The following is a 40,557-nucleotide window of genomic DNA, read 5'->3' on the forward strand; positions in this document are numbered from 1 at the left end:
AAACTGGGGAATGGGTCTTGAAATCTAGGAAGTCTCTCGGCTCAAAGTCCCCCAAGTTGGGGGATTTAGGGGGCACGATCAATGCTGCATTTCACGAGTGATGTGGGATTGCTATAGCAATGCTGAATCAATTGTAAAAATCTTCAAAGGTGAGTTCTGAGTCATGAGTTCTTAGCCTTTGATCAACAACTAAACACTAACGATCGACTTCTCATAACTCAAACAGGATAGCTATAGGCTTGGAATAGACAATGTGAAATAAAAGCGGCTGCCAGTTGGGGGATTAAGCGAACTTTCTGCCCAAATTTTGCCACCGTGTTGCTCGACAATGCTGCGACAAATCGACAACCTCAGACCAGTGCCGCCTTTTTGCCGCGAGTCTGAGAGATCAACCTGCTGAAACCGATCGAAGATTATTTCTAGTTTGTCGATCGGAATGCCCCGTCCTTGATCGATCACTTCAAAGCGGATAGCTGGACTTTGAGCCTCAGAGAGAACCTTTTCAGCATTGAGCCAGACGGTGCCATTGGCAGGAGAGAATTTGATCGCGTTGCTGAGAAGGTTGGTCAGGGTTTGCAGAATCGCATCGGGAGCCGCCCAAACTTGAGCCAAAAGCGGCGTAGCACAAAGTGTAATAGAAGCTGACTCAGCGATCGCCTGCACTCCCTCAACGGCTCTCAGCATCAAGTCAAACACATCGCACACTTCCATCACAAGCTCGACTTTGCCAGAGTCCAATCGTTCTAAATTGAGAATATCATTGACCAGACGAGACAGGCGATCGGTGTCAGCCAGAGCGATTTCGATCATGCGTTTTGCTTTGTCAGGTTTGTCGTCATAGATGCCTGTGGCCATCAGTCCCAGAGATCCGCGAATGGCTGTCAAAGGCGTTCTCAATTCGTGGCTGACGATCGAGATAAATTCATCTTTTAAGCGATCGACTTCTCGCCGCTCTCGAATATCTTGCACCTGACAAATGCAGTAAAGTGGCTCGTCTTGCGAATCTCGGATTGCAGAAACCGTGACCAATACCCAAATCGACTCGCCGCGCTTGTTGAGGTAGCGTTTTTCGATGGCGAAATTGCCTCCTTCTCTGGCCAACATGCGATCGAGTAGAGACAGGTCTGCATCCAGGTCGTCAGGGTGAGTGATGTCTTGAAAGCGTAGCTCCAACAGTTCCGCTTCTGAGTAGTCTAATAGTTTGCAAAGAGAACGGTTGACTTTGAGAAATTGCCCAGTTAGCGAGGTCAAGGACATGCCAATCCCTGCGTCGTCAAAGGCACCACGAAACCGTTCTTCACTTTCCCGCAAAATCTCTTCGGCTCGTTTGCGTTCTGTGATGTCGATGCCAATGCCAAAGAAGAAATTTAAGCTGCCGTCTGTTTTGAGAACCGGAGTTCCTCGCCACTCGACCAGCAGCAGAGCGCCAGACTTAGTTTGGACGTAGTTTTCGCTGACGGTGCTTTGTTTGAGATTGACCTGTTGAGCAAAAATCTGACCCAGCTTGGCGCGATCGCTTTCAGGAATAAACGTCGTCAGGTAGTCAGTGCCGATCACCTCCTCAACCTGGTAGCCCAGCGCTTTGAGCATCTGCTCATTCATCAGCAGCGTTTTACCTGCGGCATCGATCGCAACATAAAAGGCGGGCGAAGTCTGAATCAACGTATTGCTAAAGTCTCGTTCTTGGCGCAGGATTTGTTCGGTTTGTTGGTGGTCGAGAATTTCTTGAGACAGTTGATCGTTGAGTTGGGCAAGCTCGATCGTGCGATCGCTCACTTGAGTTTCTAACGCTCGATTGTAGCCAGCCAAAACCGCCTCGACTGCTTTGCGTTGCGTGATGTCTTGAAACGTATTGACCGAGCAAATTACCGTCCCTTGATCGTCAAAAATGGGGATCGATCGCACTTCCAAAGGAATGATCTTGCCACCAGGTTGATGGAGTTCCAGGTCGTCGATGACTACAAACTCACCTGTGAGGGCGCGGAGGGCAGGAAGTTCGGCGGTCGGATAGAGGTGATCACCCCGATAGAGTTCGTAGGCAGTGGATAAAAATTGAGCCGTCACCCCCGGAACAATCTGTCTGCCTAGAATGCTTTCTCCCGTTGAGTTGATATAGAAAATTGACCCATCGGGTAAATGGACAGAAACCCCGATCGGCAACGCTTCTAGAATTTGTTGCAGTTGTTGTTCGCTAATGGATAAGTCCCGAAAAGCTGTTTGCATTCGCGTTGCCATTAGAGTGAGAGGGTGATTTAGTTCAGTGAGTTCTAGCGTTAACTCATTTGTAACTGGAGCGGTCTATTTCTGTTTGTCCGCTATTGATTAACAATAATTTTAATATTAGTTCACAATATTAGTCCAGTTCTATTAGTTCAGTTCTATTCTCTGCTTTTATTTCTTCTGGGATGACGATCGATGCGGCTGATGACACGAGTGACCAGTTCGGGGCCAACGATCGGTTTACAGATAAAGTCATCGGCTCCCGCAGCAAACACCTTTTGAATAGATTCAATCTCGCGATGAGCCGTCACCACCAAAATCGGTAAGTCTCCCCATACGGCATCTTGGCGCACCACCTGACACAAATCAACCCCGCTAAACGTAGGCATCTCCAAATCGAGAATCAGCAAATCAGGAGCGGTCGTCGTCAACACCTGCCAAAACTGTTGGGGATCTTGCAAACTGATAATCTGAAACCCCCACGGCTGTAATAGCGTTCTAAAAAGCTCTAACATCGTGGCATCGTCATCTACAACCATGACTCTAGCGGCAACAGACTGCGCGGGCAACGCCTGCTCGATCGCTTCAAAAATCTGTTTGGCCGTCGGTTGACACAAAAAGCCTTGCGCCCCCAATCGAGCCACGGCCACCCGATCGTCGAGGCTGTCTTGTGTTGCAAATACCAAAATCGGAATCGTCGGAAACTGTACTTTTAAGTCTTGCAGAAGCGTTTTACTATTCACTTCAGGCAGGTTGAGATTGAGCAAGATTACATCTGGAGAAGCGTCGAGAATGCGTTGTTGATCCTGCGATCGCGCTGTGACGACTGTGATTTGAATTCCCCAGACTGACATTCCTATTTGTAATTCTCGAATGAGATCTTCGGTGTGATCAATCACGATCACTTGAGTTCTAACAGATGTTTCTAACAGTGTTGTCGCAGGGGATTGAGTTAGTTGTTGTTTGATTTGAGCGATCTTTTGAGCGAGTTGAGCAATTTCGGTAGATGAAAGCGTTTTTTGTTGAAGCAACTGCTCGATTACCTGGGCCAGGTCTGACCCTTGAGGATAACCAAACGTGCCCAGTCCGCCTGCTAATTTGTGGGCTTCTTGTCGGGCAATTTGCTGCTGTTGAAGGGTGAGGGGACGCGATCGCAGCGTCGATTCTGCCTGTTCTAAAACGGTAAGCTGTTCAATAAATGTATCTTTGTAGTGTTCTAAAACTTGATTAACCTTTTTCAGGGATTTGGCACCGCGAGCAGTTTGATCAGAGGGCGCAGTAACAGATTCTTGGGTCTTGTCTTTTTCATCTTTTCTGACCCGATAGCCCAGACCGTAGACTGTTTCTAACAGATCGATTGTCATACCCGCCGTTTTTAGTTTTTGGCGCAGATCTTTAATTAGATTGGTTACTGCCCCTTCGCTAGGCGTAGCATCAATTGACCACAGTTGATCGATAATGGCACTGCGACTAAAAGCTCGTTGAGGATTTCGCAAAAACAATTCGAGCAGACTGTACTCTTTGGGCGTGAGCGAAACGGGACGATCGCCATAGGTCACTTGAGCAGAACTGGGATCAAGCCGCAGTGCGCCCCAGGTCAAAACGGGGGATGCGATCGCCGTTCTCCCTCGACGCAACAACGCCCGCACTCTTGCCAGCATCTCGTCTAAATGGTAAGGCTTGATCAGGTAGTCATCCGCTCCCGCGTCTAGCCCAGCGACAATGTGAGCGCGATCGTCTTTTGCAGTTTGTAGCAGAATTGGAGTTTGGTGGCCTTGCGATCGCAGTTGCCGACAAAATTGAATGCCATCGAGTTTGGGAATCAGCAGATCTAGCAAGATCAGGTCATATTCCCACTGGTTGGCAAAGTCTAGAGCCAATTGTCCATCAGAGGCGAGGTCAACGGTGTAGTGATGGGCTGCTAGTGACTCAGACAGCAATACACCCATTTCCTCGTCGTCCTCTACTAAAAGGATTTTCATGGTTCAACGATCGGACAAACGTGCAATTTCAACATGACTCAAACTCACTAATTATCTAATTTTTTGAATGTTTGTTTATTAAATGAAATTTTATTGGGTCTTCTTTAGCCAAAAACAACATTTACTAAGCTTAGAAGAATATTTGAACAAGGGTCAAGATTCTCAAAAGCTGCCTCTGATCTAAGAGGATGTTTGAAAAGTGTTTCTTCTAACGTTTCAGAGTTTCAATCCCCTAAATCCCCCTTCAAAAGGGACTTTGACGGCTTGTTCCCTCTTTTTTAAGCTGCCGTGTACACACAAGTCGTTATCGCCTCGTTTCAGGCGGCTTTAGCCCCCTAAATCCCCCATGCTGGGACTTTGACAAAGGAAAGATTTCCAAAGTTCAAAGTCATGACGACGGCTCAAAGTCCCCCATTTTTGGGGGATTTAGGGGGCGAAGGATTTCAGCAATGACAGATCGATCAACGTGTGTGTACACGGCAGCTTTTTTAAGGGGGGCTAGGGGGGATCTCCTAACGATTTGATACTTTTCAAGCATCCTCTGAGATTAATCATCGTTGGATACTGGATACAGCGATCGTTTGTATGCAATTTTTGGTTTCCCCAAATATCTCTTACTCTTGGGAAAACGTCCAGAGTCTCTTCAAATCTTCAACAAAGCTCATAAAAAACTTGGTTTGATCCACTTGTAAGGCGACCCAGGCGTTTGCAGGTTGTTTGGCATTGTGTCGCAGGTCGATCGTGGTTTGTCCGCGAGTCCATTCGCCCTTGGTTTCTACCCATACTTTTGCGCGCTGTAACCTCAATGTTTCGGGGTAAAACAAATAACTCAGTGTGGCTGCATCATGAACTAAAAACCCAGAAATTCCATTAGTTTCTCGGTAGCTCAGTGCTGTTTTGATCATGAATTCACAGAGGTTGACGATCAGTTTTGCGAGAGGGCTGTTTGGATTTGTGTTTGGATTTGTTTGAACGATCGCTGCGGCCATTTCTCTTGTAAAAATCAGATTGCGAGTGATATCTAGCGGCAAGATGACTAGATCCGATCGACTATCCAAAACGACAGCGGCGGCTTGAGGATCAAACCAGAGGTTAAATTCCGCGTGAGGCGTGACATTACCCGGACAAAAAAATGCGCCGCCCATGATCACGATTTCTTTGGCTTTTTGCAGAATACCAGGACTCTTTTTCTCGGCGGCGGCCAGGTTGGTCAGGGGGCCGATCGCCACCAACGTGATTTCTCCAGGTTGAGCAGTCAGCTTTTCGATCAGTAAATCGTCAGCCTTGCGAGCCATCTCATAATCACGAGTAGGACGAGGAAGTGTACTCGACAGATTGCCCATGCCGTCACTTCCATGAATATGAGTCGCATCTTCAGGCGATGGGCTGTCTAATGTCGATCGCCCTACTTCGATGTGAGAAAATCCGTTCAGTTCCATAATCTGACAGGCACTAGAGAAGGTCTTTTGAGCAGAGACGTTACCTGCTGTTGTGGTGACTGCAATAATTTCAGCAAGTCCCTGTCTGGTCAAACTTTGTAGCCATAAAAAAGCAAAGATATCATCGCCACCTGGATCGGTATCAAGAATAATTTTAGGAATACTAGAGTAGGAATTCATAATTAACTGCTTCGATTCAATAAAGTAAGTTGACGAATGCTTTTCAGAAACTTTTGAATCAGTTCATTTACCACCGTTTGCAATTCACTAACCCTAAAACAACGTCAATTCGATGGAAGTTTTTTCGCTTCGTTGTTCAGATCTTCTGCCCCCCAATCCCCCAATTCTGGGGGACTTTAAACTAAGATTTCTGGTTCAAAGTTCTCCTGTTCAAAGTCATCCCTCATCCCTCATCCCTTCTTCTTTCCTCCCTCATCCCTCAAAGTAGTAGATATTTGTAACCGATTCCCCAATACCTATAAAAATCACTTCTAAGATCAAGAGAATCGGACTGTGCGAATTCCCCATGCGAATTTTAGTTGTTGAGGATGACGAACAAATTCTTCAGGTGCTGACCACGATTTTGACTCGTCAAAACTATGCAGTTGAAACCGCGATCGACGGACAAGCTGGCTGGAATTTGATCGAAACGTTTGACTATGACCTGATTCTCCTGGATGTGCAACTGCCAAAGCTCGATGGGATTAGCCTCTGTCGGCAACTGCGATCGCGAGGATTGTCAATGCCGATTTTGTTGCTGACGGCTCAAGATAACAGTCACGACAAAGCGATCGGGCTGGATGCGGGAGCGGATGACTATGTGGTAAAACCCTTTGATGCCGAGGAGTTGGTGGCGCGGATTCGGGCGCTGTTGCGTCGAGGAAGCACCGTTTCTCAGCCCGTGTTGGAATGGGATCAGTTGCGGCTTGACCCGATCAGTTGTGAAGTCAGGTATCAAACAAAATTGCTGACGCTCACGCCCAAAGAATACGCAATGCTGGAACTATTTTTACGCAATAGTCGGCGGGTTTTTAGCTGCGGCATGATTCTCGAACATCTCTGGGCCTATGACGAAATGCCCGGAGAAGAGGCGGTCAGGACTCACATTAAAGGACTGCGACAAAAGCTAAAAAGTGTAGGCGCAACCGGGGATTTGATCGAAACCGTGTATGGAATTGGCTATCGGCTGAAACCCCTGAACGAACAAAAAAACGAAGCGGCAGCAGAATCTATTCGACAGCAAACGATCGAGAAGATTGCAGGCGTGTGGCAGCGATTTCAGGGGCGAGTTGAGCAACAGGTTTCGCGTCTAGGAAAGGCAGCAGAGGCCGCACTTCAAAGCCGTCTGAGCCAAGAGGAGCGATCGCAGGCAAAACAAGATGCTCATTCTCTGGCGGGTGCTCTGGGCATGTTTGGCATTCCAGAAGGATCGACGTTAGCGCGGCAGATAGAGACCTGTCTGGATGGCGACTTGAGTGTAGAGCAGGCGACGAATTTGCAGACTTGGGTGCGGGCACTTCGTCAAGAAATTGAAGCGTTTTCGACTCCCGCCTCGACCTCCTCTTCGACACTACAGCCATTGGTTTTGGTGATCGATTGCGATCAAGATCTAATCGAACACCTGATTCAAGACGCTGTAAATTGGGAATTGAGAACTGCGATCGCGCCTGATTTGACGTTGGCTAAAAAAATTCTCTATCACGATCATCCCAGCGTTGTTTTATTTGATCCAACTGTGGAGAATGCCGAAGATAGTTTGAGTTTTTTGACGGAGTTGCATCGACGAAATCCTCCGGTTCCGGTTATTGTGTTTTCGGCACAAACTGATTTGAGCTATCGGTTGCAAATGGCTCGTCAGGGTCGGCAAACCTTTCTCTCTAAGCCGATTATTGTGCCTGAAGTGTGGGCAACGGTGACGCAGGTTCTCAAACAAATTGACGCAGCAGACACTAAAATTTTAGCGGTGGATGATGATCCCAAAGTTTTGGCGGTGGTGCAATCTCTGTTAGAGCCGTGGGGCTTGAATGTAACTCCGCTCAACGATGCACGGCAGTTTTGGAAAATGCTAGAAACGGTCTCGCCTGATCTGCTGATTCTCGATATCGAAATGCCTCATGTGAGTGGGGTTGACCTATGTCAAGTCGTGCGAGATGATGCGCGCTGGAGTGAGCTACCGATCGTTTTTCTCACTGCTCATACGGACGCTGCCATCGTGAATCAAGTGTTTGCGATCGGAGCCGATGATTTTGTCAGCAAACCGATCGTGGGAGCAGAATTAGTCACGCGAGTTGTCAACCGTCTAGAACGCAAAAAAATGCTTCAGCGAATGGCAAAGATTCATAAAAGTACGTCTCAACAAGAACACCACTCACACGCTCAAGAAACCTCGATCGAGCAAATCAAACTACGCGAATTTAATCAGCACCTTCAATCAGAACTCGACGATCGTCAACGCATTCAAGCCGCTTTACAAATCTCTCAAGCCAGACTAGCAGGCATTTTAGACATTGCGGATGATGCGATCATTGCCATTGATGCCCAGCAGCAAATCACCCTTTTTAACCAGGGAGCCGAGAAGATGTTTGGCTACAGCGCAAATGAAATTATGGGGGAGCCGCTCGATCGGTTACTTCCAATTCGGTTTGCAGAAATTCATCGGCGGCACGTTCAAGATTTTGCTCGTTCTCCCGAAGAGGCTCGACGCATGGGCGATCGTCGCGAAATTTATGGCCGTCGCAAAAATGGCAGCGATTTTCCGGCGGAGGCTTCGATCTCAAAACTCATGCTGGCGGGCGAGACGGTGTTTACGGTGATTTTGCGCGACATTACCGATCGCAAACAAATCGAGCGCATGAAAGACGAATTTGTCTCGATCGTCAGCCACGAACTGCGAACGCCGCTCACTTCCATTCACGGATCGCTAGGAATGTTGGCCAGTGGACTGCTCAAAGCCGACTCCGACGCAGGAAAGCGCTTGCTGCAAATTGCAGTAGATAGCACCGATCGCTTGGTTCGCTTGATTAATGACATTCTCGACATTGAGCGAATTGAGTCGGGCACAGTCAAAATGAATCGGCAATCCTGCAATCTAGCTGACCTGATTCACGAAGCGGTGGATGTGATACAGCCGATCGCGCTAAAAGCCAATGTCACCCTCAAAGCTTCTACGCTGAATGTAGAAATTTGGGTGGATCGCGATCGCATTGTGCAAACACTCACGAATCTTTTTAGCAATGCTATTAAATTTTCGCCTCCTCACTCTACGGTGTGGCTGACGATGACACTAAATCAGGGGGCGGTTTTGCTACAAGTCAAAGATCAGGGACGGGGCATTCCGATCGACAAGCTGGGCTGTATTTTTGAGCGATTTCAGCAGGTCGATTCTTCAGATTCTCGCAATTGTGAGGGGACGGGATTGGGGCTGGCGATTTGTCGGAGCATTGTGCAGCAGCATGGCGGAGAAATCTGGGTTGAGAGTGTGTTGGGCGAGGGCAGCAGGTTTTCCTTCACGTTGCCTTTGCGGAAGTACGATCGACTTCAGCAGCGATCTCTTTAAGATCAAACCAGTCCATCAATCCAGGTGAGTTGAATGAAATCTTTCCGCTTATCAATCTAGACAGCCCCCCGAAAATCTTGTCTTAAAGTGCTTCAGAATAAGAGAGTTGGGGCAGAAGGTCTGGACAGTGAAGCGAAAAAACTTGATTGCATTCACATTAAACCCAGGTCTCTCTAAAAGATTTGTCGAGCAATTTAATTTTATGAAGCGAATCTTAGTCATCGATAACGAACAGTACATTCAAGAAGTCACTCAAATCTGTCTAGAGACGATCGCAGGTTGGGAGGTTTTGACGGCCAGTTCTGGCATGGAAGGCATCAAGAAAGCAGAAGCCGAACAGCCTGACGCAATTTTATTAGATGTGATGATGCCTGATATGGATGGGCTGACCACGTTTCAAAATCTTCAGAAGAATGCATTGACTCAAAAGATTCCAGTTCTCCTGTTGACGGCGAAAGTGCAATCGTCCGATCGTCAGCGCTATCTGCAACTGGGAATCAAGGCGGCGCTCGCCAAACCCTTTGAGCCATTAGAGCTGGCCAACCAAATCGCCGCTACGCTAGGCTGGAATCTCTAAGTCCTTTTTATAAACAATTGTCGATAGGAAAGACAGTTTTGAAACTGACTACCGATCGTCATCGCTCAAAGTGCATCCGTTGTAACCTGAGCAGGTTAAGAAAACACTGGTTAGAAATCGCATCTACCCTTGTGGTGGTTTAGGTGTGCAGATTGGCGATTGCTTAAGTCTAACGGTGTAGTGATACAAGGGTTGGCATCATCCCGTCCACACAGTAAGAATTTACCTGCTGAAATCTTCTCCAAACTCGGTTTTGGTGTTAGTAGACCGCTGTTTATCGGTTGAGCACGCTTGAGATCCTAACTATGGCAAATCGGCGTTGTTGAGCGATGGTCTAAATTGCCCTCCAACCCCCCCAATTCTGGAGGACTCTCTGACTTTCACTCTCAAGATTCATCTCTGGATTTAGCAATGCCAAAAACCTTGTAGGCGGCTCTAAGCTTATCTATTTTTGGTCAAGGCTATAACGTCGATCGCAGCATCCTATCTGACATTCGCACGCTAACCGTGTGACGCTGGCTTATCGAAATACAGTTCAACCGTCTTATCTCAATTGTTTAAGGGGAAAGTTGACCATGCGTAAAATTCCATCGATTTGTCTTGCTACAGTGCTCGGGGTCACGCTGGCACCCTTATGGCTGTTACCGCTGGAGGCTCATCAACAAAAGGCCGCACCTAACAGCGTTGGAGCCATGATTCACCTCGAACCCGACGACTCACCCTACGCTGGGAAGTCCACTATGACGTGGTTTATGCTGACTCGACGCGGCGGAGCGATGATTTCTCCGGCCACCTGTGATTGTCAAGTGACTGCCTATGCAACTGGAAAGCAGGGCAGCAAACCAACTTGGATGACCGATCGCCTGCCGCTCTCAACAATAGAAATGGCAGGACATCAAAAAGGACATCGGGCAATTCGCACGAACATTACGTTTCCTAAGCCGGGTGCTTATGTAGTGGTGTTATCTGGGAAATCAAAAGATGGCAGCTTTAACCCGTTTGAGATGAAGTTTCCGATTACGGTTCGCCCTTGATCGTTCACCCTAATAAGAAGGAAATTTGTATGACCAAACTACGTACACGATCGCTGCAATCTTTAGCGCTAGTTCCTGTTTTTGGAGGTGCAATGTATCTCATCTGTGTTGTGCATTGTGCATTACCTCATTAGAGCACTCCCTTTGCCGATGAGCGACATCTGATCGACACATCAGGGGCATTACCACTTTGATGTTGTCCTGAGATATGAGCCATGACTGTATCTGAATACACCGAGAAATTAATCAACGTTCCCCTTGAGAAGCAGCGAGAGCAAGTTAAACGAATCGTAGGGCAGAAGATTAATGCAGCACTTCTGTCTGCCCAAACGTTATCACCTGATGATTGCTTAGGAGAAATCAAAACTAGACTTTTGAGCATTCAAATAGAATGTCAAGCGATCGGGAAGTCTTTTATTGTGGTTGAAGAAAGAGTAACCTGTAGCCAACATCAACTCAAAGGATACGATCGAGACAAAGCAACCTTGTTTAGAGGGCCGAGTGAAAATGCTTCGGTTGCAATCTGCGTAACAGATAAAGGATCACTGCTTCATCGCAATGGTGATTGCTGGCGAGTCTACAAAGACGCTGGAGATGTGAACGTCCTGGCTGCATAACCTTCAATATAGTGTTCTAGTAAAGTGACGTGAATTCGATGAAATCCTTCGCTGCTGTTATAAATCCGGGCAGCCCCCTAAATCCCCCACGAGTGAGGGACTTTGAACGAAGAATAGTCTCTAATAGTCCCCCAGATTGGGGGGTTGGGGGGCAGAAGCGCTGAAGACCAAAGCGAAAAACTGCCATCGAATTCACGTTAAAGCGATATGTTTTGGGTAGGGATTAATTGGTGATTGTCAACGCCTTTTATCAACTACCCATTTTTGTTAGAACGATCGCTTTAGAGTGTCAAGTTGTCTGCATAAACCAGTCGAGTCGCCGATCGCAACTCAAACAGCATATACTCTTCCATCACGCTCCAGAAGAAGGCCCGCAACGTTTTTTGACGCATCGCTTCTGGAATACTGTATTCAAACGGAGAATCGCAGGGCTTGAGTTTTGCCAAATGATTTTCGCAGCCGCATTCATGTTCTAGATAGTAGCCATAGCGACTGGATACACTATCAATCAAGCGCCGAAAGGGAGACACATAACCGCCGTGGAGGATTGCGTCAAATTTGCGGGCAACGCCAAGATCTTGTTCACTAAAACGAAACGATCGCACCTCAAACAAATCCGATCGCTGCAACGGGTTTAAGAACGTCCAATAGAAGGTAGCAGGCACATCGTATCCAAACTCATCAAACAAATCGCTGACAATCTGCACCAGGGCTAGTCGTTCTGCTTGCTGCGCCTTACTAGCTAACAACTCATTGCGAATCTGCTGCAAATCGGGGTAGTTTTCTGGGAGAAACGCTTCTCCAAAGTGACAGACGGCTTCCCAGGCTAAGAGCCGATTGCCTTCAAGGTAGGCATCTTTGAGAGATGAGGTGTCGGGACGCTCTGCAAATAGAAAATTCCCCTGTTGATTTTTGGCTAAGAAAACCTGCGCCAGTGCAGTGTAAACCGTTGGTTCAGTCATCCAATTGCCTGATTGAATGCGCTGCCAGCTTTTGGGCATGGACTCGATCGCGATCGCAGGCTCGCCATTAATCGTAGTCATCAAACTCATTGGCATCGTTGATAGCTGCATCCGTGTTTTCTCCTTTGAGTGAATACCTCTGCAAGTATATCGGAGGAACTCATTTTTGACTGAAGCGATCGTCGTCAGCGATTTACTTTGTTTGTTGAGAACTGCCAGCGATCGACGCTCAGATTTTTGCCCATCGTCACCACTGCCCCTACAAATCCTTCGCCCGGTGCCAATTCTTTTAGCTGCCAATTGTGAATCGACCCCTCTGGGACTTGAATTAAATGGGCTGAATTCGTTAATGAAATTTCTAACCCCTTGAGCTTTGACAATCCTTCTCCTGTAGCTTTTAGGTAGGCTTCTTTGCATGTCCAGTGACGAAAGAAAGCAGTGGGTTGCTGTTGAGGTGGTAGAGCAGAAATCGAATGATGTTCATTAACACAAAAGAAGCGCTGAGTTAGAGATTGTAGATCAGAAACGATGCGAATTTGTTCTAGATCAATACCAACTGGACGATCGCAAATTGCATAAAGCGCCAACCCTTGAGAATGAGCCAAATTGAAGTGCAAGTGATGGTCTATCAGGGTCGGTTTGCCTTGTTGACCATAAGTAAATTGCAGTGATTTTGGGTCAGTTTGCAAATAGAGCGAGAGCAGCGATCGTAAGATTCCTCGACCTGCAATAAAGCGACTCCGATGTTGAGCAAACCGAAAGCGATCGGCGCGATCGTGTTCATCCGAGGACAATAGTTTCAACCAATCTTCAAGTTGCTGTGAGTCATCCAAATCGGCCCGCCAAACCTGCACTGATTGCACAGGACACTTCACCTCACTCACCGGAAGACCCCATATTTTTTCATCCCTCATCCCCCATCCCTCATCTTGCGCCCACAGGTTGCTGACTCATTGCTTCTGTCTTTTGTTCAATGGTTGGGGGACGCAGTGCGAGATAAGCGATCGGCCCAAACAACGGCACCAACGAAACTGCCCAAAAGATTCTTTGATCAGTGAGTCCTCGTCGCGCCATGTCATCTCCAAGCAGCGTCGGAAATAGTAGGCACAATAAACAGAAATCTAGACTCATCACATGAATAAATCGACTGGTTTTCCATTGTTGAATAAAGTCGCTCCAATCGCCTTGAGTTACGCCATAGGTGAAGAGCGCGATCGCGCCCAATCCAATCAATGCGCCTGTCAAGCGAGAATCCATAATCTTAAGAAACCAATTCTTTTGTCCTGAAAAAGTGGGACTAGGCTGACGCAAAAATAAGTAAGGCAACAGCGCAAACGCTCCTACGCCAAAGGATGCAGACCCAAAAAACCAGGCGGGAATCTTTTGCCCTCGACCATCTAAAAACAGGACACAACTATAAATCAGCGGCCAGACACCCATAATATTAAACAGTCCGACAATCAGAGGATTGATGCCCTCAACCTGCCCTGTGGAAAGATTTTTGATCAAGTCGATCGTATCGGGTTGGTCAGGCGGAGCCAACAAAAAGGCATAGCTGACAAATCCAATCCAAAGTAGGACGAGCGCAACTTTTCTGAGCATGACAATCGTGGATAGTAGAGAGTGATCATATTTTAGAGGCGTATGGCAGAAGAGACATGCTGTGTGGTGTTGGTGACGGCTTCATCTCGGCAAGAGGGGGAGACGATCGCTCAGTCTTTGGTCGAAACTCGATTAGCGGCTTGTGTGACGTTGCTTCCGGTGCAGTCGGTTTATCGGTGGCAGGGCGAGATTCATAAGGATGAGGAATGGCAATTGTTGATCAAGTCCGATCGCAGTCGATTTGCAGAACTGGAAGCTAAAGTTCGAGAACTCCATTCGTATGAGGTGCCAGAGATTATTGCGGTGCCGATCGTGGCAGGGTCTAGTCACTATTTGCAATGGATTTCGGAGCAAGTCAATGGGAATTCGTGATGCAGTTGAGAGCGATTTGGCCGCGATCGTTGCCATCTACAATTCCACAGTTTCGACCCGAATTGTCACCGCTGATTTTGAGCCTGTCACAGTTGAAAGTCGTCTCGCCTGGTTTGCGTCTCACACCCCAAAAGATCGACCGCTCTGGGTCATGGAAATCGATGGCGCGATCGCAGGATGGCTTGGCTTCCAATCGTTTTACGGCAGACCTGCTTATCAGGGAACGGTGGAATTGAGTTTATATGTCTCCCCTGATTTTCGGCGGCGAGGAATTGGGCGATCGTTGTTGGAGCGAGCGATCGAAGCTAGTCCGTCTCTTCAAATTACGACGCTGTTGGGCTTCATCTTTGCAGGCAATCAACCCAGTCTCAAACTCTTTGAGCAATATGGCTTTGAGCAGTGGGGCTATTTGCCCAGAGTTGCCAAATTTGAGACGAGCGAACAGGATTTAGTGATCGTCGGCAAAAGAGTAAAGACAGACGTTTAATTGGGTCTGAATTCAATGAGTTTTTTGCTTCGTTGATCAGATCAGATCTTCTGCCCCCTAAATCCCCATTCTGAGGGCCTTTGAACTTTGCTCTAAAGGTTGGTTGAGAGAGTATTGAGAGAGTATCTTGTAGTTCTGCTTTTTCATACTCAGCATAACGGTGAAGTTGTGCGGCGGCAGATAACCTCAAACTCTCACCGATAACCTCTGTTCCGTCTGCACCAACGCAGTGTTGAGCTGCTGTCGCTACTGGTTTTTAATTAGCCTTTCATACTCTGCATGTGTGCCAATCCAAAACCATAGAATGCCGCGCTCTACTTCTATCCCCAATGCCCTATGACCTCGCCCTGCTCGAACTGACCAATACTTGCCGACCTTTTTGAAATGTAACGACGGATGGGATGAGTCAGCCTTCAGCAATTCATAATTTTCATCCGCTACCTGCTGGATAGGTTCAGGTAAAGAGTCATAGCATTGCCAAAATCTACGAGTCGTAAAATGCATCAAACTGCTCGGTAGTGCCCTGCCTCAAAATCAGCTATTGCTTCTTCAGCTAAGTTATCTAGTTTGCCAGCAGCAATATCATTTTCAAGCTGCTCGTCCCAACGCTGATAATCCAAATCAAAGAACCACTCTAGAAGCTGATTAAAATCATTAGGTGAAAGCTGGAGGATTGCAGTTTCGAGTTGCTCAAGCGTTAACATTGTCTTTCCTCTACTAACATTAAAGCAAGATTGAGAAACATCTCTCCCTTGCCTTACGAACTTAGATTAGGTTACAAGAACCCTAGAGACTTAGCGATTGCAATCAGTGCAGCGATAGCCTGTAAGAAGGGTAAAAAACGTCTAATAACCAATCTAAATCTTCGATAATAAGATCGAAAAGTTTTATCTAGACGCTTGATACTCACTTTTAGTCTTTGGCAAAAAAACTGAACTGACTGGTTTGATTTGCGCTGCCCGTTGCCATTGAGCTTACTTCCCTTTAACACTGTCTTCCTCCGGATCAAGTGAACCGGCATTGCCCTCCCTTTGCAGGAAAGATAACAGTGGAGATCAGCGACTAAGGATTAACCCGATTGCCCACACAGCGGACTATCGAAAGATAGTCGTGTTAATCTGCCGTCTTAGTCCCATCAACTCGGAAAGGTGTGGTGTACCCCTTATAGACAAAAGATAGTTTCCTAATTATAGCGGCTCGAATCAAGCTCAACAATTACAGTTTGCCAGTGCCTTCGTTCTTGAATGTGACATATCCTTTGTCCTAAAAAATGATTGGGTATGAGATATGCGATTGCCATTCTTCCGTAAATCCCGCAGGAAAATCGCATCGGACGTAGAGCAAATTCAATAAACGAGATGGAATTCTGTATATTCCGCAGGAAGAATCAAATGCGATGCAGAGCGAATCAAATGCGACGGGAAGCAAACTCAATTGGCGCACCGGAATGATTGATAAGTCGTAAGAGAGTTTGAATATCCGAGGCGAACTGAAGTATCTTCCGCCGGGCAAATCGAATTCGACTCAGAAAACATTAGATTTCTCAGTATTCCTGGTGATTAAAATTTGCCTCCTGATTCTTCCTTTTCAACAGATCTACGGCAACTAACAAAAAGATCGGCTCTTCGTTCTTCCTTTCAATAAAACGAATCAACCCTACCTGTTTTAACGTGAATTCGATAGAGTTTTTTCGCTTCGGTATTTAACGCTTCTGCCCCCCAACCCCCCAAATCTGGGGGACTTTCGGACAGGATTTCTTGCTCAAAGTCCCCCAAACTTGGGGGATTTAGGGGGCTGCCTGGAGTGATCGCTACAGCGAGGAATTTCATCGAATTCACGTTGTTTTAAAGGGGGCTAGGGGGGATCTCCAGACGATTTGATACTGTTCAAACATCCTCCAAACCTACCCTCTTTAAAAGTTATGAAATAGCCGACGATCGCTCCCGTTGTTGTTGCAAAAAATCGACGAGCCACTCTTTGATGTGATAAGTCGCGCGACAATCATCTTCGTTGTAGACCAAGATTGAATTTAAAAACGAACGATCGCCCGTCGCTAACCATTGTGCATACCAATAAATCGATTGGGCCCCATTAGCGCTAGAATCTCGCCAGTCAAACCCCAGCCAGCGAGCAATATGTTTGAGCGCATAACTTTCGACAGGCAGCGTTACGGATTTGGTAATACGATCGTGCAAGTCTATAAAGCGAGGAAGTAGCGGCTGAATGCGGTCGATCGGCGTTTCATAAAGCTCGGCGAGTCGTCCCATCGTCTGCACTTCATAGGGGCAAAAATGAAAAATGGGCGCAGTTGGATACACCCACATCAAATCGATTAATTCTTGCCAAATTTTGAATTCGTCTTCAGGCTTCTCAGCGAGTAGGGAATGGAAAACTTCGGTCTTTTTCTGTCGATCGACGACCAAAATTCCATGTAGATAAATTAAATTCAGCGACGGTTCAGCTTCGATATCAAAATACAGTTCTACATCCGCTGTCGGAATCTCCTGAGCAGCCCGTTTACCATTGAGAAACCGATGACCATTGGTACTTTCGGGTGGGTCAGCGTTACTTTCTCCCGGCAACGCGCAATTTTGCACAAATGACTGAGCCTGACGAACTAACTTTCTCGCCGTTTCGCTCCCAAATCCGGGCAGCGGCTCCAACTGGCTCGGCTGAATGTTGGCCAACGCCTCCACAGAAGTCAGATTGAGCGCTTGAAGCTGGGCATAGCGAGGCGGAGTCACCCCAGGCAAGAGCGAAAGATGTTGGTCAGACTTGGCGATCGTATAACACTGGTTATACCAATGACACAGACTACACCGACTGCGCGAAATAAAAACTTCAGGTTCCTGCTTTTGTTGCAGCGTCGTCAGGCACTCTTGCAAAATCAATTCCATTCGCGGAATCGACTCCCACAGATCCACCTCAAACAGCCCCTTCTCACGCAACATCAGCCACGCCGTCTCAGACCAGGCTCCCTGCACCGCCGCCAAAACGCGCACATGAAACGCCACAATGATTTGATACTCTTGCTTGGGGCGCTTACTCAACTTGATTTCGGTGGGCACGTATACCCAATCGCCAAAGACCGACTCTCCGGGCTGTCTCGTTAACAAATCAGGCACGCTAATCAACGTTACGCCATTTTCTTCGCTCATCAGAACGGGCTGATAAATGCGATCGACTCCTCGCTGCATCAGTTCTAGAGTCGCATTTGCTCCGGTTGACCAATCTCTAGCGGTGTGGGTTGGCTGATGATAAGCCTGGTCTGCCAAAATTTCTCGATGGTTGGCGATGCTGTCCTGCAACAATTTTTGCAAATAGTCATTGGGAGCATCTCGCTGGGTGAGATCTCCATACAAATCGAGGTAAGCTCGACGACTACAGCGTTGATAATTGAGAAGTAGATCGGCAGTCAACAACATGCCTATAAACTAACAAGAAATCGGGCTGACTGCTGAGAGAAATTTGTCTTTTGCGTCTTGAATTTAGGAATTACTTGAATCAATGAAAATTAATTTCAATTCACCAACTTGAGAAAGCTGAAGATCAACGTCGTTCAGATCAGGAAATCTAGAAAGTAGAAGTCCTGAGCCACATAGCGACAAACCGTTTAAAGCAAGTTCCACCTATCGAATGGTTAACATTTCTATGACGGCTCAACTCAACCAGCATCGCCAACACTTTCCATATTTGGAAGGCAAAAGCTACTTTAACTACGGAGGACAGGGCCCCATGCCGCAGCCAGCGATCGCCGCCATTCAGCAAGCCCAAGATCATTTTCAGCAGGCGGGCCCGTTTTCTAGTGCGGTCAATTCCTGGATTGTGCAGGAGGGCAATTTGACAAGGGCAGCGATCGCTTCAGAACTGGGAGCTTCAGCGGAGTCGATCGCCTTGACCGAAGATATCTCTGTGGGCTGCAATATCGCGCTGTGGGGCCTCGATTGGCAGGCGGGCGATCATCTGTTGCTCACTGATTGCGAACATCAAGGCATCATCGCAGCGACTCAAGAACTTCAGCGGCGCTTTCAGATCGAGGTGTCGGTTTGCCCGATGATGGCGACGTTAAATCAAGGCGATCCGGTGGCGGTGATGGCTCAACACTTGCGCCCCAACACTCGTCTCGTCGTACTCAGTCACATTCTATGGAACACCGGACAGGTCTTGCCCTTGAGTGAAATTGTCGCGACTTGTCGATCGCGCTCACTTAACCAACCAATCAGAATTTTGGTGGACGCGGCTCAATCGGTCGGTATGTTGCCGTTAAATCTGACCGAATCAGGAGTCGATTTTTACGCATTTACGGGGCACAAATGGTGGTGCGGAGCGGCCGGACTGGGCGGATTGTATGTCAGACCCGATGCGCGTGACAGTTTGCATCCCACCTTTATTGGCTGGCGCAGCATTACGATCGACGCTCACAATCAGCCTACCGGATGGCAACCCGACAGCCGCCGTTACGAAATTGCCACTTCTGCGATTCCGCTCTATGCCGGACTGAGAGCCGCGATCGCCTTTCATCACACGATCGGCACCGCCGAGGAGCGATATGGCATGATTTGCGATCGCAGTGCTTATCTTTGGCAGCGATTGACGCAACTTTCTAATGTCACCTGTCTGCGATCAACTCCGCCGCAATCTGGGCTAGTCTCCTTTCAATTAGCGAGTGGAGAACACGTTCGTCTGGTGCAATTTTTAGAGAGCAAACACTTTTTTCTACGAGTCTTGCTTGATCCCAGTTGTGTTCGAGCTTGCGTTCACTATTTCACCACTGAGACAGAAATCGATGCGTTGGTGAGTGCGATCGCGGCGTTCTAGAAAGTGTTTGAAGTCACCGCGCAAAAATTATTCAGAGGTCTGGCTTCAGATGCGTTTGTTTGCCTTGCCATCCTCGATCGAGGCTTCAAGTTCTGCGGGTGTGACGAGGAGTTGTTAAGCTGTGTAAAGCAATCTTTTCCAAAAAAGGCGATCGTTTCCCATGCTGACTGAAGCACGCACCGCTCAACCAGATGAGCCGTTCCACAAAACTTATGAGCTTGCGGCGGGTGGTAGTGACCCCGATCGCTTTGACTGTAAAGAAGCCTGGTATCCCGTTCACTATGTCGCTGACCTTGATCAGACCAAGCCAACTAAATTTACGCTGTTGGGTCAAGATTTAGTGATCTGGTGGGATCGAGACGCATCTTGTTGGCGATCGTTTGAGGATCAGTGTCCCCATCGTCTCGCGCCGCTTTCAGAAGGTCGCATTGCCGCTGATGGACTGCTGGAATGTCCGTATCATGGGTGGGCGTTTCGGGGAGATGGTGGGTGCGATCGCATTCCTCAACAGCCCGAAGGGAGTCTGGCGCATCAGTCAAAACGGGCCTGCGTCACTTCAATGCCCACGGCCGAGCGTCAAGGCTTGCTGTTTGTCTACCCCGGTCAGCCAGAGAATGCGCCCCAGGTCAAGATTCCGATCATCGACGCGATCGAAGAAACGCCTGATGAATGGGTCTGTCTCAATACCTTTCGCGATTTGCCCTATGATGCGCTGACGCTGCTCGAAAATGTGCTGGATTCGAGTCATGTGCCGTTTACGCATCACAAATCGGTGGGGAATCGATCGACCGCCTCCCCCGTCGAATTGGATGTTTTGGAATCGGGTAAACAAGGATTCAAGGGATTTTGGGCAGACGGGCCGCGCAAAGGCACACTGGGGCAGCAACACAGCCTATTTATTGCTCCTTCGCTGATGTGGCACGATTTGACCTCCAAGCAGTTTGGCAGAACGATGACCGTTGTTTACGCAACCCCGATTCGCAAAGGGGAATGTCGCGTGTTTGCCCGATTTCCCTTCAAATTCTCTTCCAAGGTGCCTGCCTTTTTCATCAAGCTGACTCCCCGCTGGTACTCTCATCTCAGCAACAACGACATTTTGGAAGACGATCAGATTTTTCTGCACTATCAAGAACGCTATCTAGCAGCAAAAGGTGGCGGCTCCAATTTCTCAAAGGCCTTTTATTTGCCAACTCGTGCTGATTCTTTTGTGTCCGAGTTTCGCAAATGGGTGAATCAATTTCAGGCTGATCCCTTTCCCACTGAGGCTTTGTCGTCGCCGCTCCCGGCTGAAACGCTGCTCGATCGCTACCATTCCCACACTCAACACTGCGCCAGTTGCCGTCAGGCTCTTGCCAATATTCAAAAAATTCGATTCAGCGTGGCCATTTTGGGAGCCGTCTCCTGGGTCATTCTGTCCATTCTCGCCCTCAATCAACAAGCGCCCATTCTCTCGGTCACCGTCCCTCTACTCGCAGGAGCCATCTGGTTTGGACTCGGCAAATTAGAGCGGCGATTTTATGAAGGCCGAAGAACCCCGCCTAGAAACCTTCCCGAAAAACAATAGGATTTCAAAGTTCCCGATTTACCCCTCATCTCGCCGCCGATCTCTTCGAGTTACCCGCAAGGGGTCGCACCGACGGAGCCGGAAAAAGCGCTTGAAACCCTGCCTGTCTTTGGGCTGGAGACTCTGGCGCTTCGTCCCACAAACTTTCGTAGTAAAAGAAAGCAACCCCCAGCCCGCGATCTTGAGCCACTCGGACTTGAGACTGAATCTGTGCGATCGATACCTGGTTGTTTCTCAAACCCGCCATAATGCCGATGCCCGTCGCGATTTTTTGCTGGACTTCTTGAATCTCTGGGCGGACAAGCTGCTCATAAAAACTTTGCAGATCAGAGCGGTAAACCTGCATTACCAACTCGTCTACCAATCCTTGTCTGACCCAATTGAGCCAATCCTGTAGCTGCAATCGATAAGCAAAATCGTAGTAGTTGGGCGAAACTGAGATAATGGCGTTGGGCTTTCTAGCTTTGACCGCATTCTTAAGCTGAGACATAAAAGCGGTAATTTTGTCGGCTCTCCACTTGACCCACGCGGCATCACCAGGATTTGGGGGCGGCGCTTTCTTGGTCTCCTTGGTATAGAGCGCAATGGTATAGTCATCGTAGCCAAACTCACGCGGCAAACTCATATGATCGTCAAACTGAATGCCATCGACATCATATTGAGAAACGATTTCGATCACGAGATCGCTAATAAATTGTTGAACGTCGGGGCGAAACGGATTTAACCAAACGACTTCACCCGCACCGCTAATCGAAGTTTGGCTACCGTCACGCTTTTGGGTCAGCCAGTCTGAATGATTGATCACCAATTCTGAAGTCGGAGGAGCCATAAACCCAAACTCAAACCAGGGAATGGCGAGTAACCCTTGACGATGAGCCTGCGTGACTACATCTGCAATAATATCGTGACCGTCAGAACCCTGGTAAACAAAGGGTTGGATCTCTGCTCGTCTTGCCACTGCGCTAGGATACATCACATAGCCAGAGTTCCAAACGACGGGATAAACGGTGTTGAAATTTAAGCGCTGTAGTTGACCGATCGCTGCTTGCAGTTTGGTGCGATCTTTGAGGATGTCCATGTCATTGAGCGTCATCCAAACCCCGCGAATTTCTGGGCGAGTCTCTTGGGCGATGCCGGGATTACCCAGCGCGATCGAGGTGAAGATCGATCCCAAAAATAAAACAGGCAGCAGAAATCGAACGAATCGTCGCCAACCTCGATAGAGATGTCCATTCATAAGCGCGAAAGATTGAGAGAGCCAACTGCACCGATCGTCTATTTTTTGCACACAAATTCACTAGCACTACAGTCTACAGGTATTGATGCTCCCTAATCGAAGTTTAATCATTCCGGGAATGCAACTCTTCATCAAGTGCAATCAAAACCTGAAGCCAGCGAAATCCTTGACGTAGAAAATAATAATCAGTGCCCGAATCATCAACGTATGAGTCAGCCAGGTATTTCAATCACTTCGCGAAACGATCGCAATCATCCGGAAGATTAAATTCTCTGATTCACCAGTTCGTTCAGTTTGCTTTAGAAGACTGCTTTAGAAATCGACTCCTCGCTTGAGATCAATCCCCTTTTCTGCATAGTGTTTGTGGCAAACCATTTCTGAATGAACCGTTGCCAGATCGAAGTAAGCAGGCGGATTTTTGCAGCGTCCGGTGATAATGATTTCGGTGTCGCGAGGCTTCCGTAAGAGGGCCTGAACGATCGGTTCTTGAGGCAATAATTCTAGATCAACGGTCGGATTCAATTCATCTAGAATGATCGTTTTGTACAAGCCGGACGCGATCGCCGCTCGTGCAATTTCCCAGGCCCGCTCCGCTTCGACATAATCTAACTCTTGCTGCTGACCTCGCCACACGATCGCATCTCGCCCCGATCGCTGGTGATCGACCAGATTAGGATAAATTTGCCGAAGGGCATCGATCGCCGCATCTTCGGTATAGCCCGCCCCCCCTTTGAGCCACTGCATGATCAAAACTCGGTGCGATTTGTCCTGTCCGATGCCTTTGCCGATCGCTTGCAGCGCTTTACCAAGTGCGCTGGTCGATTTGCCTTTTCCGGCCCCAGCGTAAATCTCGATTCCGGCGATGCCCTGTTCTTGGGCAATCGGGTGATACATCGGGCGCATTTCAGAATGCAGATCGGCGATATCGATCAATCCCTGGGGGGCCCCTCGTCCGGTGGCAATGACTTCCATGTGTTCGGGCTTGCGTTTGAGCGTGCTGACCACTTCATCGACGGGCAACAGTCCCAGGTCTAGCACCGGATTCAGTTCGTCCATGACCACGACAGAATAGAGTCCCGACGCGATCGCACCCTTGGCAACATCCCATCCCCGTTGCGCTTCTTGGCGATCGAACTTGGTGATTTCGTCTGCTCCAAAAAATTCGGCTCGTCCCGTTCGCACTTGGTCAATCAGATGAGGAAAGCCACGCTGAAGGGCTTGGATCGCTGCATCTTCGTCATACGTGCGCCCTGGCCCTTTGAGAAATCGCAGCAACAGCACACGGGTTTGCGAAAAGTTGTGAATGCCCAGCCCGATCGACCGCAGCACCACACCCAACGCCGCCTGAGACTTGCCCTTGCCAGCGCCATCATAGACGTGAATCTGACCGACCATCCGCTCCGATCGTGTCTGAGCCGTCCGAATGCCAATTCCCGTTCTGGCCATAACCTTGATTCCTGCCGTGCTGTTTCATTTTAGCGAAGTGACCCACTCAAGATAGCAGGTAAAGGGACGATCGACGCTAGATATCGACGCTAGATGTAGTAGCCAAGATCGTCAAGCGCCCAAACGAATGCTAGATTTATGGACTCAGATGAGCAGGCGATCGAACTTTTGAGGTCAGCTTTCAAAATGAACAGGGGCGATCAATTCCGTCTCAAAATCCCCCGCCAAACTTCCCGCTCAAATCGCGCCCGGCCACGTAAAATCTTTGTCATAACGGCTTTGTTGTCTCTTCTACGCGCCCCATGCCTTTATTTGATGTCTTGCCCCTGCGAATGATCATTTATCAGCTTCTATTTTTGGTGATGGCGATCGCGGTCGAATCACTGGTTCTACAAAGACGCTTGGGAATTGGTCGCAAAACGAGCATTCAATATGCTGCAACAGTCAACCTGTTATCTACAGTCGTCGGCTGGATGATTTTCTTTACAGTGGAACCCTGGCTGCCAGAAAACCTGCGATCGCAACTGATCAGCTATATCTTTTTTGACTCGCTCACCAATCCGCCCGTCCTGATCGGGCTGGCATTTGTTAGTTTTATCAGCACCTTTTTGCTCAAGCTAGAAGGGATCAACCTGCTGGAATTGCTGCTGGGGATCAAAAAAGATTCTGAAACCGAAGCCAAACAAGCGGCTAAATTTCAGGGTCAACGCGCCCGTCGAGCCAGCTTTGCGGTCGTTCCTAGTCGCGCTCTGGCAGTTTTGTGGGCAAACGCCTTTAGCTTTAGTGCCATTACCCTGATCATCGCTATCCGCCTCTTTTTTGAACAGCCGATTTAGACCGTTGTTTTTGCTGTATTCTCTACTTCCTTCGATCGAAGCGCTATGAGTTTATTTTCTATGAGAGAAGTTTTTAAGCAAGTTCGCGATCGAATGAACCCGCCCCAAGCCGCGTGCTGGCAGACCTTCATCTTGTTGAGCGTGTTCTCTGTGGTCGTCGCCGGGTTGACCTCCTCTCCGGTGCAAAACGTAATTGCCTCGCTGGGGTGGGTGTTTTTGATTGCGGGAGTCTGGTGGTTTACCTACGATCCGGCCGTCAAGAAAAAGCTCACCGTCAACACGCTGTTTCTCGGCCCGTGGATTACAGGCGCACTCGTCTCGATCTGGCTATTTGGCAGTCTGCAAGGAAGACCCACCGCGGCCTCTTATATTAGTTGGCCAGTCATCTCCTCGATAATCTGGTCAATCCGGCGGTTTATCAAGACTGACCCAGTGACAATTACACCGACCTATACGGCTCCGGCCCCGGCGGCTCGGCAGGAAATTGTGCTGGTGCTGCTGAGTAATCTGATTATTAGCTGCTGGTTTCAGTTTTACTTTTTGATGCAAGACTGGCTCAACAATTACCCTAGCCTCCGAGCAGATGACTTTAGCCGTAGTGCTTTTGTGTTTGAAGTGCAGCCCCAAAACAACATGGGATCGCGGGGAATTGAAGTGTTAGACACCGCCGAAAAAGTTTTGAAACTGCGTCTAGAAGGAAAGCCCTGGCCAGAAGTCGAGCGCTGGCTTAAAGATCTCGATCAGGAGATGCCTGCTTTTTCTGCGGATGTCCAACAACAATTGCCGCGAGTTACCGAAAACGACCTATGGGATATTCGAGGTCGAGTCACGTCTGATCAGTACACACTAGAGCTTCAAGCAGTTTGGGGAGGGCCAACGGCGCGATCGGGCGGTTACTCGGTCACCAAGTCTTGTCAAATCACTCAAAGCCGCAAGATTGGCCCGCCTGCTCAGTTTGACTTCAGATCTCCTGCCCCGCCTGCGGTGTCTGCTCCCGTGACGCGATCGGTGGGAGTCGTCAACTGTGGTGCGCCCAATGTGCCAGAGCGGAGACGACGATCGCGCTAAAAGAAAGTCTAAAGAGATTGAGATTCAAATTCTATAACAGCCATGATGGAAGCGTATCTACAAGTCAGCGAAGTGATCGATTGGAAAGCGTCTGCAATCTTGGAGCTTGCTCAAAAACTGGCATTCAGACAACACACTTCGGAGGCGATCGCCGCCGCTTGTTTTGAGTGGGTTCGAGATGAGATTCGTCACAGCTACGACTATCAGATGAATCCGATTACCTGCCGCGCTTCGGATGTCCTGCAATACAAAACGGGATATTGCTTTGCCAAAAGTCATTTGTTAGCAGCGTTGTTGCGAGCCAACGGCATTCCGACTGGATTTTGCTATCAGCGATTGAGCATTGACGACAAGGGCGCACCCTACAGTTTGCATGGGTTTAATGCAGTCTATCTGTCTGACTGGGGTTGGTATCGCGTGGATGCTAGAGGCAATCGATCGGGAGTCAACGCTCAATTTACTCCTCCGCATGAAAGGCTGGCGTTTCAGATGCAATTGTCTGAGGAAGCGGATTTTCCAGCCATTCTCTCAGAGCCACTGCAAACCGTTGTAGAAGCGCTGCAAACTTACAAAACATGGGATAAAATGCTTGCTCATCTTCCAGACGTTTCCCTGGAGAGTGCAGAAAGTTTGGGTTTGAGGCAATCTGGACGATTGCGTTGCTGAATCAGGGAATGAATTGCCCCAAAGCGGCGGGGGTTCAAAGTCCCCCAATTTTGGGGGATTTAGGTGGCGAAAAGATGGACACTTCCCACAGAGTCATCCCTCCAATCAGCAACGCCTGGACGATAAACAAAACAGGAATTTTTGTCTGAAAGTTTCCCGGAAGTTGGCAGCTTGGAGGGCAAACGTACCAAGAAACGACGCGAAAAACCTGTGTTGAATTGACGGTAAAAAAGAGGATTAGGGAAGATGGCACATCAGGCGGTAGGCAGTGTGGGAAGTACGATCGGACGCACTTGGACGATCGCCACCAATGTATTTCGAGAAGTGATTCGCGATCGAGTTCTTTATCTGGTGGGCTTGTATGCGCTGGCGATGGTGTTGGCAAATCGGCTCTTACCCGAAATCTCGGCTGCAACTGAGAAAAAGATTCTGCTAGATCTGGGACTGGCCGCCATGAATCTGCTAGGACTCGTAATCGCCGTCTTTGTCGGAACGGGACTCGTCAACAAAGAAATCGAGAAGCGTACTGTCTTTGTGCTGATTGCCAAACCCGTCAGCCGGACAGAATTTATCATCGGCAAGCATTTGGGATTGACGGCGGTGTTAGCCGTTTTGATTGGGGCGATGACCGCGATCGCGCTCACCCTTTTTCACTTTGCTCAGGTGCCTCATTCGCTGCGAGACATTGTGATTTCATCGGGCTTTTTGCTTTTGCAGCTTTCTCTCATTACGGCAGTGGCGATCGGTTTTGGGGTGTTTACGAGTTCTCTTTTGGCGGTCTTGTTTACCTTCGCCGTTTATTTAATGGGCAATCTTAGCCGCGATCTGGTCGCCTTCGGCAAGTTGGCCAAAAATCCCTCGATCGAAGCTGCCACACGAGGACTCTATTTAGTTCTTCCCGATCTAGCGCGTCTCGATCTCAAAAATCAAGCGGTCTACAATCTGATTCCTAGCCCCGAAATTTTACTGATTAATGTAGGCTACGGATTGCTCTACATCGGACTGGTGCTGGCGATCGCGTCTCTAATCTTTTCGGTGCGAGAATTCTAGCCTCTCCTTTATTCTTCACCCGTTTTCGTGAGTTTTTGACGAAGCAAATCCGTTAAGAACGTTGCGATCTCCGTAGATTTGGGTAGGATGATCAACAAGAACCGTAAACCCCTGGCGGCAAATGCGGTCTCTACTGAGTCATCAGGCTGTCCGATCTCAATCTGCTTTATGCATTTGCATCTATCCGCTTTTCAGGAGACTGGCGGCGTGACTTCTCTATCAGGAGCTTTCGCCCAATCTGACGGGCTGCCCTCTGTCGCAGAACTTTGGGTTGAGCGTTGTCTAAGTCACCTTCACACCCGTCTCAATGAGTGCTTTGATGCGGCTTTGATGTCATCGTCGTCAAGAGGTTCGCTCTCTTTGAGTGACCCGCAAGAGGTCGCGCGTCAGCTACTCCAAACCTTAGTCGATCACCTGGGTCAAGCTCTCAATGGTGAAATGGTGGCGATCGTAGAGCCAATTCTCACCCAGAGCGACCCGCTAATGTTTAAAGTCCAGTATCGAGCCTCGGTCTCATTGTCTCAGCCCAGTTCGACTTCTGAGCTTGCTGAGCTTGGTTTCGAGTACCCGATCGCGCAGTCCACTTTAAATCAATGGCAAACTCAAAATTGGCAAAGTGCCTGGCCGATGGGTGAGTCGTTTAAGACGGGTGGGCTGATTGCGCTTGCGTCGTCTCCTCAATCTGCTCGATCTGACGGGTTATATGAGCAACTGCGATCGACACTGGTAAAGCGGGCGATCGCGCAGGCGATACAGGTCATTCATCGATCGCGACAAGTTGAGCAACTTCAACAGCACAATCATCAGCTACGGGCGCAAACGCAAGAACTGACGCAAGCCAATCGTCTCAAAAGTGAGTTTTTGGCCAACACCAGTCACGAAATTCGCACGCCGTTAAGCTCGATTTTGGGGTTTACTCATCTGCTGCGCGAACAGGGCTACAATCCCGGTAACGTGCGCCATCAAGAATATCTTAGAATTATTCTCAGCAGCGGTCAGCATCTGTTGGCACTGATCAACGACATTCTCGACCTTTCTAAAATTGAAGCCAACCAGCTAGATCTGCAATGCGAAACGGTGGACGTTTTGAGCGTCTGTCAGATAGCGCTTAAGCTGGTTAAAGAAAAAGCCAACGATCGCGGTTTGACGCTCAAATTAGACGTGACGGATGAGGTGAAGACGATCGAGGTCGATCCGCTCCGACTCAAACAAATGCTGTTTAATCTGCTGTCCAATGCTCTGAAGTTTACTGCAAAAGGCACCGTTGGCTTAGAGGTAAACGTCGTTGCAAAAGCGCTAAACTTCACCGTCTGGGATACAGGAACAGGCATTTCTGAAGCACAACAGCAGCTTTTATTTCGCCCCTACACCCAACTGACGAATGCCGTTCAAGGCGAAGGAACTGGACTGGGATTGGCGCTCACCCAAAAGCTGGCAGAGTTGCACGGCGGCACAGTTGAGGTGAAATCACAGTTAGGACAAGGATCGCGGTTTACGATCGTGCTTCCGGTCGTCGCAGATGGAGGAAATTCTAAAAGTCAGCCTATTCCTCAAGGAGACACTCCCGTTTCGCCTGTCCTCAATGCTCAAAATCCGACTCCCCAATTTTTTACGCCACCTGCCAACAAGCGAGGATCTGCGATTCGGGCGCACAACGTTTTGTTGGTTGAGGATAACCTTCACAATGCTCGATTGCTGATTGCTTACCTGTGTAAATTGGGCTATGAAGTCACCTGGGTCAAAGATAGTAGTGAAATGTGGCAGTCGCTCACTCAGTCACTTCCGGCGCTGATTTTAATGGACATTCACCTCCCCGGAGCAGATGGTTTAGAGTTGACGCGACAACTTCAGACTCACGCCGACTACCGATCGATTCCCGTCATCGTGCAAACTGCGATGGCGATGAAGGGCGATCGAGAACGCTGTCTGGCATCCGGAGCCGTCGATTACATCTCAAAGCCGATCGACCTCAAAAATTTGGCTAACCTCGTCGCAAAGTACAGCCGCACGGACAGTCAAGAACAGGGGTCAACCGACTCAAAAAATAAAGTGTAGGGTGGAATAGTCAAGAGGTTTGAGTTGAAATCACTTCTCACCCCTAAGAGGACGTTTGAAACGTATTAAAAGCTGCTCTGCTTCGTTGCTGTCCCGCCCCCTTGACTGTAAGTCAGGGCTAACCGAATCAAGTCCTCTGAAGGGACTAAAAGTCAATCTACACACCGTCTTCAGTCCCTTTAGTGGACTTCGCACCGTTAGCCCTGACTTACAGTCAAGGGGCGGGTGAATTCGATAAACGATACTTTTCAAACATCCTCTAACCCCTCACCCCCACCCCTCACTTTTCCCCTCCGATGCAAAAACTCGATCGACTCAAAGCCCTGTTTGCCGAAATGGAGAATGCGTTAATTGCTTACTCTGGTGGCATTGATAGTACGCTCGTGGCCAAAATTGCTTTTGATGTGTTGGGCGATCGTGCCCTGGCTGTGACTGCCGAATCTCCGTCTCTATTGCCCGAAGATCTGGAGGATGCCCAAATCCAGGCGGCCGAAATTGGCATTGCTCACAAGGTCGTTCAGACGCACGAAATGGACAATCCCAACTACAGCAGCAATCCGGTTAACCGATGCTACTTCTGTAAAAGTGAACTGCACGATACCTTAAAGCCGTTGGCGACGCAGTGGGGCTACCCTTATGTCGTAGATGGTGTGAATGCGGACGATCTGCACGACTATCGACCGGGAATCCAGGCGGCCAAAGAACGGGGAGCGCGATCGCCCTTAGCTGAAGTCGGGGTTACCAAAGCTGAAGTTCGCGAAATCTCCAAGTATCTCGGTTTGCCCTGGTGGGATAAGCCTGCTCAACCTTGTCTGAGTTCTCGGTTTCCGTATGGTGAAGCGATTACGATCGCCAAACTTCAGCGCGTTGGACGGGCGGAAACTTATCTGCGAAAGTTGGGCTGGCGAGATTTGAGAGTGCGATCGGAAGGCGATACGGCCCGAATTGAAGTGTTGCCCGATCGAGTCAAAGAGTTCGTGATTGAAACCGATTTACCAACGCTCGTTTCTGCCTTTCAATCTTACGGTTTTCTCTATGTAACGCTAGATCTAGAAGGCTACCGAAGCGGCAAACTCAATCAAGTTCTACAATTTGCGTCCGCCAATTCAAAAGCGTAACTTAAGATAAAAAGCACTGGAGGTTTGCAAAATGGTAAATCCGTTACCTGTTTTAACGACTGTTCCAACTGATACCTGGGTAGAAGCGGACTGGGAAGACTTCTTGACGTTTGCGGATGACCCAACTTTAGCCAGTGGCAGATTTTACTATGACCAGGGCTACATGAGGATTGAAATGGCTGCATTGGGTTCTTCGCACTGTCAAGACAACTCAATTGTCGCAAACGTCGTTCTAATGTTTGGAACGATTAAAAACATTCCGTTCAAAGAACTGATAAACGGTAGCTTTCGTAAGGTAGGAACACAAGAGGCTCAACCTGATGTCGCGTATTACATCGGTGAGTTTTTAAGATTTCCGCCTCGCAACAATTCACCCATCAATCTAGATGAGTTACCTCCTCCCACGCTTGTTATTGAGGTTGCAGCGTCCTCTCTCCAAGATGATAAGGAGCGTAAGAAAAAGCTTTATCAGCGCATGGGCGTTCAAGAATACTGGGTCGTTGATGTAAAGGCGAGTCAGGTTTTAGCGTTTACTTTATCTGCGAATGAAAGTGTTCCAATTCGTATTTCTCAGGTGTTGCCAGGGTTAGAGATGACGATCGTAGAAGAGGCTTTGAGACGATCGCAAACTGAAGACAACGGAGCGATCGGTCGTTGGTTGATAGCGTCGTTTAGCCAGTGAAGTTTAGCCAGTGAACCTACAAACAAGCTTCGACGAGCGGCTGACCTGTGAGGCTAAAGGGTCGGACTTCGGTGATTTTGACTTTGACGAGTTTGCCTTTGAGTTGGTGAATGTCGCCTGCAAAAAAAGTTAGCCGATTGCCGCGAGTCCGTCCCATGACTTGAGTGGGATCTTTGAGGTTTTGATCTTCGACCAGAATCTCCTCGATGCGATCGCCATACCGTTGAGACCGTTCTTCTGCCTTGACGTTGACCAATCGATTCAGACGTTGCAGGCGATCGCTTTTCACTTCCTCACTCAACTGGTTGTCCCAAACAGCGGCAGGCGTACCCGGACGAGGCGAATAAGCTGCTGTGTTCACCAAATCGAAGCCAATATCATCCACCAGTTTCAGCGTGTTCTCAAATTGAGCTTCTGTCTCACCGGGGAAGCCGACGATCGCATCCGCACTGATCGACGCATCCGGCATGTAGGCGCGAATCGTGTCAATAATTCGCCGATATTTTTCTTGAGTGTAGCCGCGTGACATTGCCTTGAGCAGATCATTATCGCCCGACTGAAACGGGATGTGAAAGTGTTCGCAAACCTTGGGCAACTCGGCACAAGCACGAATCAGCCGTTCGGTGAAGTAGCGAGGATGGCTGGTTGCAAAGCGAATCCGCTCAACCCCAGAGACATCATGGACAAAGTAAAGCAGATCGGTCAACGTGTGTTTGTGCCGACCTTCGGGCGTGGCTCCAGGCAAATCGCGGCCGTATGCGTCAATGTTTTGTCCGAGCAGCGTGATTTCTTTAAAGCCTTGTCGTCCTAATTCTTCCATTTCTGCTCGAATCGCTTCGGGAGTCCGAGACTGCTCAACGCCGCGCACATTGGGCACGACACAATAAGTACAGCGTTCGTTACAGCCATAAATTACATTCACCCAGGCGGTCACACTGCTGTCTCGTCTCGGTTTTGTAATGTCTTCGACAATGTGAATCGCTTCGGTAGCGACAACCTGATTGCCACTAAAAACCTGTTCGAGCAGATCTTCTAGTCGATTGGCATGTTGGGGGCCCATGACGAGATCAAGTTCGGGCACCCGACGCAGGAGCGCTTCGCCTTCTTGTTGAGCAACACAGCCCGCAACGACGATCGTCAATTCTGGGTTTTTTTGTTTGCGCGCCGCCTGTCTGCCCAGGTAAGAATAAACCTTCTGTTCGGCGTTGTCTCGAATCGTGCAGGTGTTGTAGAGAATCAAATCTGCATCATTGGCTTCGTCTGCCCACTCAAAGCCCATCGTTTCCAGAATGCCAGCCATGCGTTCGGAGTCGGCTTTGTTCATCTGACAGCCGAAAGTGGTGATGTGGTAGCGGCGAGATTGAGCAGTCATGAGGTGTCACTTGTTGCGAGGAGCCAGCTATCTATTGTAGATCGCCCTTTCACAGTTCTTCCAGGTTCCATCCAGGCTTCTGAAATAATCGACAGATCCATTCGCTACAGACGGGAAAGCGATCGCAGGATAGTCTGTAAGGCTGCTTGACTTTTGGAGCGATCGCTGCGTGCCCCTGACTCCATATCACGATCAGGCATTCTTTACAAAACTTAAGAACTTATTTTGGTCAAAAGCTGCCTCCATAGATACAAAACGATACAAAAACTAAATTTTAAGAGACCGTCGAAGTCATTGCCAGATGTGGATTTCAGAGAATCTAAAGAAAAAATGAGTTAAGCACTCTTAACAAACTCTCTTAAAACGTTTTGATTAATTTTAGAAAAAACCTTCTAATATTCGCCACAAGCCAGTCAGAGCGCCAATTTCATTATTTGTTACGCTTGTCTTTACACAACTCAACAACTTGTAACAAACAATGGCTCTACCGCATTGTATAAAAAGACTCGAAGGGTAAAAACAACAGATGAAACCCATCTAAAACACTGATTTAACAAGACCTCCCGACCTCTCATATAAAAATGAAATTTTCTCAGATTTCTAAACTTCGCTTCATGAACTGGATTGTTACCTGGTGACATGAAACGGCTTGTATGAAGAGCAAGAGGGCTTGGGAAATTTAAGTTGCGTTTTCTGCCCACCTGACTGGTAACGCAGTCTCCCAAATGGCTCGACGCACCTTCCCGTTTGAGCCAAACCCGAACTAAACCCAGATTATTAGGAGAAATATCCAATGCTAGACGCATTCGCTAAGGTTGTTTCACAAGCCGATGCCAAAGGTGAATTCCTCAGCAACTCCCAACTCGACGCTTTGTCGGGAATGGTGAAAGATGGCAGCAAGCGCCTGGATACCGTCAACCGCATCACCAGCAATGCTTCCACGATCGTTGCTAACGCTGCTCGCTCCCTGTTTGCCGAACAGCCCCAACTGATCGCTCCCGGTGGCAACGCTTACACCAACCGTCGGATGGCTGCTTGCCTGCGCGACATGGAAATCATCCTCCGCTACGTGACCTACGCAACCCTGGCTGGAGATGCAAGCGTTCTGGACGATCGCTGCCTCAACGGTCTGCGCGAAACCTACCAAGCTCTGGGCGTTCCCGGTGGTTCTGTGGCTGCTGGCGTTCAAAAAATGAAGGAAGCTGCGGTTGGCTTGGCAAATGACCCCAACGGTATCACCAAGGGTGACTGCTCGGCTCTGATGTCCGAAGTTTCTAGCTACTTCGATCGCGCTGCGGCTGCGGTTGCTTAATCGAGCGGCTAACAAGCTAACCGCTAACTTTTCTCTATAACAACACCACATCTTTTAGGGAGATATTTGACGATGAAGACCCCCATTACCGAAGCGATCGCATCTGCGGATACCCAAGGTCGTTTTCTGAGCAACACCGAACTGCAAGCCGTCAACGGTCGCTTTGAGCGCGCTGCTGCCAGCATGGAAGCTGCTCGTGCTTTGACCAACAACGCTCAAAAACTGATCGACGGCGCGGCTCAAGCAGTGTACTCCAAGTTCCCCTACACCACCCAGATGCAGGGCGCAAACTTTGCAGCGACTCCCGAAGGCAAAGCAAAGTGCTCTCGTGACATCGGCTACTACCTCCGCATGGTCACCTACTGCCTGGTTGCAGGTGGCACCGGCCCGATGGATGAGTACCTGGTTGCTGGCTTAGATGAAATCAACCGCACCTTCGACCTGTCTCCTAGCTGGTATGTTGAAGCGCTGAAGAACATCAAGTCCAGCCACGGTCTGAGCGGTCAAGCTGCTAACGAAGCAAACACCTACATCGACTATGCGATCAACGCCCTAAGCTAATCGCGCGTCTTGCCCGGAAGAGTATCGCGACTTGCTGGCTCTGGTCAGCCGTTGTTTACCCTTCCGGGCATTGTTTTATCTAAACCTGGTGGCGGTTGGCGGTCGGCAACTAGCGATTTGCTTTTTTTGCGCGATCGACTAACGGCTGACAGCAAATAAAACCGTTCATTTAGGAGAAATCATGGCTATCACAGCAGCAGCTTCGCGTTTAGGAACGTCCCCTTTTGCAGAAACGACTCGCGTCGAGTTGCGGAGTCCCTGGACAAAAGAAGATATTGAAAACGTCAGTCGTGCCGTTTATCGTCAGGTGTTGGGCAACGACTACATCATGAAGTCTGAGCGCTTGACGAGTGCAGAATCGCTTTTACGCGATGGCAAAATCACCGTTAGAGAGTTCGTGCGATTGGTCGCCAAGTCTGAGCTATATAAAAACAAGTTTCTCTACGGCAACTTTCAGACCAGAGTCATCGAACTCAACCACAAACATTTGCTGGGTCGTGCCCCCTTTGAAGAATCTGAAGTGGTGCGTCATCTAGATATCTACGAGACTCAGGGGTTTGACGCTGAAATCGACTCTTATCTGGACTCAGAAGAATATCAAGCCAGCTTTGGTGACAATGTGGTTCCCTTCTACAGAGGGTTCCAGTTTGAGACGGGAGCCAGAACGATCGGCTTTACCAATCTGTTTCGTCTCTATCGGGGCTACGCCAACAGCGATCGCTCTCAAGCTGAGGGCAATCGGTCTCGTCTGGCGCAAGGTCTAGCGCAGAACGTTGCTACCACGATTCGGCAGCCTTCTAGCACCGATGGCGGCTGGTCACACTACAGTCCTTCTAGCGACTCGGCTCCGAGCAAATGTTTGGGCGGCTCCTACGGAGAGAGCGGCCGCATTTATCGAGTCGAAGTAGCTGGCGTTCGGGGTAAAGGCTTCCCCAGTGTTCGTCGCAGCAGCACTGCGTTCTTGGTGCCCTACGAGCAGCTTTCACAAAAGATGCAGCAGATCCAACGCACGGGCGCAAAGATCGTGAGCATCACGACTGCTTAAGAAAGAATGAGGGATGAGGGATGAGTTAGCGAGGATTTCAGAAACTTTGTAGGATGAGCGGTTGCTTATTGTGCGGTTTTTGAGGGTGCTCACAGCGTCTTTCATCTCTTATCCCTGTTCTGACAAGTTTGTTTTCAACTATCACAGGAGATCTTAAGAATGCTTGGTCAAACCGCCGTTGGTAGCGCTGCCAATACGCCTTCTGGTAGCCGGATGTTTCGTTATGAAGTTGTGGGCTTGCGCCAAAATGACCAGACTGATTTACAAAACTATGACATTCGTCGCAGTGGGAGTATTTTTATTACGGTGCCCTACAGCCGTATGAATGAAGAGATGCAGCGGATCACTCGTATGGGTGGCAAAATCGTCAACATTGAGCCGATGACTTCTGAAGAAGGCTAACTCGATCGCAGGCTGAAACGGCTTTTATGGGTCGTTTTCAACCAGACGATTTTATTGAATCTAGCGTTTCTCTGAGTTTCAGCCTCTAGACAAAAGCGATTCTCTTTCCCATTCGTTGTTCTTGTTTATCCCTATGTCTCTCCCATTACTCAAAGTAACTCCCAAGACTCAAAACCAGCGTGTCGATGGATATGATGTTTTGGATGAAGATGATCCCCAGGCGTATCGATTGAGGGATGCCACCAGCGTTGCCGAAATTGATGAATTGATCTGGGCAGCCTATCGTCAAATCTTTGGCGAACACCTGATTCTCGAAAGCTATCGTCAAACCTTTTTGGAGTCTCAACTTCGCAATCGGATGATTTCGGTTGCAGACTTTATTCGCGGGTTGGGTAAGTCTGATGTCTACCGCGAACTGGTTTGGGATACTAACTCTAATTATCGAGTTGTAGATCTCACCTGCAAACGCTTTTTGGGACGGGCCAGCTATGGGCAAGATGAGCAGATCGCGCAGTCGATCGTCATCGCCACCAAAGGGCTAAACGGATTTATTGACGCGATCGTCGATGGTGCAGAATATCGTCAGGCGTTTGGAGATGACATCGTACCGTATCAGCGTCGTCGTCTCGAAGGTCGTCCCTTTAACTTGACCAATCCCCGCTACAGTGATTTTTGGCGGGGACGCTTGCTCGAACGAGAGTTGGCAACGGGTTCTTACTATCGAGTGCGAACCTACAACGCGGCCGACCTCGACAAGCAGGTGATTCGACAAGCCATTCCGTTTGCGTTCTTGAATATGGCCCAATCCATTTTGACACCACATCAAGATTCTCAGCGTCACGTTGCGAGAGCGACTTCTAGCGCGATCGCCGTACCCGATATGAGTCGTGAAGTCGAAAAAGGCAAGCCAACGGTCAAACGGGTGGCGGTATCGTTGCCCTATCGCTATATTCCTGGCAATCCAAAAGTCTGAACGGTGACTGGGATCAGCTAGATTCCTTGCGCCTCATTCTTCGCCCCTCATTCCTGATTTAGCCCTATGTCAATTCCTTTACTTGAGTACCAGCCCTCGTCTCAAAATCAGCGTGTTGCTGGCTATGAGGTGCCGGGTGAAGATACGCCTTACATCTATCGCCTTGAAGACTGTGCCGACTTGACGGACATTGAGCAGCTAATTTGGGCGGCTTATCGTCAGGTCTTTAGCGAACATGTGATTCTCAAGAGCAGCCGTCAGGTGAATCTAGAATCACAACTGCGAAATCGGGCGATCACCGTTCGCGACTTTATTCGCGGTCTGGCAAAGTCAGACACCTACCGCAGATTGGTGGTCGAAACTAATTCTAATTATCGAGTGGTCGAGCTGACGCTAAAGCGGTTACTCGGTCGTGCTTCTTACAACAAAGACGAAGAACTGGCCTGGTCAATCAAAATCGCGACGTTGGGTTGGGATACCTTCATCGACACGCTGCTGGATAGTGAAGAGTACGATCGCACCTTTGGCGACAATACTGTTCCTTATCAACGTCGTCGGTTTAAAGATCGGCCGTTCAACCTCGTGACCCCTCGCTATGGCAACTACTGGCGCGATAAGTTAGAAACTGAGCGCTACAAGTGGGGCGCTGTGGCCAACTTTATGGATATGGCACGATCGATTAAGATCAAACCCACTGAGTTTACTCCGGTGAAAACGGACAACATTCAAATTCCTGACATGACTCGTGAAACGGTCGCCAGTGGCACGGCCGCCTCAATCAGCAGTTCTTCGAGTTTCCCATTGCGGTAGTTCTGCATTCTCACAAACAAGATCTTGCAGACAAGACGCGGGATAATAGTTTCATTATGGATTTCACGATCGTTTCCTAAATCGAAAATCCAGCCTCATCTAACCACTACAAGAGGGATACTGGAATGGCATTGCCATTATTAGAGTACAAACCAACGACTCAAAATCATCGGGTGAGTAGTTTTGGAACTGCCGACCAGAACGAAGACACGCCCTACATCTATCGCATCGAAGACGTGAGCGACGCTAGTGAAGTGGAAGCCCTAATCTGGGCAGGCTACCGTCAGGTCTTTAGCGAACATGAAACGCTGAGATTTAACCGTCAAATTGCCTCAGAATCTCGGTTGAGAAATGGTGCCATTACGGTGCGTGATTTCATTCGTGAATTGGCAAAGTCTGAGCGGTTTTATAGCACCGTCGTCTCGGTCAACAACAACTATCGTCTGGTGCAAATTTGCCTCAAGCGGTTTTTGGGACGCGATTCTTACAACAAAGCTGAAGAGATCGCCTGGTCGATCGTCATTGGCACCAAAGGCTTTGGCGGTTTTGTAGACGCGCTACTTGACGGCGAAGAGTACACGTTGGCGTTTGGGGACAATACCGTTCCCTATCAGCGCAAGCGGATGGAGGCTCGGCCGTTTAATCTGGTGACACCTCGCTATGGTGAAGACTTCCAGGAAACGGCGGGTACGGTTCAGAACGACTGGCGCTTTACAATCGAGAAGTACTACACCAAGAAGTATCAAGATCGCAAGCTGGCCGAAGGCGACCCTCGCAGATACTCCGACATGGCCGCCTCGATCGCGCCCAAGGTCAACTATGCTCAAAAGCTCACGGCTTCGGGCATTGACTATATGAGTAAGGTGCCTTCGAGAGGAAAGCGTTAAAGAAAGGGGTGAGGGATGAGTTGACTCAAAACTTAGAACTCAAAGCTTAGAACTCACAATCTAGAACTCGTGACTGGGTTTGATGGTTGGTTATGTTGCGGTGGTTGAAGGTGTTTTACTTTTGGCGATCGCTGGATAATCGGCTATCAGGCCCAGTGCTTGTTTTAAACTCAGTCCGATCGTCTTCGATTCGCTTGCTTCCTGAATCTCCCCTAGGTAGAAGACTTTAAGCCAGAACTAAAAGTCCCCCAAAACTGGCAGCTTGGGGCAAAAGATTCAAACAACGCAGCGAAGGAATTTCACTAAGGAACGCGAGTTTATTAACCTGAAATTCTCTAAATATGCTTGGTCAATTGATTTTGGCTTCGTTTTAATGGGTTGCAGCCCCCAAATCCCCCAAAGTTGGGAGACTTTGAAGCTCGAACCCGTTTTGAACTCCAGAATTTTTTGATCTCAAAGTCCCCCAGAATGGTAGGGTTGATTTATTCTAGGGAGAGAAAAGCGAACAGCCGATTCCCTCATTAGTTGCTAAGAACCATCCAAATGAAAGAATCAGGGTTTTGGGTTTCCTTGATTTTCCCTTAATCAGAATGAATCAGCCCTACCCCAGAATGGGAGATTTAGGGGCGAAGTCGCTTGGCAATAAACGATCTTATTTAGTTCACGATCCTAACTTCAATTAATGAGATTCTTTGCTCAGGCTCATCAAATTACACAGCTTATAAACGGCTCTGGCGGCGACGTTGCCATCCCATTCTTGATTACCGACTTCTACCACATCAAAGCCAATAATTTCTCGCCCACTTCGCACCACTTCCCGAAATAGACAAATAGTTTGCTCTAGCTCCAAGCCGCCGGGGACAGGCGTTCCAGTGTTGGGACAAAGCTTGGGATCGAGTCCGTCAATATCAAAACTAATGTAAACCTGCTGAGGCAATTGAGCGACGATTTGTTGACAAAGATCTAACCAGGAAACCCCGGCATACAGCTTCTCTTTTAGCATCGGATCAAAGTAGGTAGAGACACGATCGCCCGACTGTTGAATTAACTCAATCTCATCGTGACAGACATCACGAATTCCTACCTGGACAAGTTTTGAGATTTGCGGCAGTTGCAGCGCATTAAACATGATCGAGGCGTGAGAAAACTGGAAGCCTTCGTAAGCGTCGCGCAGGTCAGCGTGAGCATCAATGTGCAAAATGCCAAAGTCTGAATAGCGATCGCTCAACGCCCGAAAATAGCCCAAAGGAACACTGTGATCGCCGCCAATCACGACCACTTTTTTACCCAACTTCATCGCCGCTTGCGCCTGATCAAAGAGCCACTGGTTAACCGCTTCACATTCTCGGTTAATTGTTTGCAACACTTGGGACAGATCTGCATCGTCTGCCACTTGTTTGCCTTGCTCCAGATGCTCAATAATTCGCATCGCATCCTGTCTGAGCGCGTCGCTTTTTTGCTGAATCGACTGCGAAATCTCTGTCATAAAGATCCCTTGTTTCCAGCCGTTGGGATGATCAAAGTCAAAGATATCTAACTGACGCGACGCATCCAAAATCGTCTGAGGAGCGGCGGCCGTTCCAGCGCGATAAGAAACGGTGACTTCCCAGGGAACGCCAATCACAATAATATTGGCCGATTCGTAGTCAAAAGGCAGCCCCAATAGATTGCCATTATCAACGCCGATGTCGTTTGGGTTAAAATTTTGCAGAATTTGTGCGGTTGCCATTGTGCAGTGAGAAAGAGAGAGAACGATCTCTTCGAGTTACCCGCAAGGGGTCGCTTCGAGTTACCCGCAAGGGGTCGC

At 48.7% G+C, this 40,557-nt stretch carries 36 protein-coding genes; 23 read left to right on the plus strand and 13 right to left on the minus strand.

Annotation, left to right across the window (positions count from 1 at the left end):
• Positions 1 to 231 precede the first annotated feature (231 nt).
• The 3 genes from ACKFKF_RS21935 to ACKFKF_RS21945 form a co-directional block, all read right to left on the minus strand.
• Entirely contained in the window at positions 232 to 2,235 is a 2,004-nt protein-coding gene (locus tag ACKFKF_RS21935; RefSeq protein WP_446869683.1) for a PAS domain-containing sensor histidine kinase, read from the minus strand.
• Between the two features lie 143 nt (positions 2,236 to 2,378).
• Positions 2,379 to 4,202 carry a response regulator gene (locus tag ACKFKF_RS21940; protein WP_446869684.1) on the minus strand — a complete coding sequence of 608 codons (1,824 nt, stop codon included), beginning with the start codon at positions 4,200 to 4,202 and terminating at the stop codon, positions 2,379 to 2,381.
• 614 nt (positions 4,203 to 4,816) lie between these two features.
• Positions 4,817 to 5,821, minus strand: a complete 1,005-nt coding sequence (locus ACKFKF_RS21945) for a nucleoside hydrolase (protein ID WP_446869685.1) — start codon at positions 5,819 to 5,821, stop codon at positions 4,817 to 4,819.
• A 346-nt stretch (positions 5,822 to 6,167) separates the two neighbouring features.
• Here ACKFKF_RS21945 and ACKFKF_RS21950 point away from each other — a divergent pair, with 346 nt between their 5' ends.
• The 4 genes from ACKFKF_RS21950 (at position 6,168) to ACKFKF_RS21965 (ending at position 11,425) form a co-directional block, all read left to right on the plus strand.
• Positions 6,168 to 9,197, plus strand: a complete 3,030-nt coding sequence (locus ACKFKF_RS21950; RefSeq protein WP_446869686.1) for a response regulator — start codon at positions 6,168 to 6,170, stop codon at positions 9,195 to 9,197.
• Positions 9,198 to 9,399: 202 nt separating this feature from the next.
• Positions 9,400 to 9,774 (plus strand): response regulator, encoded by a 375-nt coding sequence (locus ACKFKF_RS21955; protein ID WP_446869687.1) that lies wholly within the window; start codon positions 9,400 to 9,402, stop codon positions 9,772 to 9,774.
• A gap of 575 nt (positions 9,775 to 10,349) precedes the next feature.
• Positions 10,350 to 10,808, plus strand: a complete 459-nt coding sequence (locus ACKFKF_RS21960) for a hypothetical protein (protein WP_446858086.1) — start codon at positions 10,350 to 10,352, stop codon at positions 10,806 to 10,808.
• A gap of 215 nt (positions 10,809 to 11,023) precedes the next feature.
• Positions 11,024 to 11,425 carry a hypothetical protein gene (locus ACKFKF_RS21965; protein WP_446869688.1) on the plus strand — a complete coding sequence of 134 codons (402 nt, stop codon included), beginning with the start codon at positions 11,024 to 11,026 and terminating at the stop codon, positions 11,423 to 11,425.
• A 281-nt stretch (positions 11,426 to 11,706) separates the two neighbouring features.
• On the opposite strand, the gene ACKFKF_RS21970 is transcribed toward ACKFKF_RS21965, so the two are convergent.
• From ACKFKF_RS21970 to ACKFKF_RS21980, 3 genes are all read right to left on the minus strand, one after another.
• Entirely contained in the window at positions 11,707 to 12,498 is a 792-nt protein-coding gene (locus ACKFKF_RS21970) for a hypothetical protein (protein WP_446869689.1), read from the minus strand.
• Positions 12,499 to 12,572: 74 nt separating this feature from the next.
• On the minus strand, positions 12,573 to 13,301 hold the full coding sequence (locus tag ACKFKF_RS21975) for a 4'-phosphopantetheinyl transferase family protein (protein WP_446869690.1): 729 nt from the start codon (positions 13,299 to 13,301) through the stop codon (positions 12,573 to 12,575).
• A 10-nt stretch (positions 13,302 to 13,311) separates the two neighbouring features.
• Positions 13,312 to 13,989: a DUF2834 domain-containing protein gene (locus ACKFKF_RS21980; RefSeq protein WP_446869691.1), complete on the minus strand. Its 678-nt coding sequence runs from the start codon at positions 13,987 to 13,989 to the stop codon at positions 13,312 to 13,314.
• A 42-nt stretch (positions 13,990 to 14,031) separates the two neighbouring features.
• On the opposite strand from ACKFKF_RS21980, the gene cutA reads away from it, so the two are divergent.
• On the plus strand, positions 14,032 to 14,361 hold the full coding sequence (cutA, locus tag ACKFKF_RS21985) for a divalent-cation tolerance protein CutA (RefSeq protein WP_446869692.1): 330 nt from the start codon (positions 14,032 to 14,034) through the stop codon (positions 14,359 to 14,361).
• On the plus strand, positions 14,348 to 14,848 hold the full coding sequence (locus ACKFKF_RS21990) for an N-acetyltransferase family protein (RefSeq protein WP_446869693.1): 501 nt from the start codon (positions 14,348 to 14,350) through the stop codon (positions 14,846 to 14,848). Before cutA ends, ACKFKF_RS21990 begins: the two co-directional genes overlap by 14 nt.
• Before the next feature lie 246 nt (positions 14,849 to 15,094).
• On the opposite strand, the gene ACKFKF_RS21995 is transcribed toward ACKFKF_RS21990, so the two are convergent.
• The 3 genes from ACKFKF_RS21995 to ACKFKF_RS22005 all read right to left on the minus strand — a co-directional run bounded on the left by ACKFKF_RS21995 (position 15,095) and on the right by ACKFKF_RS22005 (position 18,273).
• Positions 15,095 to 15,352, minus strand: a complete 258-nt coding sequence (locus ACKFKF_RS21995; RefSeq protein ID WP_446869694.1) for a hypothetical protein — start codon at positions 15,350 to 15,352, stop codon at positions 15,095 to 15,097.
• Complete coding sequence (locus tag ACKFKF_RS22000; RefSeq protein WP_446858079.1) at positions 15,352 to 15,552, minus strand: hypothetical protein; 201 nt, start codon at positions 15,550 to 15,552, stop codon at positions 15,352 to 15,354. Before ACKFKF_RS22000 ends, ACKFKF_RS21995 begins: the two co-directional genes overlap by 1 nt.
• Positions 15,553 to 16,767: 1,215 nt before the next feature.
• A complete protein-coding gene (locus ACKFKF_RS22005; RefSeq protein WP_446869695.1) occupies positions 16,768 to 18,273 on the minus strand; it encodes a TM0106 family RecB-like putative nuclease in 1,506 nt (501 codons plus the stop codon).
• Positions 18,274 to 18,484: 211 nt separating this feature from the next.
• Between ACKFKF_RS22005 and ACKFKF_RS22010 the strand changes: the two genes are divergently transcribed.
• Both ACKFKF_RS22010 and ACKFKF_RS22015 read left to right on the plus strand, forming a co-directional pair.
• A complete protein-coding gene (locus tag ACKFKF_RS22010) occupies positions 18,485 to 19,666 on the plus strand; it encodes an aminotransferase class V-fold PLP-dependent enzyme (RefSeq protein WP_446869696.1) in 1,182 nt (393 codons plus the stop codon).
• 160 nt (positions 19,667 to 19,826) lie between these two features.
• On the plus strand, positions 19,827 to 21,230 hold the full coding sequence (locus tag ACKFKF_RS22015) for an aromatic ring-hydroxylating dioxygenase subunit alpha (RefSeq protein WP_446869697.1): 1,404 nt from the start codon (positions 19,827 to 19,829) through the stop codon (positions 21,228 to 21,230).
• A 25-nt stretch (positions 21,231 to 21,255) separates the two neighbouring features.
• On the opposite strand, the gene ACKFKF_RS22020 is transcribed toward ACKFKF_RS22015, so the two are convergent.
• Both ACKFKF_RS22020 and ACKFKF_RS22025 read right to left on the minus strand, forming a co-directional pair.
• Entirely contained in the window at positions 21,256 to 22,467 is a 1,212-nt protein-coding gene (locus tag ACKFKF_RS22020) for a glycoside hydrolase family 10 protein (RefSeq protein WP_446869698.1), read from the minus strand.
• A gap of 312 nt (positions 22,468 to 22,779) precedes the next feature.
• The gene (locus ACKFKF_RS22025) at positions 22,780 to 23,913 is read right to left on the minus strand and encodes a cob(I)yrinic acid a,c-diamide adenosyltransferase (RefSeq protein WP_446869699.1); all 1,134 of its coding nucleotides are present in this window, start codon (positions 23,911 to 23,913) and stop codon (positions 22,780 to 22,782) included.
• Positions 23,914 to 24,215: 302 nt separating this feature from the next.
• Here ACKFKF_RS22025 and fraC point away from each other — a divergent pair, with 302 nt between their 5' ends.
• The 7 genes from fraC to ACKFKF_RS22060 all read left to right on the plus strand — a co-directional run bounded on the left by fraC (position 24,216) and on the right by ACKFKF_RS22060 (position 31,388).
• Positions 24,216 to 24,749 carry a filament integrity protein FraC gene (gene fraC, locus ACKFKF_RS22030; RefSeq protein WP_446858072.1) on the plus strand — a complete coding sequence of 178 codons (534 nt, stop codon included), beginning with the start codon at positions 24,216 to 24,218 and terminating at the stop codon, positions 24,747 to 24,749.
• Positions 24,750 to 24,794: 45 nt separating this feature from the next.
• The gene (locus tag ACKFKF_RS22035; protein ID WP_446869700.1) at positions 24,795 to 25,817 is read left to right on the plus strand and encodes a DUF5357 family protein; all 1,023 of its coding nucleotides are present in this window, start codon (positions 24,795 to 24,797) and stop codon (positions 25,815 to 25,817) included.
• A gap of 42 nt (positions 25,818 to 25,859) precedes the next feature.
• Positions 25,860 to 26,483, plus strand: coding sequence for a transglutaminase-like domain-containing protein (locus tag ACKFKF_RS22040; protein ID WP_446869701.1), 624 nt, complete (start codon positions 25,860 to 25,862; stop codon positions 26,481 to 26,483).
• Positions 26,484 to 26,729: 246 nt separating this feature from the next.
• Positions 26,730 to 27,533 carry an ABC transporter permease gene (locus tag ACKFKF_RS22045; protein WP_446869702.1) on the plus strand — a complete coding sequence of 268 codons (804 nt, stop codon included), beginning with the start codon at positions 26,730 to 26,732 and terminating at the stop codon, positions 27,531 to 27,533.
• Between the two features lie 87 nt (positions 27,534 to 27,620).
• Entirely contained in the window at positions 27,621 to 29,588 is a 1,968-nt protein-coding gene (locus ACKFKF_RS22050) for an ATP-binding protein (protein ID WP_446869703.1), read from the plus strand.
• A 296-nt stretch (positions 29,589 to 29,884) separates the two neighbouring features.
• Positions 29,885 to 30,706, plus strand: coding sequence for an ATP-dependent sacrificial sulfur transferase LarE (gene larE / locus ACKFKF_RS22055; RefSeq protein WP_446869704.1), 822 nt, complete (start codon positions 29,885 to 29,887; stop codon positions 30,704 to 30,706).
• 31 nt (positions 30,707 to 30,737) lie between these two features.
• Positions 30,738 to 31,388 (plus strand): Uma2 family endonuclease, encoded by a 651-nt coding sequence (locus tag ACKFKF_RS22060; RefSeq protein ID WP_446869705.1) that lies wholly within the window; start codon positions 30,738 to 30,740, stop codon positions 31,386 to 31,388.
• A 16-nt stretch (positions 31,389 to 31,404) separates the two neighbouring features.
• Here ACKFKF_RS22060 and miaB read toward each other — a convergent pair whose 3' ends face one another.
• On the minus strand, positions 31,405 to 32,760 hold the full coding sequence (gene miaB, locus ACKFKF_RS22065; RefSeq protein WP_446869706.1) for a tRNA (N6-isopentenyl adenosine(37)-C2)-methylthiotransferase MiaB: 1,356 nt from the start codon (positions 32,758 to 32,760) through the stop codon (positions 31,405 to 31,407).
• A gap of 793 nt (positions 32,761 to 33,553) precedes the next feature.
• Here miaB and ACKFKF_RS22070 point away from each other — a divergent pair.
• The 8 genes from ACKFKF_RS22070 to ACKFKF_RS22105 all read left to right on the plus strand — a co-directional run bounded on the left by ACKFKF_RS22070 (position 33,554) and on the right by ACKFKF_RS22105 (position 38,750).
• Positions 33,554 to 34,072, plus strand: a complete 519-nt coding sequence (locus ACKFKF_RS22070) for a phycocyanin subunit beta (protein WP_446858064.1) — start codon at positions 33,554 to 33,556, stop codon at positions 34,070 to 34,072.
• A gap of 72 nt (positions 34,073 to 34,144) precedes the next feature.
• Entirely contained in the window at positions 34,145 to 34,633 is a 489-nt protein-coding gene (cpcA, locus tag ACKFKF_RS22075; RefSeq protein WP_446858063.1) for a phycocyanin subunit alpha, read from the plus strand.
• A 9-nt stretch (positions 34,634 to 34,642) separates the two neighbouring features.
• Positions 34,643 to 34,792: a hypothetical protein gene (locus ACKFKF_RS22080; RefSeq protein WP_446858062.1), complete on the plus strand. Its 150-nt coding sequence runs from the start codon at positions 34,643 to 34,645 to the stop codon at positions 34,790 to 34,792.
• A 22-nt stretch (positions 34,793 to 34,814) separates the two neighbouring features.
• Positions 34,815 to 35,678 (plus strand): phycobilisome rod-core linker polypeptide, encoded by an 864-nt coding sequence (locus ACKFKF_RS22085; RefSeq protein WP_446869707.1) that lies wholly within the window; start codon positions 34,815 to 34,817, stop codon positions 35,676 to 35,678.
• A gap of 159 nt (positions 35,679 to 35,837) precedes the next feature.
• Complete coding sequence (locus tag ACKFKF_RS22090; protein WP_446858060.1) at positions 35,838 to 36,080, plus strand: phycobilisome linker polypeptide; 243 nt, start codon at positions 35,838 to 35,840, stop codon at positions 36,078 to 36,080.
• Positions 36,081 to 36,213: 133 nt separating this feature from the next.
• Entirely contained in the window at positions 36,214 to 37,053 is an 840-nt protein-coding gene (locus tag ACKFKF_RS22095) for a phycobilisome rod-core linker polypeptide (RefSeq protein WP_446869708.1), read from the plus strand.
• 66 nt (positions 37,054 to 37,119) lie between these two features.
• On the plus strand, positions 37,120 to 37,863 hold the full coding sequence (locus ACKFKF_RS22100; protein WP_446869709.1) for a phycobilisome rod-core linker polypeptide: 744 nt from the start codon (positions 37,120 to 37,122) through the stop codon (positions 37,861 to 37,863).
• Between the two features lie 125 nt (positions 37,864 to 37,988).
• Positions 37,989 to 38,750 (plus strand): phycobilisome rod-core linker polypeptide, encoded by a 762-nt coding sequence (locus tag ACKFKF_RS22105; RefSeq protein WP_446869710.1) that lies wholly within the window; start codon positions 37,989 to 37,991, stop codon positions 38,748 to 38,750.
• 679 nt (positions 38,751 to 39,429) lie between these two features.
• Here the strand turns inward: ACKFKF_RS22105 and ACKFKF_RS22110 are convergent.
• Positions 39,430 to 40,479 (minus strand): agmatinase family protein, encoded by a 1,050-nt coding sequence (locus ACKFKF_RS22110; RefSeq protein WP_446869711.1) that lies wholly within the window; start codon positions 40,477 to 40,479, stop codon positions 39,430 to 39,432.
• Positions 40,480 to 40,557: the final 78 nt, after the last annotated feature.

It is taken from the genome of Phormidesmis sp. 146-12, assembly GCF_052939495.1.

Excerpts from the sequence above, each read along its gene's own strand:
- ACKFKF_RS22050 (WP_446869703.1), top strand. The coding sequence starts at position 27,621 with ATGATCAACAAGAACCGTAAACCCCTGGCGGCAAATGCGGTCTCTACT.
- ACKFKF_RS22035 (WP_446869700.1), top strand. The coding sequence starts at position 24,795 with ATGAGTTTATTTTCTATGAGAGAAGTTTTTAAGCAAGTTCGCGATCGA.
- ACKFKF_RS21970 (WP_446869689.1), bottom strand. The coding sequence starts at position 12,498 with ATGCAGCTATCAACGATGCCAATGAGTTTGATGACTACGATTAATGGC.
- cutA (WP_446869692.1), top strand. The coding sequence starts at position 14,032 with ATGGCAGAAGAGACATGCTGTGTGGTGTTGGTGACGGCTTCATCTCGG.
- fraC (WP_446858072.1), top strand. The coding sequence starts at position 24,216 with ATGCCTTTATTTGATGTCTTGCCCCTGCGAATGATCATTTATCAGCTT.
- ACKFKF_RS22005 (WP_446869695.1), bottom strand. The coding sequence starts at position 18,273 with ATGTTGTTGACTGCCGATCTACTTCTCAATTATCAACGCTGTAGTCGT.
- ACKFKF_RS21990 (WP_446869693.1), top strand. The coding sequence starts at position 14,348 with ATGGGAATTCGTGATGCAGTTGAGAGCGATTTGGCCGCGATCGTTGCC.
- ACKFKF_RS22105 (WP_446869710.1), top strand. The coding sequence starts at position 37,989 with ATGGCATTGCCATTATTAGAGTACAAACCAACGACTCAAAATCATCGG.
- ACKFKF_RS22025 (WP_446869699.1), bottom strand. The coding sequence starts at position 23,913 with ATGGCCAGAACGGGAATTGGCATTCGGACGGCTCAGACACGATCGGAG.
- cpcA (WP_446858063.1), top strand. The coding sequence starts at position 34,145 with ATGAAGACCCCCATTACCGAAGCGATCGCATCTGCGGATACCCAAGGT.
- ACKFKF_RS22040 (WP_446869701.1), top strand. The coding sequence starts at position 25,860 with ATGATGGAAGCGTATCTACAAGTCAGCGAAGTGATCGATTGGAAAGCG.
- ACKFKF_RS21960 (WP_446858086.1), top strand. The coding sequence starts at position 10,350 with ATGCGTAAAATTCCATCGATTTGTCTTGCTACAGTGCTCGGGGTCACG.
- ACKFKF_RS22070 (WP_446858064.1), top strand. The coding sequence starts at position 33,554 with ATGCTAGACGCATTCGCTAAGGTTGTTTCACAAGCCGATGCCAAAGGT.
- ACKFKF_RS22000 (WP_446858079.1), bottom strand. The coding sequence starts at position 15,552 with ATGTTAACGCTTGAGCAACTCGAAACTGCAATCCTCCAGCTTTCACCT.
- ACKFKF_RS21955 (WP_446869687.1), top strand. The coding sequence starts at position 9,400 with ATGAAGCGAATCTTAGTCATCGATAACGAACAGTACATTCAAGAAGTC.
- ACKFKF_RS21995 (WP_446869694.1), bottom strand. The coding sequence starts at position 15,352 with ATGCATTTTACGACTCGTAGATTTTGGCAATGCTATGACTCTTTACCT.
- ACKFKF_RS21935 (WP_446869683.1), bottom strand. The coding sequence starts at position 2,235 with ATGGCAACGCGAATGCAAACAGCTTTTCGGGACTTATCCATTAGCGAA.
- ACKFKF_RS21940 (WP_446869684.1), bottom strand. The coding sequence starts at position 4,202 with ATGAAAATCCTTTTAGTAGAGGACGACGAGGAAATGGGTGTATTGCTG.
- ACKFKF_RS22060 (WP_446869705.1), top strand. The coding sequence starts at position 30,738 with ATGGTAAATCCGTTACCTGTTTTAACGACTGTTCCAACTGATACCTGG.
- ACKFKF_RS22095 (WP_446869708.1), top strand. The coding sequence starts at position 36,214 with ATGTCTCTCCCATTACTCAAAGTAACTCCCAAGACTCAAAACCAGCGT.
- ACKFKF_RS22110 (WP_446869711.1), bottom strand. The coding sequence starts at position 40,479 with ATGGCAACCGCACAAATTCTGCAAAATTTTAACCCAAACGACATCGGC.
- ACKFKF_RS22020 (WP_446869698.1), bottom strand. The coding sequence starts at position 22,467 with ATGAATGGACATCTCTATCGAGGTTGGCGACGATTCGTTCGATTTCTG.
- ACKFKF_RS21975 (WP_446869690.1), bottom strand. The coding sequence starts at position 13,301 with ATGAGGGATGAAAAAATATGGGGTCTTCCGGTGAGTGAGGTGAAGTGT.
- ACKFKF_RS22015 (WP_446869697.1), top strand. The coding sequence starts at position 19,827 with ATGCTGACTGAAGCACGCACCGCTCAACCAGATGAGCCGTTCCACAAA.
- ACKFKF_RS22010 (WP_446869696.1), top strand. The coding sequence starts at position 18,485 with ATGGTTAACATTTCTATGACGGCTCAACTCAACCAGCATCGCCAACAC.
- larE (WP_446869704.1), top strand. The coding sequence starts at position 29,885 with ATGCAAAAACTCGATCGACTCAAAGCCCTGTTTGCCGAAATGGAGAAT.
- miaB (WP_446869706.1), bottom strand. The coding sequence starts at position 32,760 with ATGACTGCTCAATCTCGCCGCTACCACATCACCACTTTCGGCTGTCAG.
- ACKFKF_RS21945 (WP_446869685.1), bottom strand. The coding sequence starts at position 5,821 with ATGAATTCCTACTCTAGTATTCCTAAAATTATTCTTGATACCGATCCA.
- ACKFKF_RS21950 (WP_446869686.1), top strand. The coding sequence starts at position 6,168 with ATGCGAATTTTAGTTGTTGAGGATGACGAACAAATTCTTCAGGTGCTG.
- ACKFKF_RS22100 (WP_446869709.1), top strand. The coding sequence starts at position 37,120 with ATGTCAATTCCTTTACTTGAGTACCAGCCCTCGTCTCAAAATCAGCGT.
- ACKFKF_RS22045 (WP_446869702.1), top strand. The coding sequence starts at position 26,730 with ATGGCACATCAGGCGGTAGGCAGTGTGGGAAGTACGATCGGACGCACT.
- ACKFKF_RS22090 (WP_446858060.1), top strand. The coding sequence starts at position 35,838 with ATGCTTGGTCAAACCGCCGTTGGTAGCGCTGCCAATACGCCTTCTGGT.
- ACKFKF_RS21980 (WP_446869691.1), bottom strand. The coding sequence starts at position 13,989 with ATGCTCAGAAAAGTTGCGCTCGTCCTACTTTGGATTGGATTTGTCAGC.
- ACKFKF_RS21965 (WP_446869688.1), top strand. The coding sequence starts at position 11,024 with ATGACTGTATCTGAATACACCGAGAAATTAATCAACGTTCCCCTTGAG.
- ACKFKF_RS22085 (WP_446869707.1), top strand. The coding sequence starts at position 34,815 with ATGGCTATCACAGCAGCAGCTTCGCGTTTAGGAACGTCCCCTTTTGCA.